Annotated in this window: 58 protein-coding genes (2 of these 58 running past the window's edge); 30 read left to right on the top strand and 28 right to left on the bottom strand. The window is 60.8% G+C overall.

What is annotated here, in order from left to right; all coding sequences use genetic code 11:
- Window positions 1–236, top strand: partial view of a hypothetical protein gene (locus tag VLA07_RS08900; RefSeq protein WP_171061883.1) — the 3' portion only. It extends 73 nt beyond the left edge of the window; the window shows 236 of its 309 coding nt (coding positions 74–309); its start codon lies beyond the left edge, outside the window; its stop codon occupies window positions 234–236.
- A gap of 57 nt (window positions 237–293) precedes the next feature.
- On the opposite strand, the gene VLA07_RS08895 is transcribed toward VLA07_RS08900, so the two are convergent.
- The gene (locus tag VLA07_RS08895) at window positions 294–1520 is read right to left on the bottom strand and encodes a molybdopterin molybdotransferase MoeA (RefSeq protein ID WP_247268224.1); all 1227 of its coding nucleotides are present in this window, start codon (window positions 1518–1520) and stop codon (window positions 294–296) included.
- A complete protein-coding gene (gene moaB / locus VLA07_RS08890; protein ID WP_003226719.1) occupies window positions 1504–2043 on the bottom strand; it encodes a molybdenum cofactor biosynthesis protein B in 540 nt (179 codons plus the stop codon). Before moaB ends, VLA07_RS08895 begins: the two co-directional genes overlap by 17 nt.
- Window positions 2044–2125: 82 nt before the next feature.
- Between moaB and mobA the strand changes: the two genes are divergently transcribed.
- Together mobA and VLA07_RS08880 are read left to right on the top strand one after the other, a co-directional pair.
- Window positions 2126–2728: a molybdenum cofactor guanylyltransferase MobA gene (mobA, locus tag VLA07_RS08885; protein ID WP_096794972.1), complete on the top strand. Its 603-nt coding sequence runs from the start codon at window positions 2126–2128 to the stop codon at window positions 2726–2728.
- A 78-nt stretch (window positions 2729–2806) separates the two neighbouring features.
- Window positions 2807–3028 carry a YgdI/YgdR family lipoprotein gene (locus tag VLA07_RS08880; protein WP_027613420.1) on the top strand — a complete coding sequence of 74 codons (222 nt, stop codon included), beginning with the start codon at window positions 2807–2809 and terminating at the stop codon, window positions 3026–3028.
- 77 nt (window positions 3029–3105) lie between these two features.
- Here the strand turns inward: VLA07_RS08880 and VLA07_RS08875 are convergent, their stop codons facing one another.
- The 3 genes from VLA07_RS08875 to VLA07_RS08865 all read right to left on the bottom strand — a co-directional run bounded on the left by VLA07_RS08875 (window position 3106) and on the right by VLA07_RS08865 (window position 4799).
- Window positions 3106–3996 carry a pseudouridine synthase gene (locus tag VLA07_RS08875; protein WP_333989046.1) on the bottom strand — a complete coding sequence of 297 codons (891 nt, stop codon included), beginning with the start codon at window positions 3994–3996 and terminating at the stop codon, window positions 3106–3108.
- 81 nt (window positions 3997–4077) lie between these two features.
- Window positions 4078–4395 (bottom strand): transcriptional regulator, encoded by a 318-nt coding sequence (locus tag VLA07_RS08870; protein ID WP_003226726.1) that lies wholly within the window; start codon window positions 4393–4395, stop codon window positions 4078–4080.
- A gap of 167 nt (window positions 4396–4562) precedes the next feature.
- Window positions 4563–4799: a glutaredoxin family protein gene (locus VLA07_RS08865; protein ID WP_027613422.1), complete on the bottom strand. Its 237-nt coding sequence runs from the start codon at window positions 4797–4799 to the stop codon at window positions 4563–4565.
- A 201-nt stretch (window positions 4800–5000) separates the two neighbouring features.
- Between VLA07_RS08865 and VLA07_RS08860 the strand changes: the two genes are divergently transcribed.
- The gene (locus tag VLA07_RS08860; RefSeq protein ID WP_333989045.1) at window positions 5001–6713 is read left to right on the top strand and encodes a cation:proton antiporter; all 1713 of its coding nucleotides are present in this window, start codon (window positions 5001–5003) and stop codon (window positions 6711–6713) included.
- On the opposite strand, the gene VLA07_RS08855 is transcribed toward VLA07_RS08860, so the two are convergent.
- Window positions 6710–7918, bottom strand: coding sequence for an ammonium transporter (locus VLA07_RS08855; protein WP_333989044.1), 1209 nt, complete (start codon window positions 7916–7918; stop codon window positions 6710–6712). The genes VLA07_RS08860 and VLA07_RS08855 overlap by 4 nt on opposite strands.
- Window positions 7919–8223: 305 nt before the next feature.
- Here VLA07_RS08855 and VLA07_RS08850 point away from each other — a divergent pair, with 305 nt between their 5' ends.
- From VLA07_RS08850 to VLA07_RS08815, 8 genes are all read left to right on the top strand, one after another.
- Entirely contained in the window at window positions 8224–8538 is a 315-nt protein-coding gene (locus tag VLA07_RS08850) for a DUF883 family protein (protein ID WP_003226733.1), read from the top strand.
- Between the two features lie 2 nt (window positions 8539–8540).
- Window positions 8541–8927: a phage holin family protein gene (locus VLA07_RS08845; protein ID WP_007969088.1), complete on the top strand. Its 387-nt coding sequence runs from the start codon at window positions 8541–8543 to the stop codon at window positions 8925–8927.
- Window positions 8924–9262 (top strand): hypothetical protein, encoded by a 339-nt coding sequence (locus VLA07_RS08840; RefSeq protein WP_027613426.1) that lies wholly within the window; start codon window positions 8924–8926, stop codon window positions 9260–9262. The genes VLA07_RS08845 and VLA07_RS08840 overlap by 4 nt, the downstream gene beginning before the upstream one ends.
- Window positions 9263–9386: 124 nt before the next feature.
- A complete protein-coding gene (locus VLA07_RS08835; protein WP_027613427.1) occupies window positions 9387–10550 on the top strand; it encodes an EAL domain-containing protein in 1164 nt (387 codons plus the stop codon).
- Window positions 10551–10626: 76 nt separating this feature from the next.
- Window positions 10627–11955, top strand: coding sequence for a deoxyguanosinetriphosphate triphosphohydrolase (locus VLA07_RS08830; protein ID WP_003226741.1), 1329 nt, complete (start codon window positions 10627–10629; stop codon window positions 11953–11955).
- Window positions 11956–12303: 348 nt separating this feature from the next.
- Complete coding sequence (locus tag VLA07_RS08825) at window positions 12304–12930, top strand: response regulator transcription factor (protein WP_027613428.1); 627 nt, start codon at window positions 12304–12306, stop codon at window positions 12928–12930.
- Window positions 12931–12938: 8 nt separating this feature from the next.
- On the top strand, window positions 12939–16580 hold the full coding sequence (locus VLA07_RS08820; RefSeq protein WP_333989043.1) for a transporter substrate-binding domain-containing protein: 3642 nt from the start codon (window positions 12939–12941) through the stop codon (window positions 16578–16580).
- 48 nt (window positions 16581–16628) lie between these two features.
- On the top strand, window positions 16629–19574 hold the full coding sequence (locus VLA07_RS08815; RefSeq protein WP_333989042.1) for an HD domain-containing phosphohydrolase: 2946 nt from the start codon (window positions 16629–16631) through the stop codon (window positions 19572–19574).
- Here the strand turns inward: VLA07_RS08815 and VLA07_RS08810 are convergent, their stop codons facing one another.
- Both VLA07_RS08810 and VLA07_RS08805 read right to left on the bottom strand, forming a co-directional pair.
- Window positions 19575–20057: a GAF domain-containing protein gene (locus VLA07_RS08810; RefSeq protein WP_115989240.1), complete on the bottom strand. Its 483-nt coding sequence runs from the start codon at window positions 20055–20057 to the stop codon at window positions 19575–19577.
- Complete coding sequence (locus VLA07_RS08805; RefSeq protein ID WP_027613432.1) at window positions 20054–20944, bottom strand: ATP-binding protein; 891 nt, start codon at window positions 20942–20944, stop codon at window positions 20054–20056. The genes VLA07_RS08810 and VLA07_RS08805 overlap by 4 nt, the downstream gene beginning before the upstream one ends.
- Before the next feature lie 165 nt (window positions 20945–21109).
- Between VLA07_RS08805 and VLA07_RS08800 the strand changes: the two genes are divergently transcribed.
- The gene (locus VLA07_RS08800; RefSeq protein WP_333989041.1) at window positions 21110–23431 is read left to right on the top strand and encodes a hybrid sensor histidine kinase/response regulator; all 2322 of its coding nucleotides are present in this window, start codon (window positions 21110–21112) and stop codon (window positions 23429–23431) included.
- Here VLA07_RS08800 and VLA07_RS08795 read toward each other — a convergent pair.
- The 3 genes from VLA07_RS08795 to msrB all read right to left on the bottom strand — a co-directional run bounded on the left by VLA07_RS08795 (window position 23415) and on the right by msrB (window position 24855).
- A complete protein-coding gene (locus tag VLA07_RS08795; protein ID WP_027613434.1) occupies window positions 23415–23876 on the bottom strand; it encodes a MarR family winged helix-turn-helix transcriptional regulator in 462 nt (153 codons plus the stop codon). The genes VLA07_RS08800 and VLA07_RS08795 overlap by 17 nt on opposite strands.
- Window positions 23873–24358 carry a glutathione peroxidase gene (locus tag VLA07_RS08790; RefSeq protein WP_027613435.1) on the bottom strand — a complete coding sequence of 162 codons (486 nt, stop codon included), beginning with the start codon at window positions 24356–24358 and terminating at the stop codon, window positions 23873–23875. The genes VLA07_RS08795 and VLA07_RS08790 overlap by 4 nt, the downstream gene beginning before the upstream one ends.
- Window positions 24359–24459: 101 nt before the next feature.
- Complete coding sequence (gene msrB / locus VLA07_RS08785; protein WP_027613436.1) at window positions 24460–24855, bottom strand: peptide-methionine (R)-S-oxide reductase MsrB; 396 nt, start codon at window positions 24853–24855, stop codon at window positions 24460–24462.
- 223 nt (window positions 24856–25078) lie between these two features.
- On the opposite strand from msrB, the gene VLA07_RS08780 reads away from it, so the two are divergent.
- Together VLA07_RS08780 and htpX are read left to right on the top strand one after the other, a co-directional pair.
- Window positions 25079–26290 (top strand): pyridoxal phosphate-dependent aminotransferase, encoded by a 1212-nt coding sequence (locus VLA07_RS08780; RefSeq protein WP_003226761.1) that lies wholly within the window; start codon window positions 25079–25081, stop codon window positions 26288–26290.
- Window positions 26291–26594: 304 nt separating this feature from the next.
- A complete protein-coding gene (htpX, locus tag VLA07_RS08775) occupies window positions 26595–27482 on the top strand; it encodes a protease HtpX (RefSeq protein ID WP_007964827.1) in 888 nt (295 codons plus the stop codon).
- 200 nt (window positions 27483–27682) lie between these two features.
- On the opposite strand, the gene VLA07_RS08770 is transcribed toward htpX, so the two are convergent.
- The gene (locus VLA07_RS08770) at window positions 27683–28339 is read right to left on the bottom strand and encodes a thiopurine S-methyltransferase (protein ID WP_333989040.1); all 657 of its coding nucleotides are present in this window, start codon (window positions 28337–28339) and stop codon (window positions 27683–27685) included.
- A 104-nt stretch (window positions 28340–28443) separates the two neighbouring features.
- On the opposite strand from VLA07_RS08770, the gene VLA07_RS08765 reads away from it, so the two are divergent.
- Window positions 28444–29211, top strand: coding sequence for a DODA-type extradiol aromatic ring-opening family dioxygenase (locus tag VLA07_RS08765; RefSeq protein WP_330206484.1), 768 nt, complete (start codon window positions 28444–28446; stop codon window positions 29209–29211).
- 117 nt (window positions 29212–29328) lie between these two features.
- Here VLA07_RS08765 and VLA07_RS08760 read toward each other — a convergent pair whose 3' ends face one another.
- The gene (locus tag VLA07_RS08760) at window positions 29329–31002 is read right to left on the bottom strand and encodes a DEAD/DEAH box helicase (RefSeq protein WP_027613439.1); all 1674 of its coding nucleotides are present in this window, start codon (window positions 31000–31002) and stop codon (window positions 29329–29331) included.
- Between the two features lie 421 nt (window positions 31003–31423).
- Here VLA07_RS08760 and VLA07_RS08755 point away from each other — a divergent pair, with 421 nt between their 5' ends.
- The gene (locus tag VLA07_RS08755) at window positions 31424–32215 is read left to right on the top strand and encodes a crotonase/enoyl-CoA hydratase family protein (protein WP_333989039.1); all 792 of its coding nucleotides are present in this window, start codon (window positions 31424–31426) and stop codon (window positions 32213–32215) included.
- Between the two features lie 119 nt (window positions 32216–32334).
- On the opposite strand, the gene VLA07_RS08750 is transcribed toward VLA07_RS08755, so the two are convergent.
- The gene (locus VLA07_RS08750; protein WP_027613441.1) at window positions 32335–33090 is read right to left on the bottom strand and encodes a spermidine synthase; all 756 of its coding nucleotides are present in this window, start codon (window positions 33088–33090) and stop codon (window positions 32335–32337) included.
- Between the two features lie 153 nt (window positions 33091–33243).
- Between VLA07_RS08750 and VLA07_RS08745 the strand changes: the two genes are divergently transcribed.
- Window positions 33244–34590 carry a class II 3-deoxy-7-phosphoheptulonate synthase gene (locus tag VLA07_RS08745; RefSeq protein ID WP_007964815.1) on the top strand — a complete coding sequence of 449 codons (1347 nt, stop codon included), beginning with the start codon at window positions 33244–33246 and terminating at the stop codon, window positions 34588–34590.
- A gap of 117 nt (window positions 34591–34707) precedes the next feature.
- Here the strand turns inward: VLA07_RS08745 and VLA07_RS08740 are convergent, their stop codons facing one another.
- Both VLA07_RS08740 and VLA07_RS08735 read right to left on the bottom strand, forming a co-directional pair.
- Window positions 34708–35934 carry a winged helix-turn-helix domain-containing protein gene (locus VLA07_RS08740; protein ID WP_096794960.1) on the bottom strand — a complete coding sequence of 409 codons (1227 nt, stop codon included), beginning with the start codon at window positions 35932–35934 and terminating at the stop codon, window positions 34708–34710.
- 64 nt (window positions 35935–35998) lie between these two features.
- A complete protein-coding gene (locus tag VLA07_RS08735; protein ID WP_007964812.1) occupies window positions 35999–36220 on the bottom strand; it encodes a DUF1127 domain-containing protein in 222 nt (73 codons plus the stop codon).
- A 96-nt stretch (window positions 36221–36316) separates the two neighbouring features.
- Here VLA07_RS08735 and VLA07_RS08730 point away from each other — a divergent pair, with 96 nt between their 5' ends.
- Window positions 36317–37171: a LysR substrate-binding domain-containing protein gene (locus tag VLA07_RS08730; protein WP_025113145.1), complete on the top strand. Its 855-nt coding sequence runs from the start codon at window positions 36317–36319 to the stop codon at window positions 37169–37171.
- Here the strand turns inward: VLA07_RS08730 and VLA07_RS08725 are convergent.
- A complete protein-coding gene (locus tag VLA07_RS08725; RefSeq protein WP_247268214.1) occupies window positions 37161–37910 on the bottom strand; it encodes a sulfite exporter TauE/SafE family protein in 750 nt (249 codons plus the stop codon). The genes VLA07_RS08730 and VLA07_RS08725 overlap by 11 nt on opposite strands.
- A gap of 110 nt (window positions 37911–38020) precedes the next feature.
- On the opposite strand from VLA07_RS08725, the gene VLA07_RS08720 reads away from it, so the two are divergent.
- The 3 genes from VLA07_RS08720 to VLA07_RS08710 all read left to right on the top strand — a co-directional run bounded on the left by VLA07_RS08720 (window position 38021) and on the right by VLA07_RS08710 (window position 40254).
- Window positions 38021–38977 (top strand): LysR family transcriptional regulator, encoded by a 957-nt coding sequence (locus VLA07_RS08720; protein ID WP_333989038.1) that lies wholly within the window; start codon window positions 38021–38023, stop codon window positions 38975–38977.
- 73 nt (window positions 38978–39050) lie between these two features.
- The gene (locus VLA07_RS08715) at window positions 39051–39506 is read left to right on the top strand and encodes a MarR family winged helix-turn-helix transcriptional regulator (protein WP_103368328.1); all 456 of its coding nucleotides are present in this window, start codon (window positions 39051–39053) and stop codon (window positions 39504–39506) included.
- Between the two features lie 328 nt (window positions 39507–39834).
- The gene (locus VLA07_RS08710) at window positions 39835–40254 is read left to right on the top strand and encodes an organic hydroperoxide resistance protein (protein ID WP_333989037.1); all 420 of its coding nucleotides are present in this window, start codon (window positions 39835–39837) and stop codon (window positions 40252–40254) included.
- A 190-nt stretch (window positions 40255–40444) separates the two neighbouring features.
- Here VLA07_RS08710 and VLA07_RS08705 read toward each other — a convergent pair whose 3' ends face one another.
- Both VLA07_RS08705 and earP read right to left on the bottom strand, forming a co-directional pair.
- Window positions 40445–41014, bottom strand: a complete 570-nt coding sequence (locus VLA07_RS08705; RefSeq protein WP_003226785.1) for an elongation factor P — start codon at window positions 41012–41014, stop codon at window positions 40445–40447.
- Window positions 41015–41062: 48 nt separating this feature from the next.
- Window positions 41063–42205 (bottom strand): elongation factor P maturation arginine rhamnosyltransferase EarP, encoded by a 1143-nt coding sequence (gene earP, locus VLA07_RS08700; RefSeq protein WP_103368329.1) that lies wholly within the window; start codon window positions 42203–42205, stop codon window positions 41063–41065.
- A gap of 124 nt (window positions 42206–42329) precedes the next feature.
- On the opposite strand from earP, the gene VLA07_RS08695 reads away from it, so the two are divergent.
- Together VLA07_RS08695 and VLA07_RS08690 are read left to right on the top strand one after the other, a co-directional pair.
- Window positions 42330–42740 carry a hypothetical protein gene (locus tag VLA07_RS08695; RefSeq protein WP_041069540.1) on the top strand — a complete coding sequence of 137 codons (411 nt, stop codon included), beginning with the start codon at window positions 42330–42332 and terminating at the stop codon, window positions 42738–42740.
- A 2-nt stretch (window positions 42741–42742) separates the two neighbouring features.
- On the top strand, window positions 42743–43225 hold the full coding sequence (locus tag VLA07_RS08690) for a GreA/GreB family elongation factor (RefSeq protein ID WP_003226791.1): 483 nt from the start codon (window positions 42743–42745) through the stop codon (window positions 43223–43225).
- Window positions 43226–43234: 9 nt separating this feature from the next.
- Here the strand turns inward: VLA07_RS08690 and cysB are convergent, their stop codons facing one another.
- The 5 genes from cysB to VLA07_RS08665 all read right to left on the bottom strand — a co-directional run bounded on the left by cysB (window position 43235) and on the right by VLA07_RS08665 (window position 47202).
- Window positions 43235–44209 (bottom strand): HTH-type transcriptional regulator CysB, encoded by a 975-nt coding sequence (gene cysB / locus VLA07_RS08685; protein ID WP_007908591.1) that lies wholly within the window; start codon window positions 44207–44209, stop codon window positions 43235–43237.
- 113 nt (window positions 44210–44322) lie between these two features.
- On the bottom strand, window positions 44323–44826 hold the full coding sequence (locus VLA07_RS08680; RefSeq protein WP_027613453.1) for a universal stress protein: 504 nt from the start codon (window positions 44824–44826) through the stop codon (window positions 44323–44325).
- Window positions 44827–44924: 98 nt separating this feature from the next.
- The gene (locus VLA07_RS08675; protein WP_027613454.1) at window positions 44925–45830 is read right to left on the bottom strand and encodes a 5'-nucleotidase; all 906 of its coding nucleotides are present in this window, start codon (window positions 45828–45830) and stop codon (window positions 44925–44927) included.
- Window positions 45831–45858: 28 nt separating this feature from the next.
- Window positions 45859–46815 (bottom strand): putative 2-dehydropantoate 2-reductase, encoded by a 957-nt coding sequence (locus tag VLA07_RS08670; RefSeq protein WP_333989036.1) that lies wholly within the window; start codon window positions 46813–46815, stop codon window positions 45859–45861.
- The gene (locus VLA07_RS08665; RefSeq protein ID WP_333989035.1) at window positions 46816–47202 is read right to left on the bottom strand and encodes a thioredoxin family protein; all 387 of its coding nucleotides are present in this window, start codon (window positions 47200–47202) and stop codon (window positions 46816–46818) included. It abuts the gene before it with no gap.
- On the opposite strand from VLA07_RS08665, the gene VLA07_RS08660 reads away from it, so the two are divergent.
- A complete protein-coding gene (locus VLA07_RS08660) occupies window positions 47201–47644 on the top strand; it encodes a PilZ domain-containing protein (RefSeq protein ID WP_003226800.1) in 444 nt (147 codons plus the stop codon). The two genes, VLA07_RS08665 and VLA07_RS08660, sit on opposite strands and share 2 nt — an antisense overlap.
- A 129-nt stretch (window positions 47645–47773) precedes the next feature.
- On the top strand, window positions 47774–48850 hold the full coding sequence (locus VLA07_RS08655; protein WP_333989034.1) for a 3-deoxy-7-phosphoheptulonate synthase: 1077 nt from the start codon (window positions 47774–47776) through the stop codon (window positions 48848–48850).
- Window positions 48851–48910: 60 nt separating this feature from the next.
- On the opposite strand, the gene VLA07_RS08650 is transcribed toward VLA07_RS08655, so the two are convergent.
- A complete protein-coding gene (locus VLA07_RS08650) occupies window positions 48911–49192 on the bottom strand; it encodes a GNAT family N-acetyltransferase (RefSeq protein ID WP_003226804.1) in 282 nt (93 codons plus the stop codon).
- A gap of 635 nt (window positions 49193–49827) precedes the next feature.
- Here VLA07_RS08650 and oprI point away from each other — a divergent pair.
- Window positions 49828–50079: an outer membrane lipoprotei OprI gene (gene oprI / locus VLA07_RS08645; protein ID WP_025113130.1), complete on the top strand. Its 252-nt coding sequence runs from the start codon at window positions 49828–49830 to the stop codon at window positions 50077–50079.
- Between the two features lie 122 nt (window positions 50080–50201).
- Here the strand turns inward: oprI and VLA07_RS08640 are convergent, their stop codons facing one another.
- From VLA07_RS08640 to VLA07_RS08630, 3 genes are all read right to left on the bottom strand, one after another.
- Window positions 50202–51173, bottom strand: a complete 972-nt coding sequence (locus VLA07_RS08640; protein WP_027613458.1) for a L,D-transpeptidase family protein — start codon at window positions 51171–51173, stop codon at window positions 50202–50204.
- A 136-nt stretch (window positions 51174–51309) separates the two neighbouring features.
- Window positions 51310–51603 (bottom strand): hypothetical protein, encoded by a 294-nt coding sequence (locus VLA07_RS08635; protein ID WP_003226812.1) that lies wholly within the window; start codon window positions 51601–51603, stop codon window positions 51310–51312.
- Between the two features lie 57 nt (window positions 51604–51660).
- Entirely contained in the window at window positions 51661–52266 is a 606-nt protein-coding gene (locus tag VLA07_RS08630; protein ID WP_007964780.1) for an arylesterase, read from the bottom strand.
- Window positions 52267–52276: 10 nt separating this feature from the next.
- On the opposite strand from VLA07_RS08630, the gene VLA07_RS08625 reads away from it, so the two are divergent.
- The 3 genes in view from VLA07_RS08625 to greB are tightly spaced (at most 34 nt apart) and all read left to right on the top strand, a layout consistent with a single transcriptional unit that may run on beyond the window.
- A complete protein-coding gene (locus VLA07_RS08625; protein ID WP_007964778.1) occupies window positions 52277–52960 on the top strand; it encodes an ABC transporter ATP-binding protein in 684 nt (227 codons plus the stop codon).
- The gene (locus VLA07_RS08620) at window positions 52960–55464 is read left to right on the top strand and encodes an ABC transporter permease (RefSeq protein WP_333989033.1); all 2505 of its coding nucleotides are present in this window, start codon (window positions 52960–52962) and stop codon (window positions 55462–55464) included. Before VLA07_RS08625 ends, VLA07_RS08620 begins: the two co-directional genes overlap by 1 nt.
- A 34-nt stretch (window positions 55465–55498) precedes the next feature.
- Window positions 55499–55988: the 5' portion of a transcription elongation factor GreB gene (greB, locus tag VLA07_RS08615; RefSeq protein ID WP_016770885.1), read on the top strand. The gene runs 8 nt beyond the window's last position; only the first 490 of its 498 coding nucleotides appear in the window; the start codon lies at window positions 55499–55501; the stop codon falls past the right edge of the window.

Below are 55988 nucleotides of genomic sequence, written 5' to 3'. Positions count from 1 at the left end.
CCGATTTCAGAAAGAACGCCAGAACCGCTGGAGAAGTTGATATGGAACCGCGCGTGACCGAACTGGAAACCCACCTCAAATACATTCGTCGGGATATGGACGAAGTTCGCGGGGATGTAAAGACCATCAAGCACCGTCTCGCCTATTCGGCGGGTGCGACGGCGGTGGTCCTGGGACTGCTGGGATGGGTTGCCAACAGCCGGTTCGATCAGTTGGTCACACTGATGAGCCATTGACAGAGGAATGCAGGCATCGACGCGGTATCGGTCGAGCCTGCAATTACCGGAAGCGGATCAGCCGAGCAGGTCGCTCAGGGGAATGAACCCGACCTCATCGCCTTCTACCAGCGTGCGGCCTTCCAGCACCTCTACCAGACCATCCGCCCAGGCCGCGCTGCGCAGCACACCGGAGCTTTGATTGCGGTAGATGATCGCCCGCCCCTGCTCGAGACGACCGCGCAGGTATTCGCGCCGATTGCCGGCCACAGGCCAGACAAAACCTGCCGGAATCGTAAACTTCAGGGGTTCGACATCCTGTACGCCCTGACGCCGCAACAAGTAGGGCCGCGTGAGCAGAGCAAAGGTCACCAGCGTCGAAGCGGGGTTGCCCGGCAGACCGATGACCGGCACCTTGCGAAAATGGCCAACTGTCAGCGGCTTGCCCGGTTTAATGGCCAGTTTCCACAGCGCCAGCTCGCCCTCTTCCCGCAATGCGATGCCAAGAAAATCCGCTTCACCGACCGACACGCCTCCGGTCGAGAGAATCAGGTCGACACCCTGCAAGTCGCCAAGGCGCGCCCGCGTGGTCGCCAGATCGTCCGGAAGAATACCGGCATCAATCACTTCACAACCCAGGCGCTGCAGCCAGCTGCACAACACCACCCGATTACTGTTGTAGATCTGCCCCGGCCCCAGCGGCCGGCCCGGCTCGACCAGCTCATCGCCGGTGGACAGCACCGCCACTCGGACCTTGCGTACCACATTCAACCCGGCACACCCCAGCGACGCCGCCAGACCTTGTTCGATCGGTCCCAGCCGGGTACCTGCCGCCAGAATCAACTCACCCACGGTGGTTTCCTGGCCTTGCGGGCGAATGTTCTGGCCGACGCTCATGGTTTCGATGAAACGCACGCTGCCGTCGTCCTGAACTTCGGCGTTCTCCTGCATTTCCACGCAATCGGCCCCGGCAGGCACTGGCGCACCGGTGAAGATCCGCGCGCAGGTACCGGGCTTCAACGGCTCAGGCGCCTGCCCGGCAAAGACTTTCTGGCTGACCGGCAGCGGTGCGCCGGTCCAGTCGGCCAGATTCAGGGCATAACCATCCATGGCGCTATTTGGCCAGGGTGGTAGGTCCAGGGTCGAAACCAGGTCCTCGGCGAGCACCCGCCCCTCGACTTCGGCCAAGGGCAGAAACTCGCGTTCGACAATCGGCGAGGCTTCAGCCATCTCCAGCAGGCGGGCCAACGCTTGCTCGACAGGCATCAGGCTGCCGGTCTTGCCCGGCTTACCCACGGGATTCACAGGGCGCCGCCTGTTTCAGGTGAGGGACGAAGTTGCACGGACGGTGCCGCGAATCCAGCTGTTCGGCGAGAATGCCGTCCCAACCGGTGCGCACCGCATTGGTCGAACCTGGCAGGCAGCACACCAGTGTGCCATTGGCCAGGCCGGCCAGTGCCCGCGACTGCACGGTCGAAGTACCGATATCGGCCACCGAGATCTGGCGGAACAGTTCACCGAAGCCGTCAACCTGCTTGTCGAGCAGACAAGCCACGGCTTCAGGCGTGCTGTCACGCCCGGTGAAACCAGTGCCGCCGGTAATCAACACGACCTGCACGACGTCCTCGGCAATCCAGTGGGCAACTTGCGCGCGGATCTTGTACAGGTCATCTTTGAGCAGGACCCGTTCGGCCAAGCGGTGACCGGCAGCAGTCAGGCGGTCGACGAAGACCTGGCCTGAGGTGTCGGTTTCCAGGGTTCGGGTATCGCTGACAGTCAGCACCGCAATGTTCAGCGGCGCAAAAGGTACATCGGCCTTGGCTTTCATTAGGCTCGTCCAGTTGTAGGAGAAACAGCCCGGTGTTATATCACAGCGCCTGAATTTTTCGCCGCCCCGCTGGAGAGCTGCCATGACCTCGAATACGCCATTGCCCCCCTGCTCCATTCTGCTCCTGGCAGGCGGACGCGGCCAGCGCATGGGCGGCCAGGACAAAGGGCTGGTCGAATGGCAGGGTGAGCCGCTGATTGCGCATTTGCAGCGCAAGGTTCGACCGCTGACTGACGATCTGATCATCTCCTGCAATCGCAATCACGAGCGTTATGCAGCCTACGCCGATCAATTGGTCAGCGATGAGCAAGGCGATTTTCCCGGTCCCCTGGCCGGCATCCTCGCCGGACTCAAGGCAGCCCGCCAGCCACACCTGCTGGTCTTGCCCTGCGATGTGCCGCGAATCGACGCCGCGCTGTTGCAGGACATGCGTGAAACCGCCGGCCGGTTTCCTGAAAAACCTTTAATGTTGCGTCACGACGACCACTGGGAACCCCTGCTGTGTGTAATTCCCGTCGCCCTATTGCCCGCCTTCGAAACCGCGTGGAACGCCGGCGAACGCAGCCCCGGCCGGGTCATGCGCAATCTCGGCGCGACTGCCCTGCAATGCCCGGACAATGACCCGCGCCTGGCCAACCTGAACACCCCCGAACTGTTAAATACGCACAACACTGTGTCAGACTGACAGCATTCAAGGAACTCTCACGCCTTGTATACGTCTCAAGCTCAGTAACCAAAAGTATTCCCATTCGGAGACACACCCATGACTCAACGGACCCTCGCCACTTTCATGCTCGCACTGGGCCTGGCTACCCTCGCTGGTTGCTCCTCGCCAACAGTGCTCACCTTGAATGACGGTCGCGAAATCCAGGCCGTCGACACCCCGAAATATGATGAAGATTCGGGCTTCTACGAGTTCAAGCAACTGGACGGCAAAGAGACCCGCATCAACAAGGATCAGGTTCGTACCGTTAAAGAGCTGTAAGCTTTACGTCGACGCCGGATACAGAAAAGCCCGCATTAATGCGGGCTTTTTCATGGGTGAGGGGAAAGTGAATGGCGTCACCACTGCAGGGTGATCTGACTTTCGAACTCGCGTTCTTCGCCGGTGACCGGGTCGACAAACCGCAGCCCCTGTGCCAACAGCTTCAACGGATTGGCATAGTCATCCTCAACGTCTTTCAGCACATCCGGGTAGAACGGATCGTTACAGATACTCGCTCCCAGCGCGGTCATGTGTACCCGCAACTGATGCTTCTTGCCGGTTACAGGGTAAAGGCCATAGCGCCACAGATCGCCGTTCTTTTCCCGGACTTCCACCGCTGTTTCCGTATTGGCGACGCCTGGCCCTTCCTGCATGCGGAAGAATGGTTCGCCATCGATCAGACGGCTTTTGTGCACAAGGGGAAATTCCAGCTCCGGCAGCGCACGGGCAATCGCCTCATAGCGTTTATCGATCTGCCGGGTCGGGAACAACGACTGATAGGCCGAACGGGTCTGCGGATTGGCCGAGAAGATCACCAAGCCTGCCGTGTGCCGGTCAATGCGGTGCAGTGGCACCAGATGCGGATTATCGAGGCGACGGATCAGACGACGCAGCAACGTCTGTTCGACGTATTCGCCGGCCGGCGTCACCGGCAGGAAGTGCGGCTTGTCCGCCACCACCAGATGTTCGTCCGCATACAGGATCGACTCGACCACCGGGATCGGTTTTTCATCCGGCACTTCACGGAAGTAGTGAATACGCAGGCCTTCCTTGTACGGCAGATCCAGCGCAATCGGCTGTCCCTGCCCATCCAGTACCCGGCCCCGGGCGATCCGGTCCAGCCATTGCTCGCGACTGATCGCACTGAAATGCTCACACAGGCAATCAAGGACCGTAGGCCAACTCCCCGGAGGAAGGTAAAGGGTGCTGGCCTGATTATGCGCAGCGGAAAACGTTGGTGTGGACATACGGAAATTCGAACCCTCAATGCAGGTCGGCATTATCCAACACTGAGCGATACGAACCTAGCGCCGATTCCACCGCCCGCCTCAGGCCGGGATCGACTTGAGCGCGGCGGCTTCGGTGAATTCCTTGAGCCAGCGCAGCACATCGACTGCCTCCCAGCGCCCCGGGTCATACAAGGCATAGAGCAGGCCCTGATAACCGACCACATCCAGTTGCTTGTGATAACCGGCACGCTGGAACAGCGCCTCGATCTCGGCAAAACAGGTGTTGAAATGCAATTTGTTGAAAGGCGTCTTGCCCTCCGTGACCAGCCCGTCCAGGCGCAACTCGAGGACGGCCTCGCGCACCACGTCAACCGACATCCGGTTCACGCTGTTCTTCAACTGTTCGACATTGACCAAGGTTCGTCCCTCTGACTGCCGGATTCACCTGCTCAAGTCATCAAAAGCAGCAGGCCCATCCAATTACTGTATGCACATACAGTAACCGAATAATCCGCAAAGCGCCAAGGGAAGGGTGCGCGATCGCGACCGGCGGAAAGCCATATCGCGTCAACGAAGAAACAGGCTCAGCGCAGGAAGGCCACCACCTGATCGGCACTGAAAGGCCAGCTCAGCTCCGCGCCGGTGTCAATTCGGCGCAGTACCGGAATTCGCAGGCTGTAAGCCTCGAACCAGGATTCATCGTCAGCAATATCCACCAGTTCGACCAGCAGACCATGCTCGACAAAAGGCATCAACTCGGCCTCTGCCACCTCACACAAATGGCATCCCAAGGTGCCGAACAACTGACATTCAGGAGGCATGATCGCTCAACCGGAAAAATGAGCATTCATTCTAGGCCTGCCTCGAAAACCCGTCGAGCCGCTGCCGCCCAAAGGCCCGAGCACGGCAACCAGTACGCAAAACCCTGACGCAAATCAGTCCAGAGAAAAGCCAATCAGGCCATGCTCCCGCGCTTTTTGCCTCTACGCTTGAGAAGCCTGAGCCTGACATCGGAGTGCCTTGTGTTTGCCAACCTGCTGATCATCCTCGCCTCATCCCTGGTGATGATTGCCCTGTTTCGCCGCCTGCGCTTGCCGCCGGTGCTGGGCTATCTGTGCGTGGGCCTGATGGTGGGGCCGACCGCGTTCAACTGGGTCAACGAGAGCGAGCACCTGCCGGACGTGGCCGAGTTGGGCGTGGTGTTTCTGCTGTTTTCGCTGGGCCTGGAGTTTTCCCTGTCGAAAATGATCGCGCTGCGCCAGGTGGTGTTTCGCCTGGGCAGTCAGCAGGTATTGCTCAGCACGGCATTACTGGGAATGGTGCTGATCGTGCTGGGCATGCCGGTGACCCCGGCCCTGCTGCTTGGCGCCGGGCTGTCGTTGTCGTCGACGGCGATTGTCACCAAGGAGTTGAGCAGCCTGGGCGAGGTATTCAGCAGTCACGGGCAAAACGCGGTCGGGGTCCTGCTGTTTCAGGACGTGGTGGCGGTGTTATTGCTGACCCTGGTGCCGGTGTTCGCCGGAAGCAGTACGCAAGCCTGGTACTGGGCCTTGCCGCTGACGCTGGTAAAGACCGTGGTGCTGTTTTTCAGTCTGCTGCTGGCCAGCCGCTGGTTGCTGCCACGACTGTTCCACGAGGTGGCGGCCTCGCGCTCGGCGGAATTGTTCGTGCTGCTGGCGCTGGTGATTGTGCTGCTGACCGCCTGGCTGACGCACCTGCTGGGCCTGTCCCCTGCCCTCGGCGCATTTCTCGCCGGCATGCTGCTGGGCGAGAGCCACTATCGCCATCAGATCGAGGCCGATATCCGGCCGTTTCGCGACATCCTGCTCGGGGTGTTTTTCGTCAGCATCGGCATGCTGATCGACCTGCAACTGTTCGTCAGTCACAGCCTGTTGATTATTGGCCTTACCCTCGGCCTGATGCTGATCAAAGGCACGGTCGTCGCGCTTTTGGTGAAGTGGCGCGGCAGCGATCACGAAACCGCCTGGCGCAGCGGCCTGGCGTTGGCGCAGGGCGGGGAATTCTGCTTCGCATTGATGGCGCAGATGCAGCAAAACCGCATGCTGCCTGACGAGCTGGGCGGCCTGCTGCTGGCGGCGACATTCTGCTCGATGTTGCTGACCCCGCTGTTGTTGCGCGGGGCACCGAAAATTGCCCTGCGCCTGCATCGCAAGCCGAATCAGGAGGCGCAAATCGAGGAGATCAGTGCGCTCAACGCCGACCTCGATCAGCATGTGGTGATTTGCGGCTACGGGCGCGTTGGCCAGTCCATCGGCCGCTTCATGCGCAATGCCAATCAACCTTACATCGCGTTGGACAACGATCCGGTGCGCGTGCAGGAAGCCGCGTCCGAGGAAAGTGATGTGCATTATGGCGACTCATCGCGCGGTGACTTGCTGACGGCCATCGGATTGTTGCGCGCGAAACTGCTGGTGATCGCCGTGGATCAGAGCGATGTCAGCCTGCGGATTCTCAAGGAAGCGCGCCGGCTCAATGCGCGGATACCGATTCTGGTGCGCACCCGCGACGACAGCCAATGGGCTGAACTCAAAGCTGCCGGCGCCACCGAAGTGGTGCCGGAGCTATTGGAGTCGAGCCTGATGCTCGCCTCCCACGCCTTGATCATGCTCGGTCTGCCAGCTCATCAAGTACAGGAGAAAGTCGACCAGGTGCGCATCAATCGCTATCGCCTGTTGCATGGCTTTTACCCCGGCACCGACGACAAGGAAACTTAGTCCTGACTGACCGCGCCGATCTTGTGCAGCGACAGGTCGGCGCCGTAATACTCTTGCTCCTGACTCAGGCGCAGACCGTGCAAGGCTTTGATCACGCTGTAGACAGCGAATCCGCCGATCAGCGCGACCACCACACCCAGCGCAGTGCCGATCAACTGACTGATCAGGCTGACGCCACCGAGGCCACCCAGCGCAGTCTGGCCGAAGATGCCGCAGGCGATCCCGCCCCACACCCCGCACAAACCGTGCAACGGCCAGACGCCGAGTACATCGTCGATACGCCATTTGACTTGCGCGGCGGTAAAGCACCAGACAAACAGTGCACCGGCAATCGCGCCGGTCACCAGCGCACCCACCGGGTGCATCAGGTCGGAACCGGCGCAGATCGCCACCAGCCCGGCCAACGGACCGTTGTGCAGGAAGCCCGGGTCATTGCGCCCGACGATCAACGCCGCCACCGTGCCGCCGACCATGGCCATCAGCGAGTTGACCGCCACCAGACCGCTGACGCCCTGCAAGGTCTGCGCGCTCATCACGTTGAAGCCGAACCAGCCGACAATCAGAATCCACGAGCCCAGCGCCAGAAACGGAATGCTCGACGGCGCGAACGCCACCAGCCGCCCTTCGCGATAACGGCCGTTACGCGGGCCGAGCAGCAAAACCGCCGCCAGTGCCAGCCAGCCGCCCATGGCGTGCACCACCACCGATCCGGCGAAATCATGGAACGCCGCGCCAAAACTTGCCGTCAGCCAGGCCTGCAGACCGAAGTTGCCGTTCCAGATCATGCCTTCGAAAAACGGGTAGATGAACGCCACAATCAGCGCCGTTGCACACAACTGCGGAACGAAGCGCGCACGCTCGGCAATCCCGCCGGAGATGATCGCCGGAATTGCCGCTGCAAACGTCAGCAGGAAGAAAAACTTCACCAGCCCATATCCGTGATCGGCACTCAGCACCGCCGCCGGTTGCATGAAGGTCACCCCGTAGGAGATCCAATAGCCTATAAAGAAATAGGCCAGGGTCGAAACGGCAAAGTCGCTGAGGATCTTCGACAGTGCGTTGACCTGGTTTTTCTGGCGCACCGTGCCGACTTCAAGGAAGGCGAAACCGGCGTGCATCGCCAGCACCATCACCGCACCGATCAGAACGAACAACGTGTTGGAGCTGTGAACCAGCGTGTCCACAGCGCTTTGCAGATTTTCCATAAAGAGGCAGACCTGAAGGCTAAAAAGGCACCAAAGCGGTTCGCGCGGACAATTCATGCACCAAGTTGCGACCGGTCGGTCTGCGCAATGAAGCTGCGATGAACCGCTTTGGCGCACAAGGTCGATGTCCTGACACGAACCAGGATTATTTGAGTTAAGGTTTTGCTGCATGTACGCCCGCCAACAGCGCACGGCGGCGGCAGGACGCACCACGACATAGCAAAAGCTGTACCAGTCATTTGTACTGAACCTTCGCGCAAGGCTCATACTCGAACGCTTCAGACGTCACTTACGGAGATCCACCCATGGCCAGCATCAAGGCAAAGACTGCTCAAGAAATCCTGATGAACGACTTCCAGACTCTGGTCGCCGACACCGAGCGGCTGCTCGAACACACCGCGTCCCTGGCGGGCGATCAGGCTGATGAGCTGCGTGATCAGATTCACGACAGCCTGTTGCGCGCCCGAGAAACCCTGAAGCTGACCGAAGACACCCTGCGTGATCGCGGCCAGGCAGCGGTCACCGCCACCGAAGATTATGTGTCGGCCAACCCTTGGCAATCAGTGGGGATCGCCGCCGGGGTGGGCTTTCTGATTGGCCTGCTGGCCACTCGGCGCTGATCATGTCGATCGGCGAATCCGGCCTGGGGTCGGGCACTACTTCCTCCACGCGGCGTCTGGGCGCCGCTGTTCTCGGCTTGCTGCACAGCCATGTCGAATTGTTCGGCATCGAATTGCAGGAGCAGAAAGCACGCACCGTCAGCCTGTTGCTGTTCGCGGGGCTAGCGCTGGTGTTTGCCCTGCTGTTGCTGGTGGGTCTGTCGACGCTGGTGCTGATCGTGTTCTGGGACACTTACCGTCTGGCAGCGATCATCGGCCTTTGCGTGTTCTACACCCTGGCCGCCGCTTTCTGCGGTTTACGCCTCAAGGCAGCAGTGTTCGATGAATCCTCGCCCTTCCACGGCACGCTGGAAGAATTGGCCAATGATCGGGAGCGCCTGCTGCCATGAGCCTGCCTGAACTGCCACACAACAGCTCGCGCCGGGAAATGCGCAAGGCGCTGATCCGCCTGCGCATGGAAATGCATCGTCAGGAAATCCGCCACGAAGCCGGGCAAGTGCTGCAGCCCTTGCAGCGCATGCGCGGCATGACGCAAAACCTGCAAGGCGGCTTCGGCATCAAGCACGCGCCGCTTTGGGGCGTGGCCGCCGTCACCCTGCTGGGCTTCATCACCGGCAAAGGCGCAAAAAGCGGCGGTGTTGGCGGGCTGACCCGGCTGATACGGCTGGGCACCAGCCTCGGGCCACTGATCAAACTGGTCATGCAGAGTTCGGGCAAACGCTAAGCCGACGCATCTGGCTGCATTCTTGCAATATCCGCGGGATGAACCTCTTTACCCGGAGGTTCAATCCCACGCGCCTACCCGGTCGGCGGGGTTCATCCAGAACAAGAACGACTAAGGAGGCCCCGTGATCGACGGGCAACCGCTCGCCTGCTTTCAACCTTTCATCGATACCGCCACCGGACGTATTGCAGGCGTCGAAGCACTGGGTCGCCTGCGCCAGCCTGACGGCCAACTGGCCTCGGTCGGGCCGTTGTTTGCCGACCCACGCACACCCGCCATCGCCCTGCGCCGGCTCGACCGGCAGATCCGCGACAACGCCCTGAGCCGACTGCATGAAGCCCCCGCCGAGTGGTTTCTCAGCCTGAACATGTCGCCGCGCTGGATCAGTCGCCTGCGCGCCGATCAACCGCTGCCCAGCCTCAAGCAGATGCTGCGCCACGGCGTCGATCCGCAACGCATCGTGTTCGAGATCACTGAACTGGGCGGCAACAGTCAGCGTCTGGCCGAGGTGGTGGCGCGCTATCGCGAGGCCGGAGCGCGGATCGCCATCGATGACTTCGGCGCCGGTTACTCGCAGCTCGATCGGGTGCTGGCGTTGCAGCCGGACATTCTCAAACTCGACATGCGCCTGTTTCAGGCTGCCGCACTGGGCGGGCCGAGCAGTGACGTGGTCAAGGCTCTGGCGCAAATGGCCGAAAAAACCGGCTGCTGGATCATCGCCGAAGGCGTGGAAACCGAGGCCCAGCTCAATTTCGCCCTGGAATGCGGTTCGCGCTACGTTCAGGGTTTCCTGTTCGCCCGGGCGCAGGAGGCGTTTTATCCGACCGACGCCTTCGTGCAGCGCTTCGCCGAACTGCGCCAGCGTTACGTGCGGCAGAAACTGGCCGAACGCGGGCGCCTGATGCAGATGCGCCAGCAACTCGGCGAACTGATGGCGATCCTCCAGAGCTGGGCTCAGGCCCACGCGCCGCTGAGTGCGCTGCCGCAACTCGAAGCCTTCCCGTGGTTGCTGCGGTTCTACCAATGCGACCGTCACGGCACCCAACTCACGCCCAACCTCGAATGGCGCAACAACGGCTGGGTCGCCGATAACCGCTATCTGGGCCACAACTGGTCATGGCGTCCGTACTTCTATCATTTGCTCGCCGAAGGCTGGGAAGAGCGGCGCCTGACCCTGTCCAGCACCTACCGCGATGCCACCAGCAACCAGTATTGCCTGACCGCCGGGCAGTTCTTCGATAACGGCGAGCGCCTGCTGCTGATCGATATTGATGCCGCGGGCTTGTAGTTCCGCTTGCAGGTGTGTGGCTGAACCGGGAAGCTAGGGCAACAGTCATCCCAGTCACCGACGGAGAGAACCAGCCTTGGATTGGCAGACCCTGCTCAACCGCGAACGCCTTGGAAAACCGCTGCACAGCCCGCAAGAGCTGGGCCGCAGCCCGTTCCACAAAGACCACGACCGCATCATCTTCTCCGGTGCCTTCCGCCGTCTGGGCCGCAAGACCCAGGTGCATCCGGTGTCGAGTAACGACCACATCCACACCCGGCTGACCCACTCGCTGGAAGTCAGCTGCGTCGGGCGCTCGCTGGGCATGCGCGTCGGTGAAACCTTGCGCAGCGCCCTGCCCGACTGGTGCGACCCGAGCGACCTGGGCATGGTCGTGCAATCGGCCTGCCTGGCCCATGACATCGGCAATCCGCCGTTCGGCCACTCCGGTGAAGACGCGATTCGTCACTGGTTCCAGCAGGCAGCCGGGCGCGGCTGGCTCGACGGCATGAGCGAAGCCGAGCGCGGTGACTTCCTCAATTTCGAAGGCAACGCGCAAGGCTTCCGGGTGCTGACTCAGCTGGAGTATCACCAGTTCGACGGCGGTACCCGCCTCACCTACGCCACCCTCGGCACCTATCTGAAGTATCCGTGGACCGCACGTCACGCCGACTCGCTGGGCTACAAGAAACACAAATTCGGCTGCTATCAGAGCGAACTGCCGCTGCTGGAGCAGATCGCCCACAAGCTCGGTCTGCCGCAACTGGAAGACCAGCGCTGGGCGCGCCACCCATTGGTGTACCTGATGGAGGCTGCCGACGACATCTGCTACGCGCTGATCGACCTCGAAGACGGCCTGGAAATGGAGCTGCTGGAGTACGCGGAAGTCGAATCGCTGCTGCTCGGTCTGGTCGGTGACGACCTCCCGGAAACCTATCGCCAGCTCGGCCCGCAGGATTCGCGTCGACGCAAACTGGCGATCCTGCGCGGCAAGGCCATCGAGCACCTGACCAACGCCGCTGCCCGGGCATTCGTCGAGCAACAGGATGCGCTGCTGGCCGGCACCCTGCACGGCGACCTGGTGGAACACATGCACGGCCCGGCCAAACGCTGCGTACTCAACGCCAAGGACATCGCCCGCAAGAAAATCTTCCAGGACAAACGCAAGACGCTGCATGAAATCGGCGCCTACACCACCCTGGAAATCCTCCTCAACGCGTTCTGCGGCGCGGCCCTGGAGCAACATGGCGGCCGCACGCCGTCGTTCAAGAGCCGCCGGATCCTCGATCTGCTGGGCAACAATGCGCCGGATCCCCATGGCCCGCTGCACACCTCGTTCCTGCGCATGATCGACTTCATCGCCGGGATGACCGACAGCTACGCCAGTGACATGGCGCTGGAAATGACCGGGCGTTCCAGCCACTGACAGAAAAAATTGCTCAACCGGGTCAGGCAACTGCCCGGATGAGCGATACCTCGATTGAACCGGTTCTGTGGTCTCAGGCAAACGGATCGACTGAAAGGTAAATCCGTTTAACAGCCAACTACGCAAACAAAACCTTGTTTATTCAAGGCTCGACAAGCAACTTAAAACATTCAGATAAACAAATCAGCACAACACTTCCTTACGCGACACAGAGTTTGGTCGTAGTCGGTTTCCTTTTAGTGCGTAGGACTTATCCTATATTGCCGCAACAGCCCCGGGAGTTCATGCGGCAGCTCATTTATCTGAGCTAAGGTGCGCCCTTTATTCGCGCACGTATGGGATTTGATTATGAACTCCGTTTTTATTGTCGATGATCACCCCGTCATCCGACTTGCCGTTCGAATGCTGCTCGAGCATGAAGGTTACAAGGTCGTCGGCGAAACCGATAACGGGGTCGATGCCATGCAAATGGTCCGCGAATGCATGCCCGACCTGATCATCCTTGATATCAGCATACCCAAACTCGACGGCCTGGAAGTTCTCGCCCGTTTCAACGCCATGGGCACCCCGCTCAAAACCCTGGTACTGACGGCGCAATGCCCGACGCTGTTCGGCATTCGCTGCATGCAGTCCGGTGCATCCGGTTATGTCTGCAAAGAGGAAGATTTGAGTGAACTGGTCAGTGCGATCAAGGCGGTACTTTCCGGTTACAACTATTTCCCCAGCCAGGCATTGAATCCGGTACGCCTCGACGACGTGCGTTATGCCGAACTGGAGTTATTCAAATCCGTCAACGACCGCGAGCTGATGGTCCTGCAATTATTTGCCCAGGGACGCACCAACAAGGAAATAGCCAAGGGCATGTTTCTCAGTAACAAGACAGTCAGTACCTACAAAAAACGCCTGATGCAAAAACTCAAGGCCAGATCTCTGGTGGAACTGATCGAGATGGCCAAACGCAACGCGCTAGTGTGAGAGCCTGAATGCCCAGTCGTTTAAAGATCTGTCTCGCCCTATGTTGCGTCAGCCTGTGCCTGACGACTCAGGTGCATGCCAGCTTCGTCACCGCGCAAGATTATGTGCTGCGCAGCCGCTCGGGCCACGAAGCGCCATCCGTGTCCCTTGAACCCGCGCAACGGCAATGGCTGGAGAGTCGCCGCGAACTGGTACTGGGCACTTCCGCGCCGGACTATCCGCCGTTCGACATGACCGCCAGCGGTCGTGATTACGAAGGTTTTACCGCCGACTACGCCGGTCTGCTCGAACAGGCTGTCGGGTTGCCAATCCGGGTCCAGCGCTTTGCCTCACGGGAAGCCGCCTTGCAGGCGTTGATTGCAGGTCAGGTCGACATGCTCGGTACGGCCAACGGTTTCGAGGCCAGTAACGTAAATATCCTGCTTTCAACGCCCTACGCCATCGATCAGCCGGTTCTGGTTACCCGCGAAGGCGAGACCCGCCCGCTGACCGAAGGTCTGGCCGGTCTGCGGCTGAGCATGGTCTATCACTATCTGCCCCAGGATGAGGTCAAGGCGCAGTATCCCAAAGCCATCCTGACGTCCTATCCCTCCTATCAAAACGCAATCAACGCGGTGGCTTTCGATCAGGCTGACGTGTTTCTGGGTGACACCATTTCCACCCACTACATGATCAACAAGGGTTATCTGAACAACATTCGCATGGCCAATTTCGGCAAACAGGAAGCCCATGGTTTCAGCTTCGCCGTTCACGCCGACAACCCGCAACTGCTGGCGATCATCAACACCGTGCTGCAAGCCATACCGGCCAGCGAACGGGACAACATCGCCAAGCGCTGGAGCGCCGGCAGCGACATTCTGCTGACCGACCAGAAGCTGCAATTGACCCACCACGAAGAACAGTGGCTCAAACAGCACCCGGTGCTGCGCGTCGTCGTCAATGAGGCGTTCGCGCCGCTGACATTCTTCGACAGTGACGGCAACCTGCGAGGCATCACCGCTGACCTGCTCGAACTGCTGCGCCTGCGCACCGGCCTGCGCTTCGAGCTGGTCCGCAGCCGCAGTGATGGTGAAATGATCGAGCAGATCAATCAGCATCGGGCGGATCTGATCGCCGCGTTGCTACCCAGCCCCCAACGGGAAAAGACCCTGCAATTCAGCCGTCCCTATCTGGAAAACTCCTTCGTCCTGCTGACGCGCAAATCCGCTGACAGCCCGACACATCCCACCCAGCTCAAGAACCGATACCTGGCGATTGCCCAAGGCAGTCCCATGGCTGATTACCTGCGCCGCGAATTCCCCAACATCCACCTGATCGAAACCTCCGACACTTTCGGTGCCGCAACCTTGCTCGCCGAAGGCAAGGCCGATGGCGCCGTCGCCTCGCTGGTGATTGCCAATTATCTGATTTCGTCGCGGATCTTCGAACATCAATTGCAGATCACCACCACCCTGGGCACACGTCAGGCGGCCTTCTCGCTGGCCAGCGCCCGTGACAATGCCGAACTGGGCTCGATCCTCGACAAGGCGCTGCTGAGCATCACACCGGAGGAACTGGGGGTCATCAACAGTCGCTGGCGCGGTTTCTCCAATGCGGCTCAAAGCAACTGGCATCACTACAAGCGCCTGTTTTACCAATTGATCGGCGCGGCCTGCCTGCTGCTGTTGCTGTCGCTGTTGTGGAACGCCTACATGCGTCGCCAGATCAAGCAACGCCAGGCCGCCGAACGGGCACTCAACGATCAGTTCGAATTCATGCGCTCACTGGTCAACGGCACCCCTCACCCGATCTATGTGCGCGACCGCCAAGGTCTGCTGCAAAGCTGCAATGACAGCTACCTCGAGGCCTTCAACGCCAAACGCGAAGACGTGATCGGCAAAAGTGTCATGCAGGGCACCCTGAGCAACGCATTCGAAGCCCAGGCATACCAGGCGGATTACCAGCGGGTGGTGGCCGAAGGCACGCCTCTGCTGCTCGATCGACCGCTGCACATCGGTGGCCGGCGTTTGACGATCTACCACTGGATCCTGCCGTACCGCGACTCCAGTGGCGATGTGCAAGGGATCATCGGCGGCTGGATCGACATCAGTGAACGTCGCCAGTTGTTCGATGAACTGCGCCGGGCCAAGGAACAGGCGGACAACGCCAACCGCGCCAAAAGTACCTTTCTGGCCACCATGAGCCACGAAATCCGCACGCCGATGAATGCCATTATCGGCATGCTCGAACTGACGCTCGAACGCATGAATGATCAGGCTCCGGATCGCTCCTCCATTGAAACCGCCTACTGCTCGGCCAAGGATCTGCTGGGCCTGATCGGCGACATTCTCGATATCGCGCGGATCGAGTCCGGGCACCTGAGCCTGAGCCCGGAACGGGTCAATCTGGTCGAAACAGTGGCGTCGGTGGTCAGGATCTTCGACGGCCTCGCCCGCCAGAAAAACCTCCTCCTGCCGCTGATCATCAATCCGCCCGGGCTGCAGGTCGACGTGGAACTGGATCCGTTGCGCTTCAAGCAGATCCTGTCGAACCTGATCAGCAATGCCATCAAATTCACTGAGTCCGGGCAGGTGCGGATCAATCTGGATGTGCTGCCCAACGGGCCGGGCCAATGCTCGCTCGTTCAGTTGACGATCCAGGACACCGGGGTCGGCATCAGCATCGAAGATCAACAACGCCTGTTCGAGCCGTTCGCCCAGACCGAGAGTGGCCGGCAGCAAGCTCGCAGCGGCGCAGGCCTGGGGCTGGTGATCTGTCGCAACCTGTGTGAAATGATGGGTGGGCAGCTGCAGTTGAGCAGCCAGCCGGGGATCGGCACCCAGGTCTGCCTGTCACTGCCGCTGCAAACGCTACCGTGCCAGGTGACCACGGCAAAAACCGAGCCTGTGCTGCAAACCTCTGCACCACTGAACATTCTGGTGGTCGACGATCATCCGGCCAATCGCCTGCTGATGTGCCAGCAACTGGAGTTCCTCGGGCACCGATTCACCCTCGCCGAAGAGGGTCGGAGTGGATTCGAGAAATGGCAGACCGGTGCATTCGACCTGGTTATCGCTGACTGCAACATGCCGTTGATGAACGGCTACGAACTGACCGAGGCGATCCGCCAGCAGGAACAACGCACTGGCCGCCCTCCGTGTACCGTGCTGGGCTTCACGGCCAACGCGCAGCCTGAAGAAGTACAGCGCTGCAAACAGGCCGGCATGAATGACTGCCTGTTCAAGCCGTTGAGCCTCAGCGCACTGAGCCACTGGATCAATGGTCTGCAGCCCGCGACGCTTGAACCGGCGTTCAATCTTGACGGGTTGAGTCAGTTGACTGGCGGCAACCCGCTGCAAGTCCGGCGTCTGCTCACGCAATTGCTCAAGAGCAGCCGTCTCGATCGCGAGGAATTATTAGCCCTGGCCCCCTGCAATGATCGTCAGGCAGTGGCGCTGGTCGCCCACAAGATCAAAGGCGCCGCCCGGATCGCCCAGGCCTCGCGTCTGATCGCCTGTTGCGATGCGCTGGAACAGGCCTGCATGCAGACAACGCCCGCAGCGACCATCGTGCGCTGCGTCGAGGCCACCGACGCAGCCATGCTCGAACTGGAGCAGGCGTTGCGGCAACAACTGGAACCGTTCGAAGAAAGCACAATGACCGAGCCTTAACTATGCTTGGACGCTGAGCAGTGTGTTTACTTCAATGGAGAGTCAGCAATGCCCAGCCCACTGCGCCCGGATCAACGCCGGTTCCCGTTGCACGTGCACATCAGCGTCATGTTCACCTTTCTGCTGTTGCTCACGGGCGTGGTGCTGGGGCTGTTCAATTATCGCCAGACCACTCGGATCATCCTGTCGAGCAGTGAAAACCTGTTCAATCGCATCGAACAGGATGTGCGCCTGGACCTGCATTCAACCTACGAACCGATCCGGCACCTGCTGAGCCTGCTGGCCGACAATCAGGCGGCCGAGGCGCCGAACCTGCAACAGCGTCTGGCGCTGCTCAAGCCGTTCAGTCAGTCGCTCAAGGACAACACCGATCTCGCCTCGCTGTATCTGGGGTACGGCAACGGCGATTTCTTCATGGTCCGGCCCTTGCGCACCAGCGCGCTGAAAACCCTGCTCAAGGCACCACCAACAGCGGCCTATCAAGTCTGGAGCATCGAGCACGACGCCAGCGGCACCGTATTGTCGCAGTCACTGTTCTTCGACCAGACGCTGACGCCTGTCGGACGCGACACCAATCCCGACGACCGCTACGACCCGCGTACCCGCAACTGGTACAGCAACGCCCTGCAACAGGGCGATCAGATCACCACCGAACCCTATGTATTTTTCTCCACGCACAATGTGGGCACCACCCTGGCCCGACGCAGCAGCGCAACCAGTGTGATCGGTGCCGATCTGACTTTGGAGGCACTCTCGGCCACCTTGACCAAGCATGTGGTCACCCCTTCGACCGAAATCGTGTTGTTCGATGCCGATGGCAATGCCGTGGCCTATCCGGACAGCAGCCGGCTGATCGTCGACGGCAGCAACGCACGCCTGGTCAAAGCGGCCGACCTTAGTCCGAATCTGCACGCGTTGCTGTCCACCGCCCATCCGGGCAAACGGCTCGACGTCAATGGCCGCCACTGGATCGTCGCCCGCAGCACCCTGCAGGAAGGCGGGCCGAAAGGTTTGCAGATGGCCCTGCTGGTGCCCGAGGACGAACTGCTTGCCGATGCCTACCGCATGCGCTGGCAAGGCGCGCTGATCACCTTGGCGATCTTGCTGCTGTGCCTGCCGCTGGGCTGGCTGATCTCGCGGATTCTGGTCAAACCGTTGCACGCGCTGGTCAAGGAAGCCGACGCGATCCGCAGTTTCGATTTCAACTTTCCGGTCACCCGCCGCTCGCCGGTGCTGGAGGTTGACCAGTTGAGCCTGTCGATGGCGCGCATGAAGGACACGCTCGCCAGTTTCTTCCGCATCACCGACAGCCTCTGCGCCGAAACCCGCTTCGCCCCGTTGCTGCAACGGGTGCTGTTCGAAACGGTGCAGATCGCCCAGGCGCAGGCGGGGTTGATCTATCTGCGCGAAAGCGATGGCAACCGGATGGAGCCTTACGGACTGGTCATTGATGGCGCCTCGCACGAGCCGGGCGAGTTCGCTGTGCTGGGCCGGGATCTCCTGGCCGATCAAGGGCCGGCGTGGTTCCAGCAACTGATCAACGCTGACAACGTGGTCAGCAGCCTTGGCTTCGAGCAGGCCGGCGACTTGCAGAAAGTCCTGTTGGCCATGCAATCGCCGCGCATCCACCTGATCGGCATCCGCCTGCGTAATCGGCACAACGAGACCATCGGCCTGTTGCTTCTGCTGATCAACGACAGCGGCAGCGCTCAGGACCTGGAAAAACTGCGCCCGGACCGCATCGCCTTCCTGCAAGCCGTGTCTGGTGCGGCGGCGGTGAGTATCGAAAGTCAGCGCCTGCAAGCGAAGCAGAAACAGTTGCTCGATGCGTTCATCCAGTTACTGGCCGGCGCCATCGACGCCAAGAGCCCCTACACCGGCGGCCACTGCCAGCGCGTGCCGGAACTGACCCTGATGCTCGCGCAGGCCGCGGCCACCAGTCAGGCGCCGGCGTTCCAGAGCTATCAGCCCACTGAAGACGAATGGGAAGCCCTGCACATTGCGGCCTGGCTGCACGATTGCGGCAAGGTCACGACGCCGGAATATGTCGTCGACAAGGCGACCAAACTGGAAACCCTCAACGATCGCATCCACGAAATCCGCACCCGTTTCGAAGTGCTCAAGCGCGATGCCTGGATCGGCTACTGGCAGGCACTGGCGCTGGGCGGCGACGCGGCACAACTGAGCGAACTGCGTGACGCCACGTTGACGCAACTGGACGATGACTTTGCCTTCGTTGCCCGTTGCAATCTGGGCGGTGAGGCCATGGCACCCGCCGATCTGCAGCGCCTTGAACGCATTGCCGAGCGCCGCTGGATGCGCACCCTCGATGATCGCCTGGGGGTGTCATGGGAGGAAAACCGCCGTCAGGCGCAAATGCCGGCGGCGAATCTGCCAGTCAGCGAGCCACTGCTGGCGGACAAGCCCGAACACCTGATCGAACGCGCCGACAGCGAACTGATTCCGGAAGACAATCCGTGGGGGTTCAAACTGGATGTGCCGCGTTACAAATACAATCGCGGCGAACTGTACAACCTGAGCATTGCCCGGGGCACGCTGACCCGCGAAGAGCGCTACATCATCAATCACCACATGGTGCAGACGATCCTGATGCTCAGCCACCTGCCCTTCCCCGGGCACCTGGACAGCGTTGCGGAAATCGCCGGTGGGCATCACGAAAAGATGGACGGCAGCGGTTATCCCAAACGCCTGAAGCGCGAGGACCTGAGCCTGCCGGCGAGGATGATGGCGATTGCCGATATTTTCGAGGCACTGACAGCGGCGGATCGGCCGTACAAGAAGGCCAAATCCTTGAACGAGGCGCTGGGGATCATGGCCACCATGTCCCGCGAGGCGCACATCGACCCCGAACTGTTTGCGCTGTTCATCAACGATGGGGTGTACATGCAGTACGCCGCACGGTTTCTCGATCCGCGCCAGATCGATGCGGTGGACCCGGCTAGCCTGTTGCGCAAGGCTGGCCTGAGTGCCTGATCAGCAGTCGGTCAGACGCAGGAAGATCGCCGCCAGTTGTTCAATGCCGGCCTGATCGTCGGTGCCGAAACGCGAGAGTTTCGGGCTGTCGAGATCAAGTACGCCGATCAACCGACCGTCCTTGACCAGTGGCACCACCAGCTCGCTGTTGGAGGCGCTGTCGCAAGCGATATGACCGGGGAACGCATGCACGTCTTCAACGCGCTGGGTCTGTCGACTGGCCGCTGCCGCGCCACACACACCGCGACCGAACGGAATGCGCACGCAGGCGATCTGCCCCTGAAACGGGCCAAGCACCAGTTCTTCGTTGCGATTGAGGTAGAAACCGGCCCAGTTCAAATCGTCGAGTTGATTGAACAGGAACGCCGAAAACTGCGCGGCGTTAGCGATGAAATCGCGCTCGTCCGCCAGCAGCGATTCCAGTTGTGCGGCCAACATGCCATAGCCTTCGAGGCCCTGGCCGCTTTGTTGCAAATCAATCATGCCTTGTGCTCCAGCAATTTCAGTCCCACCCAGTAACGGGCGAATTGGTACGCGCAACGTCCGTTGCGATTGCCGCGCCCGGTTGCCCAGCGCACGGCGAGGATGTCGAGCTCTTCGTCGCGCTGCCAGCTCAAGCCGGCCTTGGCGGCCAACTGGCCGATCCAGTGCTCGACGACGTTGAGGAAGTGTTCCTGGGTAAACGGATAAAACGACAACCACAGGCCGAAACGGTCGGACAAGGCGATCTTGTCTTCCACCGCCTCACTCGGATGCAGCTCGCCGTCGACGCGTTTCCAGTTTTCGTTGTCGCTTTCCTTTTCCGGCACCAGATGGCGGCGGTTGGAAGTGGCGTAAAGCAGAACGTTGTCCGGGGCCTGTTCGAGCGAGCCGTCGAGCACGCTTTTCAGCACGCGATAATCGCCTTCGCCGGATTCGAACGACAGGTCATCGCAGAACAGCACGAAGCGTTGCGGCAGTTTGCCGATCTGCTCGACCACGCGCGGCAGGTCGGCCAGATGGTCGCGCTCGATCTCGATCAGACGCAGGCCGGCCTTGGCGTGTTCGGCCAGCAGCGCGCGCACCAGCGACGATTTGCCGGTGCCGCGCGAGCCCCAGAGCAGCGCATGGTTGGCCGGCATGCCGTCGAGAAACTGTTGCGTGTTGCGGCCCAGTTGCTCCAACTGACGGTCGACACCGATCAAGTCGGACAGGCGCATGTCGAGGCTGACTTCCAGTGGCAGCAAATAGCCGCTGCGCCCGTCACGCTGCCAGCGCGCCGCCAGGCAGGTTTCCCAGTCGATCAGCGGACGCGGCGCCGGCAGCAAGGGTTCGATCCGCGCCAGAACCGACTCGGCGCGTTCAAGAAAAGCATTCAATCGGGAATCCACGTCTTCTCCTCGGGCACGTTCACAGTGATGATGTCGATCCAGCGACGACAGACAGATCTCAATCCCCGTTCAAGCCTTGTTACAAGGCGCTTCGGGAACCTCGGTATCCATACATGATCGACTATGCTTGAGCAGCGAAGGGAAACGGAAGTGGTTCAACACCCCATGGATATCAAATTCACCCACCGGCTGTCATACAAGCAAGCCAGATTCACGGTGCTGGTCGGGTTCGTTCTGGGCACGCTGCTCAGCCTGCTGCAAATCGGCATCGATTATGCCAGTGAAGACGCCTCCATCAACCGTGAAATCCTGTCTTTGCTGGAAATCAGCCACAATCCGGCGTCGCGAATCGCCTACAACATCGATGCGGAACTGGCGCAGGAACTGACCCTGGGCCTGTTGCGTTCGCCGGCGATCATCTCGGCGCAACTGACCGACAACAACGGCAACGTCCTGGCCAAAGTCAAGCGCCCGGAGCTGCAAAGCGGTTACCGGGTGATCAGCGACTTTCTGTTCGGTGCCAAGCGCCAGTTCGAAGACCGCCTGTACCTCGACCACCTGCCCGAGGAATCACTGGGCACGCTGAGCCTGGAGGTCGATACCTACGCGTTCGGCAGCCGGTTTCTGCGCCGCGCCGAAGTCACCCTGCTCAACGGCTTTGCCCGCAGCCTGATTCTCACCGGGATCCTGTTGGCGCTGTTCTACGTGATGCTGACCAAGCCACTGGTGCGCCTGATCCGGGAACTCAGCGCGCGTGACGCACGCAGCGCAGAGCCAACCACCCTCGAATGTCCGGCCGGCCACGCCAATGACGAGATCGGCGTACTGGTCAAAGTCGCCAACCAGCAGTTCGACAACATCGCCACGGAAATCCAGCAACGGCGCAACGCGGAAAACCGCCTCACCGATTACCTCGGGCAACTGGAGCACATCGTCTCGGCCCGCACTGCCGAGCTCAAGGCCATCAACACCCGGCTCAGCCAGTCCAACGAAGAACTGGAAGTCGCTCGCAGCACCGCACTGGACATGGCCGAAGCGCGCTCGGCATTCCTCGCCAACATGAGCCACGAGATCCGCACCCCGCTCAACGGCCTGCTGGGGATGATCGCCTTGTCCCTCGATGGGCCGCTGAATGCCGAGCAGCAACAGCAACTGTCGATTGCCCATGACTCGGGCAAGGTGCTGGTCGAGCTGCTCAACGATATTCTCGACCTGTCCAAGTTCGATGCCGGGCAACTGGAGCTCGAACACATCCCGTTCGACCTCGGCTCGCTGATCGAGGACACCGCCAACCTGCTGTCGCAGAACGCCGCGCCGAGCGTCGAGCTGACTTGCCTGATCGACCCGCACTTCCCCGCGCTGGTGCTGGGGGATCCGACCCGGGTACGGCAAATCGTCAGCAACCTGCTGTCCAATGCCCTGAAGTTCACCCGCTTCGGCCGGGTCGATGTGCGCCTGTCCGCCCACAAGGACGGGGTGCGCATCGAAGTCTGCGACACCGGCATTGGCATCGCTCAGGATGCCCAGGTGAAAATATTCCAGCCGTTCACCCAGGCCGGTGCCGGCATCACCCGGCAGTACGGCGGCACCGGTCTCGGTCTGGCGTTGACCTACAACCTGTGCGAGGCCATGCAAGGCCGATTGACCATCAGTTCCGAGGCCGGTTTCGGCAGTCAGTTCTGTGCCGACCTGCCACTGCTGTGTCACACCCGGGCGGTCATGCCGCCGCCACTGCACGGCAAGGTGCTGGCGATCACGGCCGCCAGCAGCGGGCTGGCGGAACTGCTCAAGACATTGCTGCCGGTGTGGGGCGTGACCTATGAGCAGCGCACCATGGATGACCCGTTGCTGGGCCTGGCACCCGATCTGCTGATCACCGATTGCCCGGAATGCCTGTTCAGTCTGCGCCCGACCATCAGCGCACCGATCCTCGTCGTAACCGCTTATGGCAGTTTCATGCCCGGCGAAGAAGCCGCCGCGCTGGCGCCATTGCAGCAACAAGCCCGACCGCTGGCACGCAACGCGCTGTACCAGATCCTGCGGCGCATTCTGCTGGCCGATGTCACCACGAGCAACGATGCGCGCCTCGAGAGCCAGCCGGTCCGGCGGCGCGGAAAGGTGCTGCTGGTGGAGGACAATCCGGTCAATCAACTGGTGGCCAAAGGCATGCTCGGCAAGCTCGGTTGCGACGTGGTGGTCGCCGCCCACGGTGCCGAGGCGCTGGATCAACTGGAGCACGATGAGTTCGATCTGGTGCTGATGGACTGCAACATGCCAGTGATGGACGGCTACGAAGCGAGCCGGCAGATCCGCCAGAGCGGGCGCTGGCCGCATTTGCCGATCGTCGCACTGACCGCCAACGCCATGTCCGAGGAACGCGAGCGCTGCCGTGCGGCCGGCATGAGCGATTACCTGGCCAAGCCGTTCCGCCGCGAAGAGCTGGCGGCCCTGCTCGACCAGTGGATGCCGGCTACGTCAGCGCTTTGATCTGCCCCAGCAGATGATCGAGGCCATTGCGCAAATCGTTGAGCCGATCAAGATCCACCCCGCTGTCGCACAACAACCGCGCCTTGAGCGGCCCGACCTGCTCGCGCAGCGCTTGGCCTTGCGCGGTCAGGCTCAGATGCACTTCACGCTCGTCGCGCGCCGAACGCTGGCGCTGCACCCACTGCAATTGTTCAAGACGCTTGAGCAACGGCGTCAGGGTGCCGGAGTCCAGCGCCAGGCGCTCGCCCAACGCCTTGACCGTCGGTTGCTCCGGTGCACTGTCCTGCCACTCCCACAGCACCAGCATCGCCAGGTACTGCGGGTAGGTCAGGCCGAGTTGATCGAGCATCGGCTTGTAAGCGCGAATCACCGCCCGGGACGCGGCGTACAACTTGAAGCACAACTGACTGTCGAGCTTCAGCGAATCGTCGGGCAGGCTGTTCATTTGAGCAGGGCTTCGATCTCGCCGCTGATGTCCTGCGGCTTGGTGGTCGGGGCGAAACGCTTGACCAGTTGCCCATCCTTGCCGATCAGGAACTTGGTGAAGTTCCACTTGATGCCCTCGGAGCCGAGCAAACCCGGAGCGCGCTTTTTCAACTGCACGAACAGCGGATGCGCATCAGACCCGTTGACGTCGATCTTCTTGAACAGCGGGAAACTCACGCCGTAATTCAACTCACAGAACTCACTGATCGCACCCTCGTTACCCGGCTCCTGCTTGCCGAACTGATTGCACGGGAATCCCAATACCACCAAGCCCTGATCCTTGTAGGTCTGCCACAGCTCTTCCAGGCCTTTGTATTGAGGAGTGAAGCCGCATTTGCTGGCGGTGTTGACCACCAGAACGGCTTTGCCGGCGAAATCGGCCAGGGTCTTTTGCTCACCCTTGATGGTAGTGACAGGGATATTCAGCAGGTTATCGCTCATGGGTCAGCTCCGCGGGTTATCGGGAAAGGCCAAACATAGCGAGCAATTAAATTGTGTGCAATTTAATTATCCGAAAGGCGACCCGCAGGTCGCCTGTCCGCTTACTCGCGCGGCTCGAGATTCAGGCACACCGAGTTGATGCAATAACGCAAGCCAGTCGGTGGCGGGCCATCGGGGAACACGTGGCCCAGATGCGCGTCGCAGCGGGCGCATTTGACCTCGGTGCGGATCATGCCGTGGCTGGTATCGCGGATCTCGGTCATGGCGCTTTCGCCGATCGGCGCGTAGAAGCTCGGCCAGCCGCAGCCGGAATCGAATTTGGTCGTGGAGTCGAACAGCGGCTCATTGCAGCAGACGCAGTGATAGACACCGTCGGTTTTGGTGTCGTTGTATTTGCCGGAAAACGGCCGTTCGGTCGCACTGAGACGGCACACGTTGTACTGCTCGGGGTCGAGCATCGCCCGCCATTCTTCCAGGGTTTTTTCCAACTTTTCCATCATCACACCTCAGCGGCTGAAAAAGCCCGATCTGTACCTTTTCCACGGATCGGGTGGCACGTATGATTGCGCCTCGTCACACGCCAGTCTGGCAGCCAGACCGGGCGCATTCAAACGGATTCTCGGCGCCACGGCGCAAGACTCCGCCTGTGCGAAGACGCAGGAATCCCAGTACGGTTGGCCATCCGCCGTCTGGATCGTTCATTTTCGGGATCACATCGCCATGCAGTTCAGCAAATCGAACAAGCTCGCCAACGTCTGCTACGACATTCGCGGCCCGGTGCTCAAGCACGCCAAACGTCTGGAGGAGGAAGGCCAGCGCATCCTCAAGCTGAACATCGGCAACCCGGCACCGTTTGGTTTCGAAGCGCCGGACGAAATTCTCCAGGACGTGATCCGCAATCTGCCAACCGCCCAAGGCTACAGCGATTCCAAAGGCCTGTTCAGCGCCCGTAAAGCGGTGATGCAGTACTACCAGCAAAAGAATGTGGAAGGTGTCGGCATTGAAGACATCTACCTGGGCAACGGCGTGTCCGAGCTGATCGTGATGTCGTTGCAGGCGCTGCTCAACAATGGCGACGAAGTGCTGGTGCCGGCACCGGACTACCCGCTGTGGACCGCCGCCGTGAGCCTGGCCGGCGGTAACGCCGTGCACTACCTGTGCGACGAGGGTGCCGACTGGTTCCCTGATCTGGCCGACATCAAGGCCAAAATCACCCCGAACACCAAAGCCATGGTGATCATCAACCCGAACAACCCGACCGGTGCGGTGTACTCGAAGGAAGTACTGCTGGGCATGCTGGAAATCGCCCGCGCGCACAACCTGGTGGTGTTCTCCGACGAGATCTACGACAAGATCCTCTACGACGACGCCGTGCACATCTGCACCGCTTCGCTGGCGCCGGACCTGCTGTGCCTGACCTTCAACGGTCTGTCGAAATCCTACCGCGTGGCGGGTTTCCGCTCCGGCTGGATCGCTATCTCCGGGCCGAAACACAATGCCCAGAGCTACATCGAAGGCATCGACATGCTGGCCAATATGCGCCTGTGTGCCAACGTCCCGAGTCAGCATGCGATTCAGACCGCCCTCGGCGGTTATCAGAGCATCAATGACCTAGTGCTGCCGCAAGGTCGTCTGCTGGAGCAGCGCAACCGTACCTGGGAGCTGCTCAACGACATTCCGGGTGTCAGCTGCGTCAAGCCGATGGGTGCGCTGTATGCGTTCCCGCGGATCGACCCGAAAGTCTGCCCGATCCACAACGACGAAAAATTCGTCCTCGACCTGCTGCTCTCCGAGAAGCTGCTGGTGGTGCAAGGCACGGCCTTCAACTGGCCGTGGCCGGATCACTTCCGCGTGGTGACCCTGCCCCGCGTCGACGATCTCGAGATGGCCATCGGCCGCATCGGCAACTTCCTCAAGTCCTACCGCCAGTAACCGGACAACGGTGCGCAACGGCCCGAACGTTGCGCACTGTCTGATTCAGCAACACTTCTGCTCTCCCCGCCTCGCTGCGCCTTCTACACTTGCGATTCATAGGGCCCACCCGCCTCTGGCGCAGTGGCGGCGGGTAGCGGCTGGCTGTCATCCCTTTCGGTTTTGGCCGTGGGCAATGACCTGCAGACTCGGGAATCCGCTGTAGGACACAGTTTGAAATAGTCACTCGGTTGAATCACCCGGTGCCGCACCTTATATACCCCGCAGTACGCTACATCTTTAGCTTGAGGAGATTTCTACAACCATGATGCGCATCCTGCTGTTTTTGGCCACTAACCTGGCGGTCGTGCTGATAGCCAGCATCACCCTGAGCCTGTTCGGCTTCAACGGGTTCATGGCGGCCAACGGGGTTGATCTCAACCTCAGTCAGCTGCTGGTTTTCTGTGCGGTCTTTGGTTTCGCCGGTTCACTGTTCTCGCTGTTCATCTCCAAGTGGATGGCGAAGATGAGCACCAGCACCCAGATCATCAGCCAGCCACGTACCCGGCATGAGCAATGGCTGCTGCAAACCGTCGAGCAACTGTCCCGCGAAGCCGGGATCAAGATGCCCGAAGTCGGTATTTTCCCGGCCTACGAAGCAAACGCCTTCGCCACCGGCTGGAACAAGAACGACGCGCTGGTCGCGGTCAGTCAGGGCCTGCTCGAACGTTTTTCGCCAGATGAAGTGAAAGCCGTTCTGGCCCACGAAATCGGTCACGTGGCCAACGGTGACATGGTCACCCTGGCGCTGATCCAGGGCGTGGTGAACACCTTTGTGATGTTCTTCGCGCGGATCATCGGCAACTTCGTCGACAAGGTGATCTTCAAGAACGAAGAAGGCCAGGGCATCGCCTACTACGTGGCGACGATCTTCGCCGAACTGGTACTGGGCATTCTCGCCAGCGCCATCGTCATGTGGTTCTCGCGCAAACGCGAATTCCGTGCCGACGAAGCCGGCGCACGTCTGGCCGGTACCAATGCGATGATCGGTGCCCTGCAACGCCTGCGCGCCGAACAGGGCCTGCCGGTGCATATGCCGGACACCCTGAACGCCTTCGGCATCAACGGCGGCATCAAACAGGGCTTTGCCCGCATGTTCATGAGCCACCCGCCGCTGGAAGAGCGTATCGACGCGCTGCGTCGTCGCGGTTGATCGGTTTGGCGCAGTAACGAAAAGGCCCGCAGCGATGCGGGCCTTTTTTTGTGCGCGGGATTATGGGTTGCCTGTTCTGGCCTCTTCGGGAGCAAGCCCCCTCCCACAGGGTTCTGTGGTGTTCTCTGGATTTCTGATTCAACACGGATCACTGTGGGAGCGGGCTTGCTCGCGAAGAGGCCGTTAATGCCGATACAAAACTATTGGTCAGAAACCCGATAAGCCCGCTCCTCCAACCGCGTCACGCCCGCCTGCAGGAACCTGACACTCTCCGCCAGCACATCCTGCTCCTCAAGCACCTGCACCTGCCAGACTTCGCCCAGCAACCGCTGCACCTCATCATCCCCCACCGCAAACGGTGGCCCGGACATCTGCGCCTGATCGTAATCTAGGGTGATCAACAACCCTTGCACACTTTGCGGCAGGATCTGCTGCAAATGCGCCGCATAGCGCTCACGCATCGGAGCCGGCAAGGCAATCAGCGCTGCCCGGTCGTACAACGCCGCGCAATCCGCTACATCGTCGGCTGTCAGCGCAAAGAAATCACCGCACCACAACTCGATGGAATCGGCGCGATAGACTTTGAACGGCCCCTTGGCACTGACCTGCGGCGTTACCTGATGCTCACTGAAAAAATCCTCGACGGCCTTCAGCGACAGCTCGACTCCGAGCACCTGATGCCCGCGCCCGGCCAGCCACAGCAGATCCAGGCTTTTCCCGCACAGCGGCACCAGCACCCGGGTCTGGGCCGGGATCGCCAGTTGCGGCCAGTGCCGCTGCAAATACGGGTTCACCTCAGGCAGGTGAAAGCCGATCTGATTGGATTCCCACTTCTTGTGCCAAAACTCAGGCTGCATGCATCACCCCAAAAAATTCGATCAAAAGGCGTTAAAACTTATATTAGATTTAGATCAATGATCTGACTGAAGATGAGGCCATCTTACCGCTCAGGAACCTTTCCATGTTTCCCAGCCTGTTTATCTCCCACGGCTCACCGATGCTGGCGCTGGAGCCCGGTGCCAGTGGCCCGGCGCTGGCGCGTCTGGCGGCCGAATTGCCGCGGCCGAAAGCCATCGTGATCGTCTCTGCCCACTGGGAAAGCCAGGAACTGCTGGTCAGCAGCAATCCTCGTCCGGAAACCTGGCATGACTTCGGCGGCTTCCCGCGTGCCCTTTTCGAAGTGCAGTACCCGGCACCGGGCAATCCGCAACTGGCAGCCGAAGTGGCTGAATTGCTTGACGCCGCGCATCTGCCGGCACGCCTCGATCCGCAACGACCGTTCGATCACGGCGTCTGGGTGCCGCTGTCGCTGATGTACCCGCAGGCGGATATTCCGGTGGTGCAGGTGTCGCTGCCGAGTCGCGGCGGCCCGGTATTGCAAACCCGTGTCGGACAAGCGCTGGCGAGTCTGCGCGAGCAGGGCATTCTGCTGATCGGCTCCGGCAGCATCACCCACAACCTGCGCGAACTGGACTGGCACGCCGGCCCGGAAAGCGTCGAGCCGTGGGCACGGGACTTCCGTGACTGGATGATCGACAAGCTGGCGACCGACGATGAGGCGGCACTGCACGATTATCGTCAGCAGGCGCCCAATGCGGTGCGCAGCCATCCGAGTGAGGAGCATTTGCTGCCGCTGTATTTTGCCCGTGGTGCGGGAGGTGAGTTCCGCGTAGCGCATAAAGGCTTCACGATGGGTGCACTGGGTATGGATATCTATCGTTTCGGCTGACGTCATCGCTGGCAAGCCAGCTCCCACAGGGTTGTGGGGCGAGGTAAAAAGCAGGCAAAAAAAATCCCCGAACCGGTCGGGGATTTTTCATGTTCGATCAATCAGCCCAAGGGCGGATCAATCTTCGCGGTAGCGACGCAGTTTCAGCTGCTTGCCAGCGACGCGAGTGTCCTTCAGCTTGGTCAGGAGTTTGTCCAGACCATCTTCCGGCAGCTCGACGAGGCTGAAGCTGTCACGCACCTGGATGCGACCGATCGCTTCGCGGGCCAGACCACCTTCGTTGAGGATGGCGCCCAGCAGGTTTTTGGCGGCGATACCGTCACGCGCACCCAGCGCGGTACGGCAACGGGCACGACCTTCGCCCAGAGGCATTGGCGCGCGACGCTCGCGGTCACCACGCTCAGGACGATCACCGGAACGCTCAGGACGGTCGCCACGCGGTGCATTGTTCGGCACCAGTGGGCGTTCCTTCTCGATCGCCGCCAGGTTCAGCGCTTGACCGTTGGTCGCCTTGCGCAGCAGAGCTGCAGCCAGGGCACGCGGGGTGCAACCGATGTCAGCGGTCAGGCGATCCAGCAGTTCGCCGTGAGTCGACTCAGCATCAGCGACCAGCGGCGACAAGCTGTTGGTCAGTTTCTTGATGCGTGCATCGAGAACGGCCTGAGCGTCCGGCAGACGCACTTCGGCAACCTTCTGACCGGTGACACGCTCGATCACTTGCAGCATGCGGCGCTCACGTGGAGTCACCAGCAGCAGTGCGCGACCTTCGCGACCGGCACGGCCGGTACGGCCGATACGGTGCACGTAGGATTCCGGGTCGTACGGCATGTCCACGTTGAATACGTGGGTGATGCGCGGAACGTCCAGACCACGGGCAGCCACGTCGGTCGCGACAACGATGTCCAGGCGGCCATCTTTCAGCGAGTCGATGACGCGTTCACGCTGGTTCTGGGCGATGTCACCGTTCAGCGCAGCGGCCTTGTAGCCTTTGGCGTCGAGGGCACTGGCCAGATCCAGGGTCGCTTGCTTGGTGCGCACGAACATGATCAGCGCGTCGAAGTCTTCCACTTCCAGCAAGCTGAGAACGGCGGAGGTCTTCTGGTCAGCGTGAACCAACAGGTGAGCCTGTTCGATCGCGGTAACGGTCTGGGTCTTGCTCTGGATCTTCACGTGCTTCGGATCGCGCAGGTGGCGCTCGGCGATGGCACGGATCGACTGCGGCAGGGTTGCCGAGAACAATACGGTCTGACGGGTTTCCGGCATGGCCTTGAAGATCACTTCCAGGTCGTCCATGAAACCGAGTTTGAGCATTTCGTCTGCTTCGTCCAGAACCAGGTGGTTCACGGTAGCGAGGACTTTTTCGTCGCGACGCAGGTGGTCGCACAGACGGCCCGGAGTGGCGACAACGATCTGCGCGCCATTACGGATTGCTTTCAATTGTGGGCCCATCGGCGCGCCGCCGTAGACAGCCACAACAGTTACGCCCGGCATTTGCTTGGCGTAAGTTTCGAAAGCGGTTGCAACTTGTAGCGCCAACTCACGAGTTGGGGCCAGGATCAGAGCTTGCGGCTCGCGCTTGGACGGATCAATGCGGTGCAGGATAGGCAGGGCAAAGGCAGCGGTTTTACCGGTACCGGTTTGCGCCTGACCAATCATATCGTGACCGGCGAGGATGATCGGGATCGACTGCTGCTGAATGGCCGAAGGCTCTTCATAGCCGGTAGCGACTACTGCAGCGACAATATTGGGATGAAGTTCAAGAGCGGCGAAGCCGCCGATTTCCTGGGTCATGGGTCTGCCTCTAAGTGCATCCGCAAAGACCCATGCTCCAAAGCTGCACATGCCGTGTTGAGACTCAAGAGTCGCCCTGGCAGCTTTGTCGGCGGGGATTTGCGAAAACGTATGAATGAAAAAGAATCGTCAAGGAAGAGCCCGCAGTGCGGACATGCAGCCGAAGCTGACTTCGGGGAATTGCGCTACCTAAACGCGGCCCGGTTAAAGGCCGGCGCGCACTATACCGGAATTTGCCCAAAAAGGGAGCTTTTTTTATCGCCTGAATCGGTGTGTCACCGCTGTGTAACGGGGTTTTGCGGATAATCGTGCAAAGGTCTATTTTGCAAAGGCCCGGCCCTGCGGGTGATGACGCTTAAACGATTCATCGATGTGCGGCATACCGTCGCTGCACCCGCCCTTCCCGCCCGAGGATTTCTCCATGAATCAGCCCTGCCCCGGCCGCGTCAGCCGTGAACGTCGAGGTCATATCCACTTGATCGGCCTCGACCGGGCCGCCAAACGCAACGCCTTCGACCTCGATCTGCTCAATGACTTGAGCCTGGCCTACGGCGAGTTCGAGGCCGACAGCGAGGCGCGGGTGGCGGTGGTGTTCGGGCATGGCGAACACTTTACCGCCGGTCTGGATCTGCTCAACGCCAGCGCCGCCCTCGCCGAAGGCTGGCAGGTTCCGACCGGTGGTTGCGACCCATGGGGTGTTTTCGTTGGTCCACGGGTCAGCAAACCGGTCATTGTCGCCGCGCAGGGCTACTGCCTGACCATCGGTATCGAGTTGATGCTGGCCGCGGATATCAACCTGTGCGCGAGCAATACCCGCTTCGCGCAAATGGAAGTGCAGCGGGGGATTTTTCCGTTTGGGGGCGCGACATTGCGCTTTCACCAAGTGGCCGGTTGGGGCAACGCGATGCGCTGGTTGCTGACCGGCGATGAGTTTGATGCCCACGATGCGTTGCATCTGGGTTTGGTGCAGGAAGTGATGGCCAGTGAGGATCTGTTGCCGCGGGCGATCGAACTGGCCGAACGGATTGCCCGGCAGGCACCGTTGGGGGTGCAGGCAACGCTGATGTCGGCGCGCCAGGCGCGGTATGAAGGCGAGACGGCGGCGGCGCAGGGGTTGCCGGCACTGGTGAAAAAGTTGATGGGGAGTGAGGATGCCAAGGAGGGGGTGAGGTCGCTGGTGGAGCGGCGCCCGGGCATCTTCAAAGGGATCTGAAATATTCGCGGGTTATCAGGCCCTCTTCGCGAGCAGGCTCGCTCCCACAGAAAATTGTGTGAGTGCCACAGGACCCATGTGGGAGCGAGCCTGCTCGCGAAGGGGCCATCACTGGCAACTCATGTCGCCGGGCGAATCGCCTTGATCAACGACTGCAGCGAATAACCCAGCCGTGGCGCCAGCACTTCGGCGCGGGCGGTCAGCGCCTGCATGTCCAGCTCCTGATCGAGATCCGCCGGCACAATCAGAATCACATTGCCCTCCTTCACCGGCAGCTCCCAGTAATGCCGGTGATAGAGTCCGCGCAGCAACGCCGCGCCCAACGGTTTGCCATCATCGGTGGCCCACTGGTTGATCACCAGCCAGCCGCCCGGGTTCAGACGCTTCTGACAGTCGCCGAGAAAACTCCAGGCCAGGTGCCCGACACCCGGGCCGACATCGGTGTACAGATCGACAAAGATCAGATCCGCAGGCTCGGCCGTCGGCAGCAACTCCAGCGCATCGCCGACTCGAATGTACAAGCGCGGATCGTCATCCAGCCCCAGGTATTCGATCGCCAGGCGCGGCACGTCCGGACGCAGTTCGATGGCTTCGACATCTTCCAGCGGCAGGAACTTGAGGCAGGCCTGGGTCAGCGTGCCGGCACCGAGGCCGAGAAACAGTGCGCTCTCCGGTTGCTCATGGCACAACGCGCCAATCAGCATCGCCCGGGTGTAGTCATATTCCAGCCAGCTCGGATCGGCGGTGAACACGCAGCTCTGCTCGATGGCATCGCCAAATTCCAGAAAGCGGTAATCGGCCACTTCCAGCACGCGAATCACGCCGAACTCATCCTGTACCTCGGCGAGCAACAGCTCGACGCGCTCCTCAGTCATTTCGTCTCCTGATGGTCACCGGGCGCGGTGACGCGATGGCACCGCTGCGGCGCCGTGGCAAAGCGACGATTGTCGGTGATGGGGCGGGAGCAGGTCACGCACTAATTACTGCTACCATGGGCTTCCCGTGCGTAGAACCAATTAGAGACCGTGATGAGCCAACCGTGGAGCCCTGACAGCTGGCGCGCCCTGCCGATCCAGCAACAACCCCAATACCCTGACGCGGCGCATCTGCGCCAGGTCGAGCAGACCCTGGCCAGTTATCCGCCGCTGGTGTTTGCCGGCGAAGCACGCGAGCTGCGCCGTCAATTTGCCGAAGTGACTCAGGGCCGGGCGTTCCTGCTGCAGGGCGGCGATTGCGCGGAAAGCTTTGCCGAGTTCTCGGCGGCGAAGATTCGCGACACGTTCAAAGTATTGCTGCAAATGGCGATCGTCATGACCTTCGCCGCCGGTTGCCCGGTGGTCAAGGTCGGGCGCATGGCCGGCCAGTTCGCCAAGCCGCGCTCGGCCAACGATGAAACTATCGACGGCGTGACCCTGCCGGCCTACCGTGGCGACATCGTCAACGGTATCGGCTTCGACGAAAAGAGCCGCGTGCCGGATCCGGAGCGCCTGCTGCAGTCGTACCACCAGTCCACCGCCACCCTGAACCTGTTGCGCGCCTTCGCCCAGGGCGGTTTTGCCGATTTGCATCAAGTGCACAAGTGGAACCTGGACTTCATCGCCAACTCGGCACTGGCCGAGAAGTACAGCCACCTCGCCGACCGCATCGATGAAACCCTGGCGTTCATGCGCGCCTGTGGCATGGACAGCTCGCCGCAACTGCGCGAAACCAGTTTCTTCACTGCCCACGAAGCGCTGCTGCTGAACTACGAAGAAGCCTTCGTGCGTCGCGACAGCCTGACCAACGATTACTACGATTGCTCGGCGCACATGCTGTGGATCGGCGACCGCACCCGTCAGCTCGACGGCGCTCACGTCGAATTCCTGCGCGGGGTGAACAACCCGATCGGGGTGAAAGTCGGCCCGAGCATGAACCCGGATGATCTGATTCGCCTGATCGACGTGCTCAACCCGGACAACGATCCGGGGCGCCTGAACCTGATTGCGCGGATGGGCGCGAACAAGGTCGGCGATCACCTGCCGGCGCTGATCCGCGCGGTGCAGCGTGAGGGCAAACAGGTGCTGTGGAGCTCCGACCCGATGCATGGCAACACCATCAAGGCCAGCAGCGGCTACAAGACCCGCGACTTCGCGCAGATCCTGGGTGAGGTGAAGCAATTCTTCCAGGTGCATGAAGCCGAAGGCACTTATGCCGGCGGGATTCATATCGAGATGACCGGGCAGAATGTCACCGAGTGCATCGGTGGTGCGCGGCCGATCACTGAAGACGGGTTGTCGGATCGTTATCACACCCACTGTGACCCGCGGATGAATGCCGATCAGTCGCTGGAACTGGCGTTTTTGATCGCGGAAACCCTGAAACAAGTCCGCCGCTGAATCAGTCAGATTTTTAGCGTCGGGCAGGCCGCCTTCGCGAGCAAGCCCGCTCCCACACTGGATCTGTGTCGTACACAAAACCCATGTGGGAGCGAGCCTGTTCGCGAAGAGGCCAGCTCAGTCACTACAGACTTCAGCCAATGCCACCCGCAACCGCCCCGCACTCTCGCGCTGACAATTAAGCTGCACTCGCGCAAGCCCCAGCCAATCGGCCATCTGCCGCAAATTCAACGCCAGCGCCAGCATCCCCTCTTCGTCCAGCCCCGGCTCTTCCTCGTGCACTGCATGCACCGCCAATCGTCCCGACGCCCGCTCGGCGCGCAGATCGACCCGCGCGGCAATCCGCTCATTGTGCAGAAACGGCAACACGTAATAGCCGTAGACCCGCTTGTCCTGCGGCGTATAAATCTCCAGCCGATAGCGAAAATCGAACAGCCGCTCGGTACGACTGCGCTCCCAGATCAGCGAGTCGAACGGTGACAACAGCGCACTGGCGACAACTTTGCGCGGGACTTTCGGCTGCGGCAGGCAGTAGGCGATCTGTCGCCAGCCAGCGACTTCGCAGGTCTGCAATTGCCCGTCCTCGACCAGCTCCGCCAGACGCGGGCGCGCATCGCCAGGGTTCAAGCGGAAATAATCGCGCAGATCCTTTTCCGTGCCGACGCCCAGTGCCTGGGCCGCGTGCAGCAGCAAACCACGTTGTGCTTCGGCTTCATCCGGCAACGGCTGCTGCAGAATCGACGTCGGGATTACCCGCTCCGGCAAATCATACAAACGCTCAAAACCGCGGCGGCCGGCGACGGTCACTTCACCGGCGGCGAACAACCATTCCAGCGCATGCTTTTCCGCGCTCCAGTCCCACCATTGCCCGGCCTTGTCCTCGCGGGTCGACAGACTGCCGGCGCCCAATGCACCGCGCGCCTCAACCGCGCTTAAAACCCGGCGCACGACGTCCTGCTGCTCAAGACCAAACTTCGCCAGTTGCTGATAGATGTCTCTGCCAGTTCTGGCCCGCTGCATCCGCCACCCCATCAACGGATACATCGCCAGCGGCAGCAACGACGCTTCGTGGCCCCAGTATTCGAACAGCGTGCGCCGACGGCCCGAACTCCAGGCAGCCTGGTCGAGCAGATCGGAAGAATAGGAACCCAGACGGGAAAACAGCGGCAGATAGTGCGAGCGCACCACGGCGTTGACGGAGTCGATCTGCAACAGCCCCAGCCGTTCGATCAGCCGGTTGAGTTGCGGCGCCTTGACGGTCGGCGGCTGGCGCCCGTTGAACCCTTGGGCAGCCAGCGCCAGACGTCGCGCCTGTTTGAGGGAAAAGGCCAGAGTCGCGGGCATGAACATCTCCTTGTCTGCTCGCAACCTACCTCACCTGAAAGTGGTTTGTGTAGTAAGGCCCTGATCATTTATGCATCGGATCGTCCCAGAACGGCCGGATGGCCTCGTGTTCGACGTCGGCACGGCTGACCCCGATGTCCTTCAGCGCTTCGTCGCTCAGGCTGGCAAGCAACTCACGCTCACGGTGCAGTTCGTACCAGCGGCTAAACTTGTGCAGCAGGTCGGAAACGATATGGCCGTGGCCGGAAAATTTTGTGTCGTCTACATACTCTCGTTGACCTTTCATCGTGTTGCCCTCCATGTGGATGGCTCAAGTCTCGCGCTGGCGCTAAGATCAATCCAACGAATGTTTCTGATGGCATTCATCACGGAGATTCATCAATTGTCGGCCTACCCCAGTATCGATACCGATGTCCTGCGCACCTTCGTCGCGATTGCCGATCAAGGCGGGTTTACCCGCGCCGGCGAAATGGTCAACCGCACGCAATCGGCGGTGAGCATGCAGATGAAGCGCCTCGAAGAAGATGTGCTGCAACGCCAGCTATTCGAGCGCGACGGCCGCCAGGTACGTCTGACCGCCGAAGGCCAGGTGCTGTTGGGTTATGCGCGACGCATCCTGAAATTGCACAGCGAAGTGTTCAACACGCTGCGCGAGCCGCACATGGTCGGCACCGTGCGCATCGGTACGCCGGACGATTACGTGATGCGGTTTCTGCCGGGGATCCTCTCGAGGTTCGCTCAGTTCTACCCGCTGATCCAGATTGAAGTGCACTGCGAATCCAGCAAACAGCTGTTGCAGCGCACCGATCTGGACTTGTCGATTGTCACCCGGGAGCCGGGCAACGAGATCGGTCAGTTGCTGCGCAAGGAGCGTTTCGTCTGGGCCGAGGCGCAGAATTTCAGCGCCCATGAGCAGACGCCGTTGCCGCTGGCGATGTTCAACAGTGATTGCTTCTGCCGTTTGTGGGCGTGCAATGCGCTGGACGCGATGGGCCGCGACTACCGCATCGCCTACAACAGCACCAGCCTGTCGGCGCTGATGGCGGTGGTGAGCGCAGGTCTGGCGATCACCGCGCAACTGGAAAGCCTGATCACCCCGGACATGCGCATTCTCGGCGCCGCCGAGGATCTGCCGCTGTTGCCTGAGGCCAGTATCATGTTGATCCGCAACCTGAACAATCCGTCGCCGATCACCGAATGCCTGGCCGAGCACATCGTCGAAGGCTTCAAACTTTAAACGCGAGCATCACCGCGCACAGCACCAGAAAACCGCAGAACAGCCCGCGCAGGAGCCTTTCCGGCATGGCGTGGGCGACTTTCACCCCCCAACTGATGCTGGCCAGACCGCCGATGGCCAGCGGCAAGCCGATCATCCAGTCCACTTCGTGATGCACCGCGTACGTCACCAAGGTCACGCCGGTGCTCGGCAATGCCAACGCCAGCGACAGGCCCTGGGCAACCACTTGGCTGGTGCCGAACAGACTGGTCAGCACTGGCGTCGCCACCACGGCCCCGCCGACACCGAACAAACCGCCCATGGTCCCGGACGCTGCGCCCAAAACACCGAGCCATGGCCATGAGTAACGCATTTCGGAGGTCACGGCGGTTTTCTTGCCGAACATCTTCAGCAGGTTGTATGCCGAGAGCACCACAAGGAACACGACAAAACCGATACGCATGGTTTGCGCATCGATGCCCACGGCCCAGATCGAACCGATCCACGCAAAGCAAAAACCCATGACCGCCAACGGCAGCGCATGACGCAGCTCGATGCGATTGCGCTGATGATAGCGCCACAGCGCCAGCATCACGTTCGGCACCACCATCACCAGCGCCGTGCCTTGGGCGATCTGCTGATCGAGGCCAAACCACACGCCCAGCAGCGGGATGGCGATCAAACCACCGCCGATGCCGAAGATCCCGCCCAGTGTCCCCAGGGCGGCGCCAAACAGCAGGTACAACAAAAACTCGATCACAACGATTTCCTCATCCGTCAGGCGATTCATCCTACGCAGTAGAGGCTGGCGGGGAAACGCACAGCAACGCACAATGGCTATGCCAATTTCGCACAAGCACCGAAACACTCATGAATCCCAATCAGTTGACCGAACAGCTCGGGCTGTTTCTCGATGTGCTGGAGAGTGGCAGTTTTTCTGCGGCTTCCCGTCGTCATCCGCTGACGCCTTCCGCCGTCGCGCGGCGCATCGACAGCCTGGAAAGCGCGGTCGGCAGCCAATTGTTCATCCGCAGCACCCACGCTGTGCGGGCAACCCCGGCGGGTCTGGCGTTTGCCGAGCGGGCGCGACGCATCGTCAGCGAGCTGCAACTGGCCCGCGCCGAAGCGGTGTCGTTGAGCAGTGCGCCGGAAGGCTTGATCCGCATCGATGCCCCGGCCGCTTTTGGTCGCCGCCATCTCGCGCCGGTCATCGCTGACTTTCTGGTGCTGTACCCGGGCCTGGACGTGCAGTTGCACCTGATCGACAGCTTCATCGACATGCACGGCTCGAATCTGGGCAAAGTCGATCTGGTGCTGCGCGCCGGGCAAATGGCCGATACGCGGCTGGTCGCCACGCCGCTGGCGAGCATGGTGCGCATTGCCTGCGCCAGCCCCGACTACCTCAAACGCCGTGGCGCACCGCGCCATCCCGCGCAGTTGAGTGAACATGACGGGCTGGATTGGGAAGGTCTCGCCCCGCCCTTCGCCTGGCGCTTCGAACTGGACGGGCAAATGCAACTGCATCGCCCCGCGCGCATCCGCATGAGCGCCAACAATGCCGAAGCGCTGGTGTGCGGTGCTCTGGCCGGGCTGGGCATCGCGCATTTGCCGACCTGGCTGGCCAGCGAATACCTGCTGCGCAGCGAACTGCTGCCGCTGTTCTGCGAGAACGGCCTGCCGCAACCAGAGAGCACCGGCATCTATGCACTGCGCATGGAACAGCAGACCCATTCGCGCAGCCGTCTGCTTCTGGAATACCTCAAGACCCGCTTCAGCCCGGTGCCACCGTGGGATCTGGCGCTGCAACGCGAGCTGGGCCGACACTAGATCCTGGATAATTATCTGGCGCATTAAACATTCGGGCGCTAGATTCAAGCCTATCACCGAACAAGGCTTTGCCATGACCACCGAACGCGACACCTGCGACGACCTGCTGCTCGACAATCAGGCGTGCTTCGCCCTGCATTCCACTTCACTGATGATGACCAAGGTCTACAAGCCGCTGCTGCAAGCGCTGGGCCTGACCTATCCGCAGTATCTGGCGATGATGGTTCTGTGGGAAAAGGATGGTTTGACCGTGGGCGAAATCAGTACGCGGTTGCTTACCGATCCAGGCTCGCTGACACCGTTGCTCAAACGGCTGGAAGGTGAAGGCTTGCTCAGCCGCACGCGCAGTCGTGAAGATGAGCGTGTGGTGATTGTCGAGTTGACCGAGCAAGGTCGAGCACTGCGCGACAAGGCGCAAACCATTCCACAATGCATCCTCGGCGCCAGTGGTTTCACCCTCGAACGCCTGCAGAAGCTTCAATCTGAGTTGCAAGCCCTGCGCAACCATCTGCAAAACAGTTTGGCCTGAGCCCGCCACTGTTCCACTGTAGGAGTGAGCCCGCTCGCGATAGCGGTGAACGCGCCGCCATCGTGTTGACTGCTGCACCGCTATCGCGAGCAGGCTCACTCCTACAGGTAATTTCGTTGTCTGAAAAATATTTTTCCACGCCTGACCTTCCCGCCATCCTCTCTAAACCGCGCCTTCCAGGCTAACCAAACGAACCAGTCCTTCGTCGAAGCGTATATTTTTCAGAAAATTATCTTGCGCACTAAACATTAGCGAGCTACATTCCTCTCGCACTTACTTAGCGCGCAAACAATTAGCGCAAAAACAGACACCCAACGAGGCCCACACCATGCAAACTCTCTACACTGCAATCGCAACCTCCACTGGCGGCCGTGATGGTCGTGCGATCTCCAGCGACAACATCCTCGACGTCAAACTCGCTACCCCGAAAGAACTCGGCGGTGCCGGCGGCGCAGCGACCAACCCTGAGCAACTGTTCGCTGCCGGTTACTCCGCCTGCTTCATCGGCGCGCTGAAATTCGTCGCCAGCCAGACCAAACGCAAGATCCCGGACGACGCCTCGATCACCGCTCATGTCGGTATCGGCCAGATCCCTGGCGGCTTCGGTCTGGACATTGACCTGCACATCAGCCTGCCGGGTCTGGAACAAGCCGACGCGCAGACACTGGTCGACGCGGCGCACCAGGTCTGCCCGTACTCCAACGCCACCCGTGGCAACGTTGACGTACGCCTGCACACCACCGTTTGAGAACAACACCAATCCACTGTGGGAGCGGGCTTGCTCGCGAATGCTTTGTGTCATTCAACACACAGGTTGTCTGACCGGGCCTATTCGCGAGCAAGCTCGCTCCCACAGGGTTCGGTGGTAGACGTGGAATCGCAGGCACAAAAAAGCCCGACTCAATGGTCGGGCTTTTTCTTTCCGTAAAAAGCAGTGCTTATTTGGCACGGCCTTTGTAGGAACCGCCTTCGCGGGTATCGATCTCGATCATGTCGCCGATTTCGATGAAGTCAGCAACCGACAGCTCGGTACCGTTCTTCAGTTTGGCAGGCTTCATCACCTTGCCGGAAGTGTCACCGCGAGCGGAACCTTCGGTGTAGTCAACCTGACGCACGATGGTGGTCGGCAGTTCTACGGAAACCAGACGCTCTTCGAAGAACACGGCTTCACAAACGTCGGTCATGCCTTCTTCAACGAAAGGCAGAACGCTTTCGATGTCTTCGGCGTTCAGTTCGTACATGGTGTAGTCAGTGGTGTCCATGAACGTGTAGGTGTCGCCGCTGATGAAGGACAGGGTCGCTTCTTTGCGGTCGAGGATCACGTCGTCCAGCTTGTCGTCCGCACCGTAAACGGTTTCGGTCTTGTAACCGGTCAGCAGGTTCTTCAGCTTGGTCTTCATGATCGCGCTGTTACGGCCCGACTTGGTGAATTCAGCTTTCTGAACCAGCCAAGGATCGTTGTCGATACGGATCACGGTACCGGGTTTGAGTTCTTTACCAGTTTTCATTGCGAATATCCGAATTTGGATGGGATTTACAAAAATCTAGGCCGCGTATCATATCCAATTTAGGTAAAACTGTACCAGCGCCGTGGCAAGATCCGCCTGCAAGCCTTGTTCCAGACACCATTGCTCGGCGTTTTCCTGCAGTTCTGGCCAGTGTTTACGGACCTGGAGCCAGTGCTCGCCGATCGGTTTCCCGGCACTCCAGGCCCGCCACAGACCGCTCATCGCCTCAGCAGCGGCCGGGGAAAGCCCTTTGGTGTAGAGCGCGAGAAAGGCATCGAGCTTGTCGAGGTGAATGTCTTCGTCCTGCTGATAGATGTGCCAGAGCATCGGTCGCCCGGCCCACTGTGCACGGACGAACGAGTCTTCACCGCGCACCGCGTTGAAGTCGCAGCACCACAGCAACTGATCGTATTGATCCTGACGGACGAACGGCAGCACCTGCACCGTCAGCGCCTGACGCACATCCAGATCGCCGACAGCCAATGCATCGACCCCGAGCCAGCGCGCAACGTCACCGAGAATCCGCCCTTCCGGCACCAGCAGATGGGTCGGCGTGCTATCGGCCGCCAACGCATCCAGCCAACTGGCCAGCCCGGCATTTTCGTAGGCAAACAACGAGATCAGCTGTGCGTCAGCTGCGCGATCTACGCCCAGGCCGTGCAGGAATTGTCGCTGCGCAGCCGCGTCCTGCTGAAATCGCCGACGCCGCTCAAGCAGACCGTTTTCACGCAGCAAGCCGCCCGTCCCCGGTTGAAATCCGGGAAAGAAAAAGAATTTCTGCACCGACTTGTACTTCACTGACGGCAACCCGTGGCAGCCGGTGACCCAGTCTTCGGCGCTGAGGTAATCGAGGTTCATCCACAGCGGTGGCTGTTGCCGCTCGGCCATGGCGTCCATGTACGCCGATGGCAGCTGACAGGCAAATGCGGCGATCACCACGTCCGCCGCCTCCGTCTGCGGCCAGTCGCTCGGCCAATGCCGCACCTCGACGCCCTGCTGCGATTGCTGCGCCAGGTGGATGTCGATCTCGGGGCAGATACGTTCAAAGGCGCGCAGGTCATCGACCCACAGGCGCACCGCCAGCCCATGCTCGGCTACCAGTTGCCTGGCCAGACGCCAGGTCACGCCGATGTCGCCATAGTTGTCGACCACGGTGCAAAAAATATCCCAGCGGGTTTTCGGTATCGGCATGCAAGACTCCCGTTGGCAAAAGCGCTGATTGTCCGCATAAATGACCTCGCACAGAAGAGCCGACGGCGATTAATCTTCGTGCGACAATCGCCACTTGCCCGCAATCATCCGCCAGGAGGCAGCCATGCCCTATCGCCCCAACCCGCGTCGTCCCTTGCCCGTTCAGCTTAGCGCGCTGCAACTGACCGGCAGCATCGCCCTGGGCATGTGGCTGGGCTTTCTGGCCATCGCCCTGACCTGCTGGCTGATTTCGCGTTTTGTGTTGACCGAGCAACTGGCACCGGTTGCTCAGGCGGTGCAGCAACTGGCCAAGCCGCCAGCGGCCGTTCAGGTACAACCGGACATTCCGCCACAGAGTCCGCTGTTCGAACAGTACGAAGAAAACCTGCGCAAGAACGAGCAGCAGGCGCGCCTGGATCAGGCTCGCGGCAGCAGTCGCAACCAGTCAAATCCGAAATGCCAGTTCTGGCTGCAACAGGACCAGACCGCGCCGAGCGAAAAGAGCCGCGCCAACGTTTTGCAATTCTGCGATTGATCATGAACAAACACACCGTCCACCAACTGATCCTCGACAAACTGCGCGTCGACCTCGACATCGCCGAACGCGCCGCGCAGACTGCTTACGAAACCGCGACCCACGAAGAGAACATCGCCGAGAACAAGTACGACACCCTCGGACTTGAGGCTTCCTATCTGGCGGCAGGTCAGGCGAAACGGGTTGAGGAAATCCGTCAGTCACTGGCGCTCTGCCAGAACCTGACGCTGCGTGCCTATGACGAAAATCGCGGCATCGAGATCGGCGCCCTGCTCGGTCTGGAGGACGAAAAGGGTCGCGAGCAATGGCTGTTTCTGGCCCCGGATGCGGCAGGCCTGAAAGTCGATGTGGTGGGTCAGCCGATTACCGTCATCACCCCGCGCTCGCCGCTGGGCAAAAGCCTGCTGGGCAAGTTCGAGGGCGATGAAGTGGAGATTCTGGTAGCGGGCACCCGGCAACAGTTTGCTGTCACCGAGGTGCTTTGAGGCAGGGTCTTAGTGGACCGGCAGTTCGACGCCGTCGAACAGCTCTTCCAGTTCCTGCTTGTTGTGGCACTGGATGGCTTTGGCCATCACTTCGCGGGTCAGGTGCGGGGCGAACTTCTCGATGAAGTCGCACATGAAACCTCGCAGGAAAGTACCGCGACGGAAACCGATCTTGGTGATGCTCGACTCGAACAGCTCGCTGGCATCCAGCACCACCAGGTCGTTATCGAGCTTGGTGTCGACCGCCATTTTGGCAACGATGCCCACACCCAGGCCCAGACGCACGTAGGTTTTGATCACGTCGGCGTCGGCCGCGGTGAACACCACTTTCGGCGTCAGGCCACGATGACTGAAGGCTTCGTCGAGTTTCGAACGGCCGGTGAAACCGAACACGTAAGTCACGATCGGGTATTCGGCCAGCGCTTCGAGGGTCAGCTTCGGCAGCTTGGTCAGCGGGTGGCCCTGGGGCACGACCACGCAGCGGTTCCAGCGATAGCACGGCATCATCACCAGATCACCGAACAGCTCCAGCGCTTCGGTGGCGATGGCGAAATCGACGGTGCCGTCAGCGGCCATCTCGGCGATCTGCATTGGCGAACCCTGGTGCATGTGCAGCGCCACGTCCGGGTATTGTTTGATGAAATTGCTGATCACCGGCGGCAATGCATAACGCGCCTGGGTGTGGGTGGTAGCGATCGACAGGGTGCCTTTTTTCTCGTTGGAGAATTCCTGGGCAATCTGCTTGATGCTTTCGACCTTGCGCAGGATTTCGCCTGCGGTGGTGATGATGCGCTCGCCGGCCGGGGTGACGCGGGTCAAGTGCTTGCCACTGCGGGCAAACACTTCAACGCCAAGTTCGTCTTCCAGCAGGCGGATCTGTTTACTGATACCCGGTTGCGAGGTGTAAAGGCTTTGGGCGGTAGCGGAAACGTTGAGGTCGTGGTGCGCCACTTCCCAGATGTAGCGCAATTGTTGAAGCTTCATATGTATCCCTCAAAGCAGGTAGACGCCACGGGCATCAGCGACGGTATATAACTATATTAATGGTTTGATGAATAAATCTAGAACTTTTTTATCAAAAGGCCATTATTCCCGCTTCAGCGATCCCCCCGGCGCCGGCGCTCCACCAATGGCACCAGATAAACCGGCACCTTGGCCAATTGCAGGACCCGGGTCGCCGTGCGCCCCAAAGGCGTTTCCGCCCCTACGCCGTGGCTGTGAGTGCCTACGATCAGCAAATCCACAGAGAGTTTCTGCACCTGGTCGAGAATCACCTGCGCCGGATCGCCCTGCACTACCCGAACCGCGCAAATCCGCTGCAGATCCTGCTCGCCCTCGTCGCCCAGCTCTTCGCGAAAACTGTCCAGCACCCGTTGCTCGATATTGGCGATGACAGTTTTCAGACCCTGACTGTGAAATTCGTTCAATGCCTGTTCGTCGAGATAACTCTGCAACACCGACTCGGCAAACAGCCCCATGGGTTCCACTGCATGCACCACATACAAGTCGGCATTGAATGTCCGCGCCAGCGCCAGGGCATGCTGCATCACTAAAGGTGCGTACAGACCGAGGTCAGTGGCATACAGCATCGAACGAATCATATGACCTCCTCGCGTGCCAACATGGCGGAGATTTGATTCAGCTTAGCAGTGCCTTGGCGAGTACGACGTGCGACGCAACGTCTTGAAGCACTGGGGCTTTAGATCGACGGTTCGTTACTGATGCCATGCGGTACGTGTCCGGTGGCGACCACTTCGCGGGCCGCCTCGCAGTGGCCGGTCTGATCGTCGAAGAACACATCGGCAGCGAAGGCTTCGAGAAACGCCGATTTGGTCAGCCCGCCGAGAAACAGCGACTCGTCGAGGCGGATGTCCCACTCGCGCAAGGTGCGGATCACCCGCTCATGGGCCGGTGCCGAACGCGCGGTAACCAGCGCCGTGCGAATCGGGCAGTCGTCTTCGGGGAACTCGCGTTGCAGCGCATTGAGTGCCGCCAGAAAGCCCTTGAAAGGCCCACCGCGCAATGGCTCGCGCGCCGACTCGCGTTCCTTGGCCTGAAACGCCAGCAGCCCGCCGGCCTGATAAACGCGCTCGGATTCGTCGGAGAACAACACCGCGTCGCCGTCGAAGGCGATGCGCAACTCATCACTGGCCGCGCGACTGGCGCCGCCAGAGAGAATCGTCGCCGCGGCAAACCCGGCGTCCAGCGCGGCGCGCACATCCTCGGCGTGGGTGGACAGAAACAAGTCACAGCCAAACGCTTTGAGATAGGGATACGGACTGCGCCCGCCGACGAAGGCCGCCCGCGAGATGTCCAGCCCATAATGATCGATCGAGTTGAACGCGCGCAGGCCGGTGTCGGCACTGTTGCGCGAAACCAGAATCACCTCGACCCGGGCGCGGTCGAGGCGACTGTTGAGGCTCAGGAGTTTTTCCACCAGCGGGAACGCATCGCCGGGCGCGAGAATTTCGTCTTCGTGTTCAATCTGGTATTGCCGATAGGCTTCGACGCCGCTCGCCAGATAGACCTTATGACTCTCGCTCAGGTCGAACAAGGCGCGAGACGAAATCGCCAGCACCAGTTTGTCATCGATGTTCTTGGCCATGCCTTCCCCCACTCCCCCGAAAACCGACTCAAGTGTTGCGTCGGTCGATAAAACTCAATGTGCGATACAGCGCTTCGATCCGTGGCAACTCACAGCCTGCCGCTTTGGCCGCAGCCAGTGGCCGGGCATAAATCGCCTCCAGTTCCAGCGGCCGTTTATGCAGGAAATCGTGGTACATGCTCGGCCAATAGTCGGGCATTTTCTCGGTCATCATGAACAGGTACTCGGCGTAACCGGGCGGAACGTCGTAACCGCAGGCCCTGGCGCCCTGCACCACTTCGGCCATCAACGCCTGGATCAGCGCGCGACTGTCCCCGTCGGCCATCAGCGGCGTGGTGCCGGCGCCGAGCAACACCGAAAGACCGTTGTAGGGAATATTCCACACCAGTTTCTGCCAGCGCGCCTGTTGCAGATTGGGCATCGCCTGCGAATCGATGCCAGCGGCGCGGAACAGACCGGCACCCTCCTCGACCAGCGCCATGCGCGCCGCTTCATCCGCCGCCGGGCCACTGTGATAGCCGACATTCACCGCACCCAAGGCCTGGTGGGTGATGTGCCCGGGACCTTCGCGATGCACGCAGATCAGGCACAGACCACCGAGCAGATGCAGGGAATCGGGCAGCAACTCGCGCAAGCTGTCTTCGACGTCCAGACCGTTCTGCAGCACCAGCACTTTCGCGCCGGGCCTGGCCGCAGCGATGATCGCCGGGGCCAGACCCGCGCTGCTGGTGGTCTTGGCGCCGACCAGCAACCAGTCGCAAGCCGGCATGTCCTCGGCCTTCGCATACGCCTGCACCGGGTTCAGCGTCAGCGTGCCATGCACGGCACTGTCCACCTGCAAACCACGTTCGGCCACTGCGGCGAATTCACTGCGCAGTAAAAAGTGCACATCGAAACCGGCGCGCGCCAGCATCAGACCGTAAAACCCGCCAATGGCCCCGGTGCCGATAATCCCGATCACCGGTTTGCTGTCTGCTCCCACCATCTATGGCAACTCCTCTGCAATTCGACCCAGCGCCTGCGCCACTGCCGCGTTCAGCGCAACGGCGGTCAGACGCGTGTGCAATGCCCCAAAGAACTCGCCGTCGCGCACCACAAACAGCGCCGGCAAATGAAAGACCTGATAGCGCTCCACCAACCCGCCGTTATTGCCGGCATCGATCCAGCACAGGCGATCCACCTCCAGCTCGAACCCGGGCAACACCTCTCTGGCATAGCGGCAGCTGGAACAGCCGACGCTGGTGAAAATCACCAGCGAAACGCCGCTCATCGCCAGCAGCCGCTGGTCGGCGTCGAAATCGGTCAGCTCGGATTCGACCACTATACTGGGTGAAACAATGTCAAATGGCCGACACAGGGAGTCTGTGCTCATGGGACGTTTCATTCCTCATCCGGACGAAGTGCCGGTTGAATTAACCTTGCTCAAGCCCGAGTGTATTTCCAGGCAACAGCTGCACACTATCAGCCTCGGCGGGATCGCTTGCAATTATCACCGCGCCTGGCGCCACGGCACGGCGCTGCAGGTGCGCATGCCGACACTCAACGCCGAGATCTGTTATCCGGGCTATGTCGCGTGGTGTCTGCGGCGCAAAAAGGGCTATCTGGTGGGGATCGCGTTCACCGATGAGCAGACGCTGTTCAGTGCCCGGATGGGCGAACAGGTGTGCCAGATCGAGCGTTATTGCCGCATGAACGAGGCCCACGACGATCTGCAGGATATTCAGGCGCTGGCCCTGCAATGGGTCGAACAACACGCCGACGAGTTCTCCCACGACAGCGTGCGCAAGGCTTTTGCCCAGCCAGTGCTGGATTAAAGCGGCGTTTGCCCATTGTCGAGCCGCGTCTGACGCGCTAAGGTTCGGCTCCCCGACGCGCTTAAATCTGCTGTGCTCCGCCGCGCGGGGATCGCTGGCGGCCGGCACCCGTGACCTGACGAGTAAACGATGGCTGATTTACCGATCAACGACCTAAACGTCGCCTCTAACGAGACCCTGATCACTCCCGATCAGCTCAAGCGTGATATCCCTCTGAGCGATGCTGCGCTGCGCACCGTCACCAAGGGCCGCGAAGTCATTCGCAACATTCTTGATGGCACCGACCACCGTCTGTTCGTAGTGATCGGCCCGTGCTCGATCCACGATATCAAGGCTGCCCACGAATACGCCGATCGCCTCAAGGTGCTGGCGGAGGAAGTCTCCGACACCCTGTATCTGGTCATGCGCGTGTATTTCGAGAAGCCACGAACCACCGTTGGCTGGAAAGGCCTGATCAACGATCCGTACCTGGATGACTCGTTCAAGATTCAAGACGGTCTGCATATCGGTCGCCAGTTGCTGCTGGACCTGGCCGAGAAAGGCCTGCCGACTGCCACCGAAGCCCTCGACCCGATCTCCCCGCAGTATCTGCAGGACCTGATCAGCTGGTCGGCCATCGGCGCACGCACTACCGAATCCCAGACCCACCGTGAAATGGCTTCCGGCCTGTCCTCGGCTGTCGGCTTCAAGAACGGCACTGACGGCGGCCTGACCGTGGCGATCAACGCCCTGCAGTCGGTGTCCAGCCCGCACCGTTTCCTGGGGATCAACCAGGAAGGTGGCGTGTCGATCGTCACCACCAAGGGCAACGCCTACGGTCACGTGGTGCTGCGTGGCGGCAACGGCAAGCCGAACTACGATTCGGTCAGCGTCGCCCTGTGCGAGCAGGCGCTGAACAAGGCGAAGATCAAACCGAACATCATGGTTGATTGCAGCCACGCCAACTCCAACAAGGACCCGGCCCTGCAACCGCTGGTGATGGAGAACGTCGCCAACCAGATCCTCGAAGGCAACCAGTCGATCATCGGCCTGATGGTCGAGAGTCATCTGAACTGGGGCTGCCAGGCCATCCCGAAAGACCTCGCCGACCTGCAATACGGCGTGTCGATCACCGATGCCTGCATCGACTGGTCCGCCACCGAGAACACCCTGCGCGGCATGCACGCCAAGCTCAAGGATGTTCTGCCGAAACGTCAGCGCAACTGATCAGCGTTTCACGGGCATAAAAAAACGCCGGGCATTGCCCGGCGTTTTCGTGTGTGCGATTCAGATCTTGGCGGCGCGGCGCTGATGACGCTCCATGTAGCGCTCGACGTAGGAGCACGACGGGATCACCGTGTAACCCATTTCTTCGGCGTACTGCAGCGCGCTTTCGGTCAGCGCGGCGGCAATGCCACGGCCGCGCAAGGCATTGGGCACGAAGGTGCGATAGATATCCAGGGTCTGTTTCCCCAGATCCATATAGGTCAGGTAGGCACGATGACCGTCCACATTGGTCTCGAACTGATGACCAGCCTGGTCATGGTGGATGGACAACGCCTCGCTCATCACTACTCCTCGCGGGTCTTGAATTCTGACCCCTACCTTACCGATGTTTTTCCGGCGAAGGAACATCTACGCCACCCCGTGCCTGATGGACACCGAGAAAAACCACACCGGTCTCGCGCAATCGAGCACGTCATAAATAGTAGGCACCATTGGCGAAAATGCTCAAGGTGCGCTCGTCATCATGCTCGTTGAACGGGTGACTCCGATGGGCGTAGTGGCAGGCGCGGGGACGATATTCCCCAGGCACTCGCCTGAACATTGCCGGATGTCGAGACTTAAGACGCAGCCTCTTCTTTAAAGTCACCTCAAGAGCGACAAAGATATGTGAGGTGTCATGCAAAATCGGAACAAAAGTGTAGACGAATTCATCTAGGCAGACTTGGTGCAAGACGCAGAAACAGCACCGGACAACGGGAACTTTTTCTCATTAACACGCTCAGGCCGGGGCCTGCAGCTGGATATTTTTTATACAGCCCGGTTAAAAGTTGCTCGAAAAAGAATCAACGCCTACAATTTTTTTTGCTTCTTGCGCTCCGTCAGTTTACTTACTACAAGTAATGGGTAGTATGTACGCCGGCTATTTCCTCAATCGGAGGAGAAAGCCACTTAATTGAAAGTCCTTGAAGGGGAACACGATGAACAACGTTCTGAAATTCTCTGCTCTGGCTCTGGCCGCAGTTCTGGCTACCGGTTGCAGCAGCGCATCGAAAGAAACCGAAGCACGTCTGACCGCTACTGAAGACGCAGCTGCTCGCGCTCAAGCTCGTGCAGACGAAGCATACCGTAAAGCTGATGAAGCTCTGGCTGCTGCTCAAAAAGCACAACAGACTGCTGACGAAGCTAACGAGCGTGCTCTGCGTATGCTGGACAAAGCTAGCCGCAAGTAATAATCCCTCGGGATTGTTATCAAGCCGACCCATTTTTTGGGTCGGCTTTTTTATTGCCGGTACTTTCCCCCGGGCAATAAAAAACCCGCCGACGCTGCACGCGCCTGCGGGTTTTGATCGACTTACTGCTGCAGGTCGATCGGGGTGTTCGAGACCATCGGCGCCGAGGTATTCGGTGTGCCGATTTCAGTTGGCAGGCCATCTTCGGCCGCTACCACATCACGCACGACATCCCAGTTCACGCGCAGGTTGTTGGTGACATCTTCGCGCTTGAGCATCGCATTGATCACTGCAGTGTGCTTGTCGACCACTGACGGGTTGCCCTTGTCATCGATGGGTGTGTGCGCTTCCAGATAGACCTTGCCGCCACTGCTGCCGAACTTGTACGCATCGTTGAGAATGCGCACCGAAGTGCCGACCGGCACCATGGCCGCCATTTCCAGCACGTTGTTGTTGAACATGCGGAAGCAGCCGTGGCTGGTGCGCATGCCGATGCCGAACTTCTTGTTCGAACCGTGGATCAGGTAGCCGGGAGTGCCCAGGGTGAACTTGAACGGCCCCAGCGGGTTGTCCGGGCCGGCCGGTACCACGTTCGGCAGCGGATCACCGTCGGCGGCGTGCTCGGCCTTGATCGACGCCGGAGGGGTCCAGGTCGGGTTCGGCGTCTTGGCAGTGATCGAGGTGTGCGCGATTGGCGAGCCCCAACCTTCACGACCAATACCCAACGGGAAGGTGTACACCACGTTCCGGCCTTTCGGGTAGTAGTAGAGGCGGTACTCGGCAAGGTTGATCACGATGCCTTCGCGTGGACCCGGCGGCAGAATGAACCGGGTCGGCAGGACGATTTCGGTACCGGCGCCCGGCAGCCAGGCATCGACGCCCGGGTTGGCCGCGACCATTTCCGAATAACCCAGGTCGTACTTGGTGCCCAGGTCAGCGAAGGTGTCTTCGTATTTGGCCTTGATCACCTGCACCTGGCCGATGATGTCCTCACCGGGTGGTGGCAGGGGAAACTCCAATGCAGCAACGGGACCGGCCACACACAGGGCGGCAAGTGACAGGCAGCGGGTGACGGCAGGAAAGCGCGGCAACATCCGGAAAATCCTTCGCATGATCAACAAGGGTATAAGAGCGCGATTGTACACCGCACCTCGGGAATTCGGGGAGATGCGCCGATGGCCAGCCAGAAGTCTTCATGTAGGAGCTGTCGCAGGCTGCGATTTGTTGATCCTAGAGTTCGAAACGCAACTCAGGCCAGATCGGCGAGGTGCCGCGCTTCTGCGACTCGAGAATCGCCCGGCACAACGAACACAGACGCTGATCCTGAAACACCCGACGATCCACACTCGACCAACGCGGTTGGGCTGGAAGCAGACTGCCACACAACGTGCGGTCTGCCGAGCCACCGAGTTCGAGCTGACGGGTCACCAGATGCACCCGCACTTCCTGGCAGGCGAACAGATCCAGCTGTTCGTCAGGCTCGATCAGTTGGTAGGCAAACAGGGACCAGGCAGGACGCGGCATCGGGGGCTCCAAATAAGGGGGCGCCACATTAGCCGAAAGACTGCCACTAGAAAAGCCTCATAACAGCGGTTTTAGCGTCGGCCAGACATTTTCCAGCAACTTGCCCTGAGCCCCGGCGGCCGGGTGCAGACCATCGGCCTGCATCAGCTCGGGATGCCCACCCACGCCGTCGAGGAAAAACGGCACCAGCGGGATTTTTTTATCGTCCGCAAGTTTGCCGTAGACCTCGGCAAAGGCATCGGTGTAACGCTTGCCGTAGTTGGGCGGCAATTGCATGCCCAGCAGCAACACCTTGGCGCCACTCTGACGCGAGCTGTCGATCATCGCCGCAAGGTTTTGTTGCAATTGCGTTGGCGGCATTCCGCGCAGGCCGTCGTTGCCCCCCAATTCGAGGATCACCAGTTCCGGCTTGTGCTCTGCAAGCAGCGCTGGCAGGCGCGCCTGGCCTCCGGCACTGGTGTCGCCGCTGATGGAAGCATTGACTACTTTGTCGTCAAAACCCTCCTGCTTGAGCCGTTGCTCGAGCAGCGATACCCACCCCAGGCGGGTATCCAGTCCGAAACCGGCGCTGATACTATCGCCAACGATCAGGACAGTACCCGCCGCTGCGTTCTGGGCCATGCACATCAAGGCCAGGCCAGCACTCAAAAACCAAACACGCATCGGATTCTCCATGGGCGCAAGCATTCTCACCGCGAAGAACCTCAGCAAAGTGGTTCCCAGCGCGGAAGGTGAACTGACTATCCTGCACGAACTCAGCCTGGAACTGAACCAGGGCGACAGCCTGGCCATCGTCGGCGCGTCCGGTTCCGGCAAATCCACCCTGCTCGGCCTGCTCGCCGGCCTCGACCTGCCAAGCAGCGGCGAAGTCATCCTCGCGGGGCAAGGCCTGAGCAATCTCGACGAAGACCAGCGCGCGCGCATCCGTGCCGAACACGTGGGTTTCGTCTTTCAATCCTTCCAGTTGCTGGACAGCCTCAACGCCCTGGAAAACGTCATGCTGCCGCTGGAACTCGATGGCCGCAAAGACGCTCGCGAACGCGCCACCGAACTGCTGCAACGAGTCGGTCTCGGCCAGCGCCTGACGCACTCGCCGCGCCAGCTCTCCGGCGGCGAACAACAGCGCGTGGCGATTGCCCGGGCCTTCGCTGCCGAGCCGGACGTGCTGTTCGCCGACGAACCCACCGGCAACCTCGACAGCCACACCGGCGAGCGCATCAGCGACTTGCTGTTCGAACTGAACAAGGAACGCGGCACCACCCTCGTGCTGGTGACCCACGACGAACGCCTGGCCCATCGCTGCCGGCGCCTGATCCGACTTGAAGCCGGGCTGCTGGTTGCCCCTCTGGAGCCTTGATGGCACGTCTGCCGCTGTTGCGTCTGTTCAGTCTCGCCCTACGTCAACTCATGCGCGATGCCCGCGCCGGGGAATTGCGCGTGCTGTTCTTTGCTCTGGTCGTCGCAGTGGCGGCGAGCACCGCCATCGGCTACTTCGGTGCCCGCCTCAACGGTGCAATGATGCTGCGCGCCACCGAGTTCCTTGGCGCCGACCTGGTGCTTGAGGGCAGCTCGCCGGCCCGCGACGAACAGATCCGCAGCGGCACCGAGCTGCGCTTGAATCATGCGCAGGTGGTGGAGTTTTCCAGCGTCATTGCCACCGACAACGGCATTCAGTTATCGAGCATCAAAGCCGTCGACCGCGCCTACCCGCTGCGCGGCGAGCTGAAAAGTGCCCCGGCCCCGTTTGCCGCTGAAACCTCGGGCGGCGAGCCGCAACCCGGTGAAGCGTGGGTCGAAGCACGCCTGCTGACTGCGCTGGATCTGAAGATCGGCGACAGCATCGACGTCGGCATGAAAACCTTGAAGCTGACCCGCGTGCTGACTTACGAGCCGGATCGCGCCGGCAACTTCTACAGCCTCACGCCTCGGGTGATGATCAATCTCGATGACCTCGCTGCCACTGGCGTAGTGCAACCCGGCAGCCGCGTGAGTTATCGCGAGCTGTGGCGTGGTGAACCGCAGGCACTGGAAACCTATCGACAACTGCTCAAGCCCGGTCTGGCCGCCAATCAGCGCATACAGGATGCCCGCGACGGCAACCGGCAGATCGGCGGCGCGCTGGGCAAGGCCGAGCGCTACCTGAACATGGCCAGTCTGGTCGCGGTGCTGTTGGCCGGTGTGGCCGTGGCGCTGTCGGCCAACCGCTTCGCCAGTCGCCGTTTCGATGCCAGTGCCTTGCTGCGCTGCCTCGGTTTGTCGCGTCGGGAAACCATGCTGTTGTTCAGCATTCAACTGACCGTACTCGGCCTGTTCGCTGCCCTCAGCGGCGCAGTGCTCGGCTGGCTGGCGCAACTGGGCCTGTTCGCTCTATTACATGATCTACTGCCTGCCGATGTGCCACCGGGCGGCCTGTTTCCGGCACTCGCCGGGATCGGCACCGGACTGGTGGCGCTGGCCGGCTTCGCCCTGCCGCCACTTGCCGCGCTGGGTCGGGTGCCACCGCTGCGGGTACTGCGCCGCGACATGCTGCCGATTCCGTCGAGCACCTGGATGGTCTATGGCGCGGCGCTGGGTGCACTGGGCCTGATCATGTGGCGTCTGAGTCTGGATCTGCTGCTGACCTTCGCCCTGCTTGGCGGTGGCGTGGTCGCTGCGCTGGTGCTGGGTGGCTTGCTGCTGTTGTTGCTCAACAGCCTGCGCCGAATGCTCGCCCGCGCGCCGCTGCCGTGGCGTCTCGGCCTGGGGCAGCTGCTGCGTCATCCACTGGCCGCTGCCGGTCAGGCGCTGGCGTTCGGTCTGATTCTGCTGTCGATGGCGCTGATCGCCCTGCTGCGTGGCGAGCTGCTCGACACCTGGCAAAACCAGTTGCCGAAAAACGCCCCCAACTACTTCGCCCTGAACATCCTGCCGGCGGACAAACAGGCCTTCACCGATCACTTGATCAAGGTGTCCGCGCAGGCGGCGCCGCTGTACCCGGTGGTGCCGGGACGGCTGATCAGCATCAACGGCGAACCGGTGCAGCAGATCGTCAGCAAGGATTCGGCCGGCGACCGTGCCGTGCAACGTGACTTGAGCCTGACCTGGGCCGCCGACCTGCCGGCCGGTAACAAGCTCACCGCCGGTACGTGGTGGACCGGGCAACCCTCGGACGACGTACCGGGCGTGTCGGTTGAAGGTAAAGTCGCCGAAAGCCTCAAGCTCAAACTCGGCGATCACATGGTGTTCAGCGTCGGCGGGGTCAATCGTGAAGCGAAAGTCACCAGCCTGCGCGAGATCAACTGGGACAACTTCCAGCCGAACTTCTTCATGATCTTCCAGCCCGGCACCCTGAAGGATCTGCCGGCGACTTACCTGACCAGTTTCTATCTGGCCCCCGGTCACGATCAGCAGATCGTCGAGCTGTCGCGGGCATTCCCGGCGGTGACCATCCTTCAGGTCGAAGCCCTGCTCGAACAGCTGCGCAGCATCCTCGCCCAGGTCACCCTGGCGGTGGAATACGTGTTGTTGTTTGTGTTGGCGGCGGGGATGGCGGTGCTGTTCTCCGGCTTGCAGGCAACCTTGGATGAACGCATTCGCCAAGGTGCGCTGCTGCGTGCGCTGGGCGCGCAACGGCAGTTGCTGATCAAGGCGCGGCGCATCGAGTTCGGCTTGCTCGGTGCGGTCAGCGGTTTGCTCGCGGCCATCGGTTCGGAAGTGGTGAGTCTGGTGTTGTATCGCTATGCGTTCGACCTGCCATGGCATCCGCATCCATGGCTGCTGATGCTGCCGTTGATTGGCGCCGCGCTGATTGGCGGTGCCGGCGTGTTCGGTACGCGTCGAGCATTGAATGCGAGTCCGCTGACAGTCTTGCGCGAGGGTTGATAGACTCCAGCCTTCGTCACCACAAGAAGTTGCCATGAGCCGTTATCGCCCTCCCCGCACCGCCGGCACCGCACTGATCACCCCTGAAGGTGAAGCGCGGATGCGCGCCGAATTCCATGAGCTGTGGCATGTGCGCCGACCGCAGGTAACGCAAGCGGTCAGCGAAGCAGCGGCGCAGGGTGATCGTTCGGAAAACGCCGAGTACACCTACGGCAAGAAAATGCTGCGCGAGATCGACAGCCGCGTGCGATTTCTCACCAAGCGTCTCGAAGCACTGAAGGTCGTCAGCGAAAAACCCAGCGATCCGAACAAGGTCTACTTCGGCGCCTGGGTCACCATCGAGGACGAAGACGGCAAGCAGTCGCGCTACCGCATCGTCGGTCCGGATGAACTGGATCTGAAACTGGGTCTGATCAGCATCGACTCACCACTGGCCCGCGCCTTGATCGGCAAGGCGCTGGACGCCGAAGTCCGGGTACAAACGCCAACCGGTGAGCAGTTTGTCTATATCGTGGCGATCGAAT

This window comes from Pseudomonas sp. S3(2024), from assembly GCF_036861315.1.
GTDB lineage: Bacteria > Pseudomonadota > Gammaproteobacteria > Pseudomonadales > Pseudomonadaceae > Aquipseudomonas > Aquipseudomonas putida_A.
Note: the sequence above shows the minus strand (reverse complement) of the source record. Positions and strands in the feature narration are given on the sequence as shown.

Coding starts and splice junctions, on each gene's coding strand:
- VLA07_RS08620 (WP_333989033.1), top strand. CDS start 52,960: ATGGCACGTCTGCCGCTGTTGCGTCTGTTCAGTCTCGCCCTACGTCAA.
- VLA07_RS08820 (WP_333989043.1), top strand. CDS start 12,939: ATGCCCAGTCGTTTAAAGATCTGTCTCGCCCTATGTTGCGTCAGCCTG.
- VLA07_RS08660 (WP_003226800.1), top strand. CDS start 47,201: ATGGGACGTTTCATTCCTCATCCGGACGAAGTGCCGGTTGAATTAACC.
- VLA07_RS08655 (WP_333989034.1), top strand. CDS start 47,774: ATGGCTGATTTACCGATCAACGACCTAAACGTCGCCTCTAACGAGACC.
- VLA07_RS08635 (WP_003226812.1), bottom strand. CDS start 51,603: ATGCCGCGTCCTGCCTGGTCCCTGTTTGCCTACCAACTGATCGAGCCT.
- VLA07_RS08675 (WP_027613454.1), bottom strand. CDS start 45,830: ATGGCCAAGAACATCGATGACAAACTGGTGCTGGCGATTTCGTCTCGC.
- VLA07_RS08875 (WP_333989046.1), bottom strand. CDS start 3,996: ATGTCCACACCAACGTTTTCCGCTGCGCATAATCAGGCCAGCACCCTT.
- cysB (WP_007908591.1), bottom strand. CDS start 44,209: ATGAAGCTTCAACAATTGCGCTACATCTGGGAAGTGGCGCACCACGAC.
- VLA07_RS08815 (WP_333989042.1), top strand. CDS start 16,629: ATGCCCAGCCCACTGCGCCCGGATCAACGCCGGTTCCCGTTGCACGTG.
- VLA07_RS08850 (WP_003226733.1), top strand. CDS start 8,224: ATGGCCAGCATCAAGGCAAAGACTGCTCAAGAAATCCTGATGAACGAC.
- htpX (WP_007964827.1), top strand. CDS start 26,595: ATGATGCGCATCCTGCTGTTTTTGGCCACTAACCTGGCGGTCGTGCTG.
- VLA07_RS08695 (WP_041069540.1), top strand. CDS start 42,330: ATGCCCTATCGCCCCAACCCGCGTCGTCCCTTGCCCGTTCAGCTTAGC.
- VLA07_RS08840 (WP_027613426.1), top strand. CDS start 8,924: ATGAGCCTGCCTGAACTGCCACACAACAGCTCGCGCCGGGAAATGCGC.
- VLA07_RS08650 (WP_003226804.1), bottom strand. CDS start 49,192: ATGAGCGAGGCGTTGTCCATCCACCATGACCAGGCTGGTCATCAGTTC.
- VLA07_RS08790 (WP_027613435.1), bottom strand. CDS start 24,358: ATGAGCGATAACCTGCTGAATATCCCTGTCACTACCATCAAGGGTGAG.
- VLA07_RS08865 (WP_027613422.1), bottom strand. CDS start 4,799: ATGCCTCCTGAATGTCAGTTGTTCGGCACCTTGGGATGCCATTTGTGT.
- VLA07_RS08665 (WP_333989035.1), bottom strand. CDS start 47,202: ATGAGCACAGACTCCCTGTGTCGGCCATTTGACATTGTTTCACCCAGT.
- VLA07_RS08625 (WP_007964778.1), top strand. CDS start 52,277: ATGGGCGCAAGCATTCTCACCGCGAAGAACCTCAGCAAAGTGGTTCCC.
- VLA07_RS08845 (WP_007969088.1), top strand. CDS start 8,541: ATGTCGATCGGCGAATCCGGCCTGGGGTCGGGCACTACTTCCTCCACG.
- VLA07_RS08810 (WP_115989240.1), bottom strand. CDS start 20,057: ATGATTGATTTGCAACAAAGCGGCCAGGGCCTCGAAGGCTATGGCATG.
- VLA07_RS08710 (WP_333989037.1), top strand. CDS start 39,835: ATGCAAACTCTCTACACTGCAATCGCAACCTCCACTGGCGGCCGTGAT.
- earP (WP_103368329.1), bottom strand. CDS start 42,205: ATGCCGATACCGAAAACCCGCTGGGATATTTTTTGCACCGTGGTCGAC.
- oprI (WP_025113130.1), top strand. CDS start 49,828: ATGAACAACGTTCTGAAATTCTCTGCTCTGGCTCTGGCCGCAGTTCTG.
- VLA07_RS08745 (WP_007964815.1), top strand. CDS start 33,244: ATGAGCCAACCGTGGAGCCCTGACAGCTGGCGCGCCCTGCCGATCCAG.
- VLA07_RS08765 (WP_330206484.1), top strand. CDS start 28,444: ATGTTTCCCAGCCTGTTTATCTCCCACGGCTCACCGATGCTGGCGCTG.
- VLA07_RS08755 (WP_333989039.1), top strand. CDS start 31,424: ATGAATCAGCCCTGCCCCGGCCGCGTCAGCCGTGAACGTCGAGGTCAT.
- VLA07_RS08630 (WP_007964780.1), bottom strand. CDS start 52,266: ATGCGTGTTTGGTTTTTGAGTGCTGGCCTGGCCTTGATGTGCATGGCC.
- VLA07_RS08780 (WP_003226761.1), top strand. CDS start 25,079: ATGCAGTTCAGCAAATCGAACAAGCTCGCCAACGTCTGCTACGACATT.
- VLA07_RS08680 (WP_027613453.1), bottom strand. CDS start 44,826: ATGATTCGTTCGATGCTGTATGCCACTGACCTCGGTCTGTACGCACCT.
- VLA07_RS08800 (WP_333989041.1), top strand. CDS start 21,110: ATGGATATCAAATTCACCCACCGGCTGTCATACAAGCAAGCCAGATTC.
- VLA07_RS08670 (WP_333989036.1), bottom strand. CDS start 46,815: ATGGTGGGAGCAGACAGCAAACCGGTGATCGGGATTATCGGCACCGGG.
- VLA07_RS08690 (WP_003226791.1), top strand. CDS start 42,743: ATGAACAAACACACCGTCCACCAACTGATCCTCGACAAACTGCGCGTC.
- VLA07_RS08825 (WP_027613428.1), top strand. CDS start 12,304: ATGAACTCCGTTTTTATTGTCGATGATCACCCCGTCATCCGACTTGCC.
- VLA07_RS08750 (WP_027613441.1), bottom strand. CDS start 33,090: ATGACTGAGGAGCGCGTCGAGCTGTTGCTCGCCGAGGTACAGGATGAG.
- VLA07_RS08740 (WP_096794960.1), bottom strand. CDS start 35,934: ATGCCCGCGACTCTGGCCTTTTCCCTCAAACAGGCGCGACGTCTGGCG.
- VLA07_RS08735 (WP_007964812.1), bottom strand. CDS start 36,220: ATGAAAGGTCAACGAGAGTATGTAGACGACACAAAATTTTCCGGCCAC.
- moaB (WP_003226719.1), bottom strand. CDS start 2,043: ATGAAAGCCAAGGCCGATGTACCTTTTGCGCCGCTGAACATTGCGGTG.
- mobA (WP_096794972.1), top strand. CDS start 2,126: ATGACCTCGAATACGCCATTGCCCCCCTGCTCCATTCTGCTCCTGGCA.
- VLA07_RS08640 (WP_027613458.1), bottom strand. CDS start 51,173: ATGTTGCCGCGCTTTCCTGCCGTCACCCGCTGCCTGTCACTTGCCGCC.
- msrB (WP_027613436.1), bottom strand. CDS start 24,855: ATGGAAAAGTTGGAAAAAACCCTGGAAGAATGGCGGGCGATGCTCGAC.
- VLA07_RS08880 (WP_027613420.1), top strand. CDS start 2,807: ATGACTCAACGGACCCTCGCCACTTTCATGCTCGCACTGGGCCTGGCT.
- VLA07_RS08720 (WP_333989038.1), top strand. CDS start 38,021: ATGAATCCCAATCAGTTGACCGAACAGCTCGGGCTGTTTCTCGATGTG.
- VLA07_RS08760 (WP_027613439.1), bottom strand. CDS start 31,002: ATGACCCAGGAAATCGGCGGCTTCGCCGCTCTTGAACTTCATCCCAAT.
- VLA07_RS08855 (WP_333989044.1), bottom strand. CDS start 7,918: ATGGAAAATCTGCAAAGCGCTGTGGACACGCTGGTTCACAGCTCCAAC.
- VLA07_RS08770 (WP_333989040.1), bottom strand. CDS start 28,339: ATGCAGCCTGAGTTTTGGCACAAGAAGTGGGAATCCAATCAGATCGGC.
- VLA07_RS08795 (WP_027613434.1), bottom strand. CDS start 23,876: ATGAACAGCCTGCCCGACGATTCGCTGAAGCTCGACAGTCAGTTGTGC.
- VLA07_RS08715 (WP_103368328.1), top strand. CDS start 39,051: ATGACCACCGAACGCGACACCTGCGACGACCTGCTGCTCGACAATCAG.
- VLA07_RS08705 (WP_003226785.1), bottom strand. CDS start 41,014: ATGAAAACTGGTAAAGAACTCAAACCCGGTACCGTGATCCGTATCGAC.